Genomic DNA, 57,439 nt, shown 5'->3' on the forward strand with positions numbered 1-57,439 from the left:
GGCGCGTAATCGCGTCCGGTGTGCGTTCCAGCACCTTTGGGAACTTATCCGCATTGCCGCCCTGGTACAGCTTGCGCATATTCCCCTGCGGATGATTGGATACCAGCAGCTCGTCGTTAAAATAAATCGCGCCATTTGTAGGCGCATAAACGCCCGTCACCATATTGAACGCTGTTGTTTTCCCCGCGCCGTTTGGTCCAATAAGCGCCACAATCTCCCCCTCGTCAATCGACAGGGACAGGTCGTTGACCGCAACAACACCGCCGAACTGCATGGTGAGGTTCTCCAGACGGAGCACATTCTTACTCATGGCCCGCACCGCCCTTCGCGCCGGCCGGGGCACGCCTGGCAAACGGCTTCTTCAACAGACGTACAAGGCCGTCCCAGGAAAACTCCTTATCCCCCATCAGGCCGCGGCGATAAAACAACACGACGACCATCAGCAGCACTGAAAATACGACCATACGGAAACCCGTGCGGAACAGCGAAATCTCCCATCCGCCGATGACAAGCGGCTGATCGAAGAAACGCAGCCACCACTCCTTGCTTGCGGTCACAAGGAAAGCGCTTAAAACGCTTCCGGTCACGCTGCCGATACCGCCGATGACCACGATCAGCAGGATGTCGTATGTCAGCGTGATGCTGAAGGTTTTCGCCTCGATGGAACGCATGAACATAGCGAGCAAGCCACCGGAAATGGCAGTGAAAAACGAGCTGATGACAAACGAAAGCTGTTTATGCTTAAATAGGTTGACGCCCATCGCCTCCGCCGCGATTTCATCCTCACGGATTGCTTTAAAGGCGCGTCCATAGGTGGAGCTGATCAGCAGCACCATCAGAGCGATACAGACGGCAGCGATGATAAACGGTGTAAAAAGCACCGGCAGACCAAACAGCTTTGGAAAGGCCGGCACCTTATTAAGACCATAGGAACCGTTTGTGATGGTGTCCATCTGCGGGCTGGAAAAAATAGCGCGGATGATCTCGGAAAACCCAAGTGTGGCAATCGCCAGATAATCGCTTTTCAGACGCAGCACCGGGATTCCAATCAGCGCGGCAAAAGCCGCGGCGATCAATCCTCCGGCAATCAACGCCAAAAATGGATATGTTGCCTGGAGCCACGCGGGACCAGCCTCCATCGCCTCTTTCAGCGACCGGATTCCAGGCGCGACCCCATTCATATAGTAAACGCCGTCCAGGCTTGCGACCGGGATCATCAAAATCGCCGTGACATACGCGCCGATCGACATGAACCCGGCCTGCCCAAGTGAAAACAGGCCTGTAAAACCGTTTAACAGGTTCATTGCTACAGCGACGATGGCCAGGATGGCGCTTTTCTGCAAAATAGAGATCAGCATGCCCTGTTCATTTTTATGTCCGTCCAGTATAAAAAGCAGCACGACGGCCAGGGCGATCAGCACCAATGAACAAATGCGCTTTGTTGATTTTTTCATATGCATCACACCTTATCCGTACTTTTTTCACCGAACAAGCCAGTTGGCCTGAACAGCAGCATCACGATCAGCAAAAGAAATGTAAACGCATCGCTGAATGTGGAATAACCCATTGCCACGAGCAGCGTTTCGCAGATGCCGATTACAAACCCTCCAACCACGGCACCCGGGATGCTTCCGATACCGCCGAACACGGCCGCGACAAAGCATTTCAGTCCCGGCAGCGTACCGGAAAACGGCGTAACGGACATACGGTCGGTGAAATAAAGAATCGAACCGACCGCCGCCAGAGCGGATCCGATCACAAAGGTGATACTGATGATTGTATTGATCTTGATGCCCATCAGGCGCGATGTTTCAAAATCCTTGCTGACGGCACGCATGGCCATACCTACCTTTGTATGGTTGATCAGTGTCATCAATAAAAGCACCAGCACAATCGTCAAAACCGGCGTAATAAATGTGACAAGCGAAGCGGACAGATCGCCGATCTTGAAGATACGCTTGAGAAATGGAATTTCCGGATATCCTTTCGGAATCGCTGTAAACAGGTATGTAGCCAAATTTTGCAGCAGGTAGGAAACGCCGATCGCGGAAATCATGATCGACATACGCGGCGCGGTGCGCAACGGTTTGTACGCGGCGCGTTCAATCACCACACCCAGAACAACCGTACCGAGTATGATGAGCGGAATGGCGAGCGGCCAAGGCATACTTGCCATTGCAAAAATCATAAAATACCCTGCCATCATGAAAATATCGCCGTGGGCGAAGTTGATCAGACGCAGGATGCCGTAAACCATTGTATAGCCGATGGCGATCAGCGCATACGCGCCGCCTAGCGATATACCTGTCAGGCAGTGCTGCAGGATTGTTGTCAAGCTCATAAACAGGAAGCCCCCAAACGATAAGCAAGTATAGCGGCCCCGGTCAAATCCGGACTCCGCAGGAAAGCGCGCGCCGATATTCAGTCAGGCAGGCGGTTTTCCAGGCTGTGGGGCTTATTGAAAAAAGAGAAATTTCCCGGCCATGCGCAGACGGCAGGATATGCCGGTATTTTTCATTTTTCAAACAGCCCCTAATCGCCGAATGCTGTAAAAGATACAAGGCGGGAGGACAAGACGCCTCCCGCCTTGCAGTTATTTTGTTTTATTCGCCGAGCGTAACCGTTTTAAGGAATTTGAACTGGCCGTTCTCAACCACTTTGATAAAGGCCATATCCTTGTTGGCGTCGCCGGTTTCATCAAAGGAGATTGCGCCGGTCACACCCTCGTAGCTGAGGGATTGGAGCGCGTCGCGGATCGCCGCCGGTTCGGTGGAGCCGGCCGCTTCAATCGCCTTGATGGCCGCGAGATATGCATCGTAGCCGAGCGCTGAAACCGCTGGGATAATGTCATCCTGTCCGATGCTGGTCAGATACTCCTTAAAGCCGGTGATAAATTCAGCTGCAACCTGGTTGGAGGTATCTCCCTCGTCGAAGAAGGTGGACAGCGTGACTCCCTCGGCGTCCGCGCCGGCATTTTCAATAATGGAGCCGTTCTCCCAGGTATCTCCGGCCATGATCTTCGCAGTGATGCCAAGCTCTCGGGCCTGTTTGATGATCAGCGGAGCAGTCGCGATGGACGAAGGCGCGAAAATAACATCCGGATTGGCCGCCTTGATGTTCGTCAGGATCGCTTTAAAATCAGTCTGATTTGTCTGGAACTGCTCCTCAGCGACGATGGAACCTTCGCCGACAAGCTCGACAAACGCATTTTTAAAGAAGTTGCCCAGACCAGACGAATAGTCGTCGCCGAGCTGTGTGATGATGGCCGCCGTCTTAGCGCCGTCCTGGGCCGCATAGTTGGCCATCACCGTACCCTGGAACGGATCGATAAAGCAGACGCGGAAATAGTAGTCGTTTCCAAGTGTGACCTGCGGGTTTGTGCAGGAGCAACCGATAGCCGGGACCTGTGCATCCGCGAAGATCTCGCCGGCGGCAATTGAAACGCCCGAACCGTAGGAGCCGAGAACGACCGAACAGCCGGCGCTGATCAGGCTTTGCGCGGCCGTGACAGCTTCTGTTTTATCAGACTTGTTGTCGGCCTCAACCAGCTCGATCTTATATTCTTTACCGCCGACGTTGACAGTCGGGAATACCTGATTGGCATAACGAATTCCGTAAACCTCCTGCAGGCCGCCGCCGCCATTTTCGCCGGTCTGCGGCTCAAACACGCCAATCTTGATCACGTCTCCGGAAGCCGCGCTGCCAGCCGGTGCAGAAGCGTCTCCAGCCGGGGCCGCAGCGTCGCCTGCGGGCGCGGATCCGGCATCTGGAGCCGGAGAGCCCTCATCAACCTTTTTGCAGCCGGCCGCCATCGAAAGGGTCAGCGCCGATGCCAACGCAATCGCTAAAAATTTCTTCATAATCTTTCCTCCAATTATTTCCATGTCGGAATTCAGCGGCAGAAATACAAATGTACATCCACTGCATACACTTTATTATATCAAATATCTTAGAAAATGCAACTGTGCTGGAACATTTTGCTTGATTTTTTTGGAATTGTCCAGTTTGCTCAAAATCCAGACGTGTTTTTTGTAAATAACGTGTTGCCATAAATGCTCCATTCCATTCTATAACAAAACCCCGGATCACATGATCCGGGGTTTTGTCTGTATTTTCGGGCGCTCATTCCACGCTGATACGCTCCAAAAGATCGTTTCGTTCCCGCCACAGGCGGTCAGACAGGTCGACATAATACCGATGCGGATGCTCAAACCGCTTTACCTCGTCCCACAGGCTGTCCACCTGCGCAGCGCAATAAGATCGGATATCTCCGAGCGCGGGCAGGTCGTAAACGCACCTGCCCTTTTCGAATACCTGCACCAGGAGGCATTCGGCGCGGAAATTGCTGATTGTTTTACGCTTCCAGGTGGCGACGGGATCAAAGATTGTTATCGGCTGCGTATCGTCAACCGTCTCCCCATACACAGTCACATAGTCGGCGATCGCCTGGCCTGTCTCGCGATTATAAAAGCGGTAAACATTTTTAAAGCACGGCGTCGTAATTTTTTCAATCGTTTCACTGATCTTGATCTTCGGCACGAGCACGCCATCTTTTTCAACAGCAGCCAGCTTATAGACTCCGCCGAACACAGGATCAGATTTACTGGTAATCATATTTTCGCCGACCCCGAACGAATCCACCTGCGCGCCTTGCAGCAGCAGGTCGCGGATAATATACTCATCAAGCGAATTGGACGCCATGATCTTACAGTCCTGCATCCCCGCCCCGTCAAGCATCAGCCGCGCTTTTTTGGAAAGATACGCGATATCGCCGCTGTCGATGCGCACGCCCTTCAACCGCTTTCCCTGCGGAATCAACACCTCATTGGCAACACGAATCGCATTGGGCACGCCGGATTTGAGAACATTATAGGTATCAATCAAAAACACGCTGTCGTCCGGGTAGACCATCGCGTAATTTTTAAACGCTTCATATTCGCTGTCGAACATCTGTACCCAGCTATGGGCCATTGTACCGACAGCCGGAATCCCATATTCACGGTCGGCAATGGCACAGGCAGTCGCCGCGCAGCCGCCGATATAAGTCGCGCGCGCGCCGAGCATCGCCGCATCATAGCTCTGCGCGCGGCGCGATCCAAACTCCGAAATCGGCCGCCCCTCTGCCGCCCGCACAATGCGGTTTGCCTTTGTCGCCATCAGCGATTGATGATTGATTGTAAGAAGAATCATCGTTTCAATCAATTGCGCCTGAATAATTGGGCCGCGTACAATGACGACCGGCTCATACGGAAAGATCGGGGTTCCCTCCCGGACCGACCAGACATCGCATGTAAAGCGGAAATGGCGCAGGTATTCCAAAAACGGCTCGCTGAAAATGCCCTTGCTCCGCAGATATTCAATATCCTCCTGCGTAAATTCAAGATTCTTTAGATATTCGACCATCTGCTCCAGTCCTGCGAACAGCGCGAAGCCGCCCCCATCCGGAATCTTGCGAAAAAACATATCAAACACGGCAACCCGATCCTCCAGCCCATACTGGAAGTAGCCGTTCGACATTGTAATCTCATAAAAATCGGTCAGCATGGTTAAATTACGCTTCATATCATTAGGCATTTTGCGCACCTCATTTCGTGATCTCCCCTAGGGCTTGTTTAAAAATGGAGGAATTACTGGATTGTTCGAAGACAGCAGGAGAATGCAAGGCAAAAAACGCAGGAATCCTTTCAGATTCTAAGGCTTTTTAACACAGCGTTCGCCGCTGTTTGCAGAAAAAGACGGCAATTTTGATTTTTCAAACAGCCCCTAGTATTATTCATATAGTTTACATCATTTTTTCCTGCTTGGCAAATGCTTCCTGCCAATTATGGGAAAAGAAAATTTGATTTCCAAGGGAAAGCTTGGTATAATTAAAAAGCGTTATTTCTTATTCTGAAAATTCTTGGAGACGGGACGTGCCCGAATTCGTTTTATTGATAGCTGCCGAAACATCCCCAAATATATAGATGCCAAGCAGCTGACCGATACATAAGACAGGAGCTTTTATCTATGCGTATTGCATTGTTTACTGAAACATATCTTCCACATGTCAACGGCATTGTGACACACGTTAAATCCCTAAAGGATGGATTGGAGCGCCTCGGGCATGAGGTACTGATCGTGACGGCCGACGCTGACGCGCGGCGTCATTTTATTGCAGACGGCATTCTGCATTGCCCCGCGCGCACCTCCAAGCGGTTCTATGGCTATGACATTGCAATGCCTTTGTCAACAACGCGCGTGAAATATGTCGCGCGCTTTCGGCCGGATATCATCCATGTGCACAACGAATTCGGCATCGGGCTTTCCGGCATGATGATCGCCAAAATCCTTCGGGTCGCGCTCGTCTATACGCTGCATACCATGTATGACGAATACATTTATTATGTGGCCCCACAGCCGCTTGTACCTTTGACAACAAAGTTTTCGCACAAATATACAAAATTGTTCGCCAAGTCGGCGCAGGCTGTAACCGGCCCGTCAAAAAAATGTGAGGAGTATTTTCGTAAGGCCGGCGTTTACAAACCTGTCAGTGTCATCCCCAACCCGGTCGATCTGGATCTGTTCAATCCGCAGCGCATCAGCGAAGAACAAAAACGCGCCTTCCGGGAAAAATACGGCTATACAGACAACGAATTCCTGGGCGTGTTTGTCGGCCGGCTCGGACGTGAAAAGAGCGTCGATATCCTGCTGCGCTACTGGCAGCAGACGATCCGTCCGGAGGAGCATATCCGCCTGCTGATTGTCGGTGACGGTCCTGTCCGCCCCGAACTGGAGGAACTGGCGCGGTCGCTCGGCATCGACCAAATGGTGACGTTCGCAGGCAAGGTCCTGCATGAAGATATGCCGCCGTATGTTGCCGCATGCGATTTTTACATCACAGCCTCCACCTCCGATACAAATTCCATTTCGATGCTTGAGGGAATGGCGACCGGCCTGCCGGTTTTGCAGATCGTCGATCCGCTCAACGAGGGACAAGTCCGCGACGGCGTCAACGGCTATATCTTTTCCGATCCGCAGGATATGGCGGCTAAAATCCAAATGCTGCGCGATCTGCCAGCCGACCAGCTGGACGCCTTGCGCGCATCGACGCGCGCCTCCGTCGAGCAAAGCGGAGCTGTAGATCTTGCCCAGTATGTCCTGAAGGTATATCACAACGCTTTCATTCAAAAGCAGCGCAAGCGTCTGCGTGCACGCCGGTTCCGGCTGTATTTTCGCATACGCAAGGGAGGGTCGTCAAAATGAAGCAGAATTATGATATTGCAATCATCGGCGGGGGTATCAGCGGCCTGATGGCCGCCTGGCGCATATCAGAGCTCGTCCCTTCCCTGTCCGTAGCGTTGTTGGAGAAAGGACATGCGCTTGATAACCGTATCTGTCCGATCATCGCCAAAAAGGTCGGCACATGCATCAAGTGTAAATCGTGCGCCATTATGGAGGGATTGGCGGGAGCCGGCGCATTTTCCGATGGAAAATATGTCATCAGCACAGAATACGGCGGATGGCTGACAGAATTTTTGCCGGATGAAACGGTCATCGACTATATCGAACAGGCCGACGCGATTCTTGTCAGCTTTGGCGCCACGCATGAGCGGTTTCAGCCGAGCAACGAGCTAAAAAAGCGGTGTCTGGAGTTTGATCTTCATATGAGCCAGGCGCAGTTAAAGCATCTCGGCACGGATTCAAACTTTGAAACCATGAAGCATATGGTTGAGGCGCTTTCCAAACGCGTCGAGATTTATCCCAATACGTGTGTTACGGCTGTGGACAAACAGACGCATGACGTTACAATCAGAAACGCCGGCGGGGAATCGACATTTCAGGCCGGAAAAATCATCTTCGCGGTCGGACGCGCCGGCAGCCAGTTTTTCAGCGATTGGTGCGAGGCAAACGATATTCCTCTGCACAATAACCAGGTTGATATCGGCGTGCGCGTTGAACTTCCTTCAATGGTGTGGGAGGATTTTGCAAAGAAAATCTATGAGCCGAAAATCCGTTACCGCTCCAAGGGATACGGCGATATTATCCGCATGTTCTGCTTCAATGACCGCGGACAGGTCGTTACGGAGAACACAGGCGGCGTACTGACCGTCAACGGCCACAGCTACCGCGAAGAATCCCGCAAAACAAAGAACTCCAACTTTGCGCTGCTTTCAACCACTAATTTCACACAGCCGTTCAAGGAGCCGATTGAATATGCGCGTCATGTCGCGAGCCTTGCCAATCTGATCAGCGGCGGCAGCGTACTTGTACAGCGTCTCGGCGACCTGGAGCTTGGCCGCCGCACAGATGAAAAGCGTCTGCGCCAGGGCGTCGTGCGTCCGACTCTGGGCGCCGTCCCTGGAGATTTGAGCCTGTGTATGCCCAAGCGCCAGCTTGATAATATCATTGAAACGCTGCATGCGCTCGATCAAATAGCCCCTGGTACGGCCAATTACGACACCCTGCTTTATGGGATCGAATGTAAGTATTATTCCGCGCGTCCCAAATGTACGGAGTTTGAAGTCGATGGGTGCTCTGGTATCTATGCCATAGGCGACGGCGCAGGATTCACCCGCTCCCTTTCGCAGGCGGCGGCGAACGGTCTTTATGTGGCGGACCTGATCACAAAAAAGTAAAGCAGTTTTGTTTCATGCAGAGAGCCCGGACATATTGGTCCGGGCTCTCTGCATGAAACATTGACTGGGAGCGTATGGGCCAGGAAGAAATACGGCTCACCCGGCACAGTCTTTCCCCTGCTTTTTCGACGCTCCCGCCTGATCGCGATAGAGCTTATATTCGATCGAATCAGCGAGAGCATGAAGCGAAGCATTGATGATATCCGTTGAAACGCCAACCGTTGTCCAAACGCTTTCCCCGTCGGACGATTCAATCAATACACGCACAAGCGCCGCCGTCGCGCGTCCGGTATCCATCACACGCACCTTATAGTCGATCAGATGTACGCCGGACAGCGCCGGATAGAACACCTTCAGCGCTTTGCGCAGCGCGCGGTCAAGCGCATGGACCGGTCCGTCTCCTTCGTCCGCTGTGATTTCATAACGGTCGCCGACGCGTACCTTGACCATCGCGGAGGCCATATGCCGATCCGCGCTGTCCTGTTCTCCGATAATCCGGAACAGCTCGACTGTAAAGAACGGCTTAAAGCGTCCAAGCTCCTTGAGCACCACCATCTCAAAACTTGCAGTTGCCGCCTCAAACTGATAGCCGGCATACTCAAGCTCCTTGAGCTTGCCGACCAGCAAATCCAGCTCCGGCGACTGTTTGGAAAGTCCGGGAATGACTTCACCGATCTTTCCGATCATCGCGGAGCGCCCGGACACCTCCGACAGGAGAATATGTCGCTGATTGCCGACCAACGACGGCTCGACATGTTCAAAAGCGGCGGTGTTCTTTTTCACGCCGTCTACATGCATACCGCCTTTGTGGGCAAACGCGCTTTTCCCGACATACGGCATGGTGTGCGGCAGACTTACATTCGCAATTTCTGAAATCATACGGGCGGCGCCGGTCATATGTGAAATACAATCTTCCGGTACGCAGTCATATCCCAATTTCAACTGTAAATCAGCTATGACGGTCGACAGGTTCGTGTTGCCGCAGCGTTCCCCAAGCCCCGTATACGCCCCCTGCACATGACAGGCGCCGGCGCGCACCGCTGCGATTGTATTCGCTACAGCGCAGCCGGTATCATTATGGCAGTGGATGCCGATCATGCCCGGAAACAATCCATTTGCTTCAGCAGTGATGCGCTCTATTTCATCCGGGAAACAGCCGCCGTTTGTATCGCAGAGTACAAGCCGGCGCGCGCCGGCTTCGGCGGCGGCGCGCAGCGTACGCATCGCATATTCCGGATCATCCTTATAGCCGTCAAAGAAATGCTCGGCATCAAAAAAAGTCTCCATCCCCGCGTCTGTCAGCCAGCGCACCGTATCAAAAATCATTTCAAGGTTTTCTTCCAACGTTGCATAGAGCACCTCACGTACCTGCCAGGCGGACCCCTTTCCAAACACCGCCGCGCACGGTGCGCCGGATGCCAGAAGCGCGGCGCAGTTCTGATCCTCCCTGACATTGACGCCGCGCCGCCGTGTTGAACCAAAGGCGACCAGGCGCGCGTGCTTGAGGTAAAGCTCTGTATTGGCACGACAGAAAAATTCAGCGTCCTTTGGATTGCTGAACGGATTTCCAGCCTCGATCAAGCCGACGCCGGCACGGTCGAGCGCCCCTGCAATCCGCAGCTTATCCTCTACGGAAAATGAAACCCCTTCCCCCTGAGCGCCGTCACGCAATGTCGAATCAAATATCTCTAGTTTCTCCATCGCTCTTTTCCCCCAATTTCACACGCAGATCATGGAAATAGCGTTCCTGCATACCATGTAGATCCATCATCACGAATGAAAGCAGCCAGATAAGAGGATTGCGAATCTGCAACCGTTCCGTAAATACAACACAGGCGCCCCCAGAAGGCGTCTCAGAAAATTCACCCGTCCATTCGCCGGTAAACATTGCGTGCTCCATATGAAACGCATACAGCCGGAAAGGTTCCTTCTTAACAATTTTAAATACCGTTTCGGAACCCTTTTTTGGATACTCTATAAAGGTAATACCATCCGGTTTTTCTTTGATTGCACACAGATCGCTGCGCCAGCTCCAGTCTGTATTATCTGTAACGACGTTCCAAACCTGTTCAACCGGCGCATGAAACACAGATGTCATCTGTGCAATCCGCTCCCTTTTCATCTTCTGTCTCCCCTTCAAAAAAATAATCTAGCCATCCGTTCATTCCCTTATCTAATTATTATAGCATAATCCCCGCCGCGTAACAAGCCGCTGTGCCTGTATGTATGGCCGCTCAAACGCGATCCGCTAAAATTGGAAAATTTTTTGGTGAATTGCAAGTAAAATTGCGAAAAATTTAATGCATTCGTAAAAATTTGTACACTTAACTAAAAAAGAAGCAATCTCTTTATTGAGAATGCTTCTTTTTTAAACTGGATACATACTCAATATGTCTCTTCTTTACAGAATGTTCGGGATTGGAACAAAGCTTTAAAGTTGCAAACAACAAGGCCATTTCATCCAAATCAAAAACATCCGGTAAGGACTGTCCTAATCTATCCAAAACAGAAGAAAGCATTTTTCGATGTATAACGATTTCATTGGATGTTACTTTTAATACACTCCCATTCCCAAATACTACAAAAGAGTAAACATTCTTAGTCCTTAACATTGGAAAATTATGGATTAAAGCGTTAACATGTGTGCGATTCTGCAAAACCGGATTGTAAATTTGATACTTTTTTCGCCCATAGTATACATCCCAATAAAGTTTGTGCTCACTGCCATAAATTTTCCCGCTGTAATTCTTGCTTTCAAAGATAAATAAGCCCTTGGAAGTAATTAAAATCAAATCTATTTCTGTTAAAGCACCCGAATATGTATTTAAATACACATTGGGAATGATGTATTTTTGACTTTTTCGGGAATCAAGCATTGAAAACAATAGAGCTTCACCATATCGCCCCGTATTAAGAAGTACTGAGAAAAAAGAATAACCCGTTGCCTGTAAATAACCAGAAAACCGAACATACAAAACAATAAAGAACCCCACAAGAGAAATTAACAGTATGACGCACAAACATAAACTAAGAAAATAGAAATGCATACTATCACACATCCTCAAGCAGTCATAGGGTTTTCAGGTGAGCAAGAAAAAGATCGTCAGAACATTTGTAATCAAGAATCTTGCGGGGATAGCGGTTCATCCAATCCTGAATACGCTGGATGTCCTGCTCGCTGTAGTCCTCTATCGGCGTTCCCTTGGGTATAAAACGCCGAATCATCGCGTTGGCATTCTCATTGGAGCCGCGCTCCCATGCGGAGTAAGGATGACAATAGTAAATCTTTGTCCGCGGGGATTTTGAGCGGTAAGACTGCTGCATTCCCGCGCAGTCCATAAATTCGGAGCCATTGTCAACCGTGATGCTCTTAAAAAGCAGAGGGAACCGCCGCCCGTACCTGCGTTCAAGGCGGTTAAGCGCATGGACAACCTCGGCTGTCGTCTTATGCCGCAGCTTCATAATGATTTCTTGCCGGGTAAAGCGTTCCGTCAGCACAAGCAAAACCTGTCCTTTCCCCTTGGCCTTGCCTATGGCTGTATCCATTTCCCAATGGCCAATCTCAATACGCCGCTGGATATCAGCCGGCCGAGCCCCTATGCCTTGGCATAGGGGCTTTTTTGTCCTGGCATGAACCTTGCAGTATGGCCGCCTGGAATCCTTGCGGCGCGGCAAGTGTTCGTTGGAAAGCCGCAAGAATACACGCCGGTCAATGTAGTTGTACAAAGTCTTAACACAGACCGTCGTCTGAAAAGCCAACCCCCGCGCCCGGATTTCTCCCAAGACAGCAGCCGGGGAATACCGCTCAGAAATGATCTTCCGTTCTATGTACGCCGCAAAGGCATGGTCATCCCCGATTTTAAGCTGCGCGCCCTTGGCCGTGGCCTTGTAATCATAGTCCCGCTGTGCAATGTCCGCGCTGTAAGCAGATACCGTCTCCCATTCGGAGGTTAACCGTTTGTAGTTCCCCCGTTTCAGTTCCCGATAGACCGTACTGACAGAACAGCCGATATGCGCCGCAATCTCTTTAACGCATGTCCCCGTTTTCCGTAACGCCTCAATCTTAATCCTGTCCGCATATCCTAAATGACGAAACGTCCCCTTGCCCTTCAAAACAAACACCCCGTCGCCGTTACACGCCGCTTGTGTTCCTGCCTCATCCTTTCATCGAATGGGGCAGGCGCTTGTACCACAGGCTTGGCAAACCGTCAATAGCTTTCGCGGATTACAAAACAGTTACAAATGAAGGTATCGGGAAAGCCTGTCAGAGCGTGCGAAAACGCATTTGTAACCATTTTGTAACCCACGGTCTATTGACTGTCCGCCGCGCCCGCGGCCTCCTTGTAAACAAGGAGGGGCAAGCCCCTCCATCCCCGGCGACGGGGCAACTCCAAGCTTGGGGAACGGGGTAAGCGCGGATAAAGAAACCGCCCTCTAAAAAAGAAAGGCGGTGAGAATGTGCAAAGTAAACGGCTTTACGACCTGCTGTGTTTTATCATGGCAAACCCACAAAACCGCTACTTCTGTAGATACCATGCTGGCACATGGTATCTGCAAATAGCGGAATAAAGCACAACCCTTAACCCAAAGCAAAAAGGCGGTTTCTTTATCCACCCAAATAATAGCAAACCAATCGAATTTTGTCAACAGGAAAGGAAAAGAACATATGGACATTTTCACATTAAAGTGCATCCACAAACTCCTAAAGGATAAAACGGAAGAAATCCAAAAAAAGAAAAAGGAGGCGCAAAAACTCCTGTATGAATTACAGGAAAGCGATACCGCCGACGAAAGTCTCATTAAAAAGCAAGAAGCGTTCGCTGACGCTTATACAAAATATTATTTCAAACTTGAAAATGCTCTGCACGATTTCGAGAATCAGGATTGGTAAATCCGTGGAAGGAGAAACAGCATGAGTGAACTTGTATATAGCGATATTTACCCCGCCAAACGCTGCGAATACCGGTATAATTACCTGACGCAAAAGCTGGAACGCATCGAAAAGCATGTCCGCATGAAGCAGATCAACGGCGTGCCGTGCTCCGTCGTGGAATCGGAAGTGACCGCCGAATTCGACGTGCGCCGCCAGATGTGGGAGAAGATGCCCGGCTACTGGGTGCAGCTTTACGACAGCCTGCCGAATGAAAGAATGTACCCGTTCAGGCCATAACCTGTAAAATGAGACGACAGCCGCCCCGATCGGGGCGGCTGTCTTGCGTTAACTCTCCCCTCGGTCTTTGCGCGGGGAGAACTGTATTTTTTCCATGCGCCGAATCTTTTCAAAAGTGTCATAGCAGGCACGTAAAGCGTCGGACTGCACAAAGCTTACTTTGTGCAGGGGTTTGACCTTGCGCTTGACTGCGACCGGGTTTTCAATAACCATGGCATATTGCAGCGCGTCGTATTCGCGGTTTCTGGTCAGCCGTCCCGCCCAGGTGGAGCAGCTTACCACCGTCGCGGCCTGTTCGCGCAAAGGCTTTGCAACCCGTGTAAAAAACTGCGCCGTCGCCACGATCTTCACCCGCTGCTTGCGCTGTTGGGATACCTCGGAAAGAAGCGATTCCGGCACGTCGTTCCAGCTTTTGGCCGAATACTCCGAATGGATTTCATCAATTGCAAAGATAATCCCGTCCGTGCCGTTGCGAAGCGTCAGCATGTCCCGCCAGTCCGTCATGATATGGTCGGAGCGGTAATAAGCAAAGTTGGTAACAATGATGCATTTGGGGTACTTCTCTTTCATCAGCTCGAGATACCGCACCATGGAAATGGTTTTGCCCGCGCCCTGGCGGCCTACATAAAACGTGAAGCCGTATTCGTTGAATTCGCCCCGGTGCAGGTCGCGTTCAAGGAAATCCACGAGCAGCCAGCGGAACAGATCAAGCCATTTGTTTTTAATGTACGGCGCGCGCAGATCGTCCACACGCAGCCGCAGAGGGTTAAAATGATACCGGATAAAGAAATAGGCCAGCGCACCGAATAGAAGCGCGCAGCCGCCGCAGACGATGATTTTAACAACCAAACCGAGAAAAGCGCCGATGGGCGCGAACATGTTCCCAATCACAGAACCCATATCGATCATTAAGACACCCCCGGTATCTTGCGGATTAACCACATCAGAATAGACCAGACGAATTTTAAGTTATAGACAATCAGAACAATAATAGCGCAGCGGCTGAGAAGGGAAACGGATACAAACATGTTGACGAATTTAATCACATAGAGCAGCGGCGACATGGACATATTCAGGCCGCTGAAGCTGGGGAATTTCGGGAACAGGTTGATTAAAAAGTGTGCCAGCGCAAAGAAGATGTTGCAGAAAAACTCAATGATCACGCGCTATCCCTCCTCGGTGAAGAAATGCCGCAATTTATGATAGCAGGCAATCGCAGTAAACAGGCAGGCGCTTGCGTTTAAAACATTGCGAAGAAAATCTATATATGGGCGAGCTGATGCAAAGAAGTCAACCCTTGTTCCGCGATAGCCGGGAAATAGAAAATTGTTCGGTATTGTAAGCCTAAGGCTTATGTCGGGTGGGCTGGCAAGCACCCTGAAAAAGTCGTTGATCATCTGGTAAAGCTGCCCCAGCCCCGCAAAGCGGCTGTTGATGTGGTCGTTTAAGCTGGAAAGCTGGTCGTTGAAATAGTTGCCGTCCGGTACAAACAGATCACGGATAAAAATCCCGATGTCCGCAAGCGTGTCAAAAAATCCCCGGCTCTGGCCGTCCGCAGCAAGGACAGGGACTGACAGCGTGAACGCGACTAAAACGGCCAAAAGGATAATAAGGCTTCTTCGCTTCATATCAACACCGCTCTATTCCTTATGAATAAACATTTTAGAAATTAATCCAACAGAAAGCACGATTCCAAGTATTTTGATACCGATATTTGTAACCGATGCATATGACATCCGGACGCTTCCAGAGAGATAGTCCAATGATTCGCTGTTCAAAACTGTCCGGGGCATATCATAACTGGGCGGCGGCCAGGACAAAGCATGAACCGGAAGTGAGTGTAGGCTTAAAATAAGGATGACGAGAATCAAAAACCATCTTTTTTTCAAAGCTTCGGCCCCCTCCCAACAAAGCTGATTATTTGTATAGCCGCATAAATCGATAGGGAAATCATAAAAACAATCAAAAAGACGCTAAAAATAGTTCCTGCGTTATATCGCAATGTGTAAAAAAGCTCGTACAAAGCGTCTTTAGAAAAAACGACATATTCCAAAGCCGATCAACTCCATGGAAATGTACTGTGCCATTGTGTATCAGGTGAAATATCAAACCAGTTGAAAGGACTTCCCCATGTTGCATTTAATGTAACATCGTACCATTCAAACGGACTGCTCCAATCTGTTCCGGGCGAAATATCCCAAGGGTCGTCGGAACCTGTACCACCGGATGACTTTGTGTAAATAACTGTAATCGTCAAGTCACTGTCAGGCATCATACCGGAAACCGTTGGCTTATCTGCGGTGTAACCGTTCAAAACAGGCGATACAACCTGATAAGCCGCCCCGGCCTGATATGTTTTGACAGCTGGTTCAGCAGCCTGAGAGCCGTCCTCATACTGGTATTGGATGGTTAGGGTGTGCTCTGTCGTTGTGGGAGGCATAGCCGTATATGTAACGGTAATCGTCAAATCATTGTCAGACATCGTCCCGGAAACCGTTGGCTTATCTGCGGTGTAACCGCTCAAAACAGGGGAAACGACCTCATATGAATCGCCTGCCGCAAGAAATCGTATAGCTGGTTCAGCAGCTTGCGAGCCGTTCTCATACTGGTATTGAATGGTCAGGGTATGTTCTGCCGGCGCAGGGGTACCAAAAGAAAATCCTTTAATATCGGAAAAAACAGGATCTGATTCGTAAGAGTAAGACGGCCGCAAATACCACACAGGGGGTTCCGGTTCAGAATCTTTATAGTATTCCGCATACGCAACACGATTGGAAGTTTCCGATACATGCTTCAAATAAGATAAGTCCCCCGTATCAGCGTCATACAAAAATCGGACAGAATAACTGCTGGATGATTTATATCCGAGACTTACATAATCATTGCCCTGTCCGGTAGCCGGTGAAAGCTGTGCGCTCTTTTTATCATAAGAAGAAAACGAATACTCGACGTTTTCTGTATCCGCGCGGAGCATACAACTGAAAAGAATCGTCCTGTTTTCATCTTGAAAATCCGCTTGAATCTGTTCCCATACGGAAAGTGCTTCCGCATTCATGCCGCTTAAATCGGGAGAAAAAGAATAAATACCATCCGAACCGCTGACATGTGTAAGCGCCTGCCGCGCCTTTTCCCAATGCTCGGGAAGAAAATCAGCCGCGAAGGAAGGAAGCGAAAAGCCCGCCGCGCATACGGCTGCGCAAACGCTCGCTAAGAATCGTTTCCATTTTTTCATAAATCATCACTCCTGTATTTTTCGCCCAGTCGGGCACCCACCAAGGATTATGGTAGATATTGTTGTCCGGGATATCGAATTCCCACGGGATAGAGGAGCCGAACGGGTCGTACCCGTCCAATGGGTCGTAATCGTCCCACGAACTGCCGGGGGGTGTGTAGTCGTAATCGAACGGGTCAAATAAATGCCATCCCTTATACTCCCAGTCGTCGTCCTTCGGCGGTATGTCCAATCCGCCGCCAGAGGTTCCGCCGCCGCCCCCGCCGGGACCGCCGCCGGAACCTCCCGGCTTTACGTTTTCATCCGGCCAACCGTCGCCGTCTGTGTCTATGTTGTCGTCCGGTTTCCCGTCCCCGTTCGTATCAATGTTGACGTCCGGCTTGCCGTCCCCGTCCGTATCTATGTTGACGTCGGGTTTCCCGTCGCCGTTCGTATCGACGTTGACGTCCGGCTTGCCGTCGCCGTTCGTATCAATGTTGACGTCCGGTTTGCCGTCCCCGTTGGTATCAATGTTGACGTCCGGTTTACCGTCGCCGTTTGTATCAACGTTGACGTCCGGCTTGCCGTCTCCATCTGTATCGATATTGATATCTGGCTTGCCGTCGCCGTTCGTATCAATGTTGACGTCCGGTTTGCCGTCCCCGTTGGTATCAATGTTGACGTCCGGTTTGCCGTCCCCGTTGGTATCAATGTTGACGTCCGGTTTGCCGTCCCCGTCTGTATCGATGTTGACATCTGGTATCCCGTCGCCATCCGTATCTATATTGATATCCGGGTCAGGGTCAGGATCGGGGTCTGTAATCTCCGGGGGCATCGTCCCTGTACGGATTGGAAGCCACCAGTCATAATACCGGTTGATGTCTTTCCCGTTGACAGGTATTTCAAATTTTTCGGGCAGTACGTTGAATTTCCCCGAACTGGCGGCAGAAGCGACAAGCGTATTCTTAAACGGATAATTCGGAATCGAACCGGCCAGCGGCGACGCATCGATCACATAGGAAAAATGAAGCATCTGCGTCGCGTCGTAAATCTGGTTGTTGCAAATCAGCTTGTCCTTTTTAAAGTCGTACTGCAAAAGGATGTACTTTGCCCCCTGCACATGCGGCATAAACTGCATCGGGTCAGCGTCGCGCGGATTGCGATAAGAAAATTCGCCTAAAAGCGTGCTTGCAGGTTTTTTGGTTGGGAACCGTACAATATACACCCACCAGCGGCGGTCGTCGCCGATGTATTTGCCCTCGTAGTAGCCGTTTGTAAGCTCCTGACGTAAAAGCACCAGATATGGCGCGTCGCTTAAATTGTCTATAAAGTCTGCTTGGATATCTTTGTTGGTAGTCTCAAACTGCAAAGCCGTATTGCCGTTTGGGGATACAAACGACGGTACATCCGGAATAAAGACCTTGTCCGCGCTGTCGTCCGACCAGCCGGCAAACGCAGGTATGGAGCAGGTGAGAAGCAGGAAAGCGGCTGTAAAGATGGAAAGAAAACGTTTCATATTGTCACCTCCTTATTTCCGACCAAAACGACCAACAATTCTAAATATCAACAGAATCACTAAAATTATAATAAAAATCCATAGGCTGATATTAAAAGCAACACCCACATGATTACGAATTAAAGCGGCTCCCGCTTGATAATAAGTTGGATCCCAAGGAACATAAAACTTGCGTCCATCCGTTGGAAAGGACGCGGCTAAAGTAAGTATTGGAAACAGCATAAATCATCCCTCCTTTTTTCGGTTTTTGTAGCTGCGATACAACATCTTAAACAACTCTGCGCCATACCATAAGCCTAACGAAAAAACAACCCCCAGCAGGAAAAACAGGGCGGCCAATATTCCAAATTGCTTTGCAATCTGTTCCAAGACAGCCTGCGAAGCGGTCAAGCAGATACACATTGTTAAATCCCTCCTGATAAGAATGGGCGGCGGCCTTGTCAGGCCGCCGCCGCAAGGCGCTGATTACATATGTACGAAACGTGAAATCAGGCCGGGGATAATGCGGATGCCGAGGAAGATTGCAAACAGGCCAAGGCCAATCGGCAAAATCACGCCGATGTTGGCGACAACGCCCTCAACAAGCGGCGTCAGCATTTCCTCCGTAATGGCAATTGTCGGTAGCGTAGTGTCCATGATAAACCTCCTTTAAAATTTTGTTATGTTACCGCTGTGGCGGGAACAATCAGAATCTGGTGAACCGGGAGAGCAGGCGCGGCACAATCTTAATCCCGATAAAGACCGCCGCAAGGCCAAGCACAATCGGGAGCAGCACCCCGATATTAGCGGCAACGCTGTCCATGATCGGCGTCATGTCCTCCGGCGTCAGTACGGACGGCGGGACGCCCGAATCAAGGATTACCATTGTCGGCATGGGCTTTCCTCCTTTCCTTTGATTTACAAACCGCTTTCTATGAAGGTGCGGTAAAACCAGACCGCACCCCATATCAGCAGAATCAGGCTGACAGCAACGGGGAATACGCCGTACAGGACAATATCCGAATTGCGGCGCAAAGCCGCGAGATCGTCAAGCTGCTGGCTCGTAAGCTGTAAGGAATCCGCGCCGCCTGAATCCAGAACAGGCTCAGGGTAAATCCATCCCGCGCCGGACTGCACGTCCATCATTTCCGGTTCGGTATCCTCAGCGGATATGGCGACAGGAAGAACCAGAAACAGCGCGATGAAAACAAGCAGCGTGCCGCAAAGCAGGAACACCCACTGCGGGGTAAAGCGGTTATGACGGTTCATGCGGCAATTCCCCTTCGTCCCAATCTAAATTGAACGTCTTGTATTTGACCCGCATACCCGTACCGGGGATTGCGTATTCCTGCCCCTCGAACGATGCGTAATCAATATTCATGAATTCGGCGGGGACTTCCCGTTTGAGCGTCTTGCCGCCGGAAAGATAGAACTTGCCAAAAATCTTCTCATTGCCTTTGGTTATGTACTTCGTCACATACTTGATGATTGCGGGCCGTCCGTCCAGCTCTATGACGGTACTGAAGCCGTACTTCCAGCCCGAAAGGTTGTAGATCGTCTGCCCGTTCTCCGTCTGTCTGCCACTGTCGGAAAGATTCAGCCTGTCCGCGTTTGCAAGCATATGAAAGTGAATTGCGCATTCGGTTTCGCCCGGGCGGGGCTTATGGTATTCCGGGAACAGAAGGTAATCCATTTTGTGGCGCTGTACCATGTTGCTTAACCAGACGCGTAGCTTCGGGTAAATCTTCACCGTGTCGTACCGGTCGATCTTCTCCTGATCAAGCGTCAGCGTTATGAAGTACCGGAACTGATTGGCAAGGCCGATTTCAAACGCCTTATCGATCGCCCGCTTGACGCTGTCGGTGCGCGTCCTCTTTTCTCCCGGCTCTTTATACAGGGTAATTGGGACGTATCGATCTTCAAACGGGGAGTAAATTGTCTTTCCTTCTACAAATTTGTAAGCCATTTCGCCAGTCTCCGGGTCGTATTCTTTTAAGGATACGGGTTCTTTTGGTTCGGTTCCGTAAGGTTCGGCTTTCAGTGGATTAAATACCGGTCTTGAAAAGCATGTGATCTTGATTTGGTTGTCAGGAAAATAACGGACTTTGCAGTTGTATTTAACTTCATAGTCCATTGCCGGGGACAAAATACAATCATCTGATGTGATGACACTTTGTGGCACTTATCAAGTAGCGCCCCCTCCGGGGGGCGGCGCCCCGGTTATGGATGCCGCCCCCAAAAGGCGGGCTAATCCAAAAGCTTTGCGGTAAACCGACCGTCACGGTTTACCACAAGGTCAAGTTGGGCCAATTCACCGGCTTTGCGTTCCTTCGTGGAATAGATGCAGCCGACCGCGCCCGTGCTGTCGGCGCAGTAAACCTTCCACATAATCCGGTCAGGTTCTCCGTCTTTGCCCTTGAAAGTCGTCTGTTGTACGCTTAAAATGGTTGTCTCATACATGGTTGTGTTCCTCCTGTTATCTGGTTTGTGTTTGCGTTTGGGCTTTCCCGGCAAATGAAACACCCGCTCTCACAAAATAAGCCTCGGGATAAATCCTCTGTTTCCCGGAATCGTCTGTGCAGTACAGATACGGCGTGCGGCCATAGTAAGCGATGCTGCCTTCATAAAGGCGGCCTGCTGTCAACCGGTTGCGCTTGTTGCGTGAACATATGTATAAACCCACAAATGACACACCTCCTGCTTGATTGATAATGGCGGGGCTGCCCGGCGCGGGCGTCATCTTCTGTCCAGGCTTCATCTAAAATCTTGCGCCGGGCCATACTCCAAAAGCTCTCTGCCGCAATTAGGGCAGTATTTCAGGTAATAAACCGCTACTGTAGACCACCGTTTACCGAATAAAAATTCAAATAAAAGTCTTACAGGCTTACCGTCCCCTGATGCAAGCTGAATGCGGAACGGCTTCTCACATTTTCCAACTGAAAAATATGAAAGGTCGTTATCTTCCGTCAGTTCGTCATCTACTCGTGCGTTATTACACATGCGGCACGGACACTTTTCCGCCATTGTTGTACCCCCTCGTCTTAGTGTTTTTCCGGCGCGGATACCATTTTTAACAAAAGTTTTGTGCTTAATCGCGCGCCAGAGGTAAATAAAAAATTGCGAAAGGCCGCGCTTTTTGTCGCGCTTTCCTTTCGCATTTAATATTACATTTTTCAATTGGAAAATTTTTTTGAAAAACCCCTTGTTTTTTCAGGGCATAGGTGATATAATAACAAAGTGGCATTCACACAGTATGAGGAGAAGTCGCCTAGCCCGGTTTATGGCGCACGACTGGAAATCGTGTAGGCGTTAATAGCGTCTCGAGGGTTCGAATCCCTCCTTCTCCGCCAGTTTTGCCGAAAAAATCCGATTGCATCAGCAATCGGATTTTTTCGTTTAAAAAAAAGAATTGGCGCTGTTAATACAGCGCCAATTCTTTTTTATCAATCAGCCAAGCAAAACTCGTATCCGCTGCATAGCTTCCTCTGTCTGTTCACGGCTGCCAAAGCCCGTCAAGCGGAAATACCCCTCGCCATTCGAGCCAAAGCCCGCGCCCGGTGTACCGACAACAGCGGCTTTTTCCAACAGCAGATCAAAAAAATCCCAGGATTTCATACCATCAGGACATTCCATCCAGATGTACGGCGAATGCAAGCCTCCGAAATAACGAAATCCAAGCGAATCAAACGTCTTTGCAATGATAGCTGCGTTTCCTTTGTAGTAGGCGATCGCCTCACACGCCTGCCGGATACCTTCCTCGGAAAAAACAGCCGCCGCCGCGCGTTGGACAATATACGAAACGCCGTTAAACTTTGTAGTTTGGCGGCGGTTCCACATGCGGTTGAGAGACAAAATCGTTCCATCCGCCGCCGTCTGCTCCAATGCATGCGGTACCACTGTATACGCGCAGCGCGTTCCAGTGAAGCCCGCCGTTTTGGACAAAGAACAAAACTCAATGGCACATCTTTCGGCTCCCGGTACAGCGTAAATACTGTGTGGTAATCCCGCATCCCCGATAAACGCTTCATAAGCCGCATCAAATAGGATGATTGCGTTGTTTTCCAGCGCGTATGAGACCCATTCCGCCAACTGCTCCCTGGAATAAACAGCCCCGGTCGGATTGTTCGGCGAACAAAGATAAATCAGATCGGCATGTACAGAGCGATCCGGCATCGGAAGAAAACCGTTGTCAGCATTCGCATCCATATAAATAATCCGTCGGCCGTCCATAATGTTTGTATCAACATAAACCGGATATACAGGATCCGGCACCAGTACGGTATTGTCAACCGCGAAAAGGTCTGTAATATTGCCGACATCGCTTTTGGCGCCGTCGCTGACAAATATCTCATCGCTTTGCAGCTTGACGCCGTTTTTGGCATAGTAGTCCCGGATTGCCTCGCGCAGAAACACATAGCCCTGTTCCGGTCCATAGCCACGGAAGGTTTCGGCCTTCCCCAGCTCATCGGCCGCAGTATGCATCGCATCTGTCACAGCGGGCGCCAGCGGCAGCGTTACATCGCCAATACCCATGCGGATAATTTTTTTTTCAGGATGCGCTTTTACAAACGTGTCAACACGCTTCGCAATTTCCGAAAACAAATAACTATCCTTTAAATCCCGATAATGTTCATTGAGATTTGCCAATCAGCATCGCTCCTTTTCTGTATATCATCATATCATCAAACGTCAAGCTCTATATCCCCGTCAAAAACATGAACGGCTGGGCCGTCCATCAGAACAGAATAGTCGCTATATACCGTTATTTTCAAATCGCCGCCCAGCAGACGCACTGTTACTTCCTCATCAAAGTCACAATGCTCATTGACAATCGCCGCCACAACCGATGCGCACGCACCCGTACCACAGGCGAAGGTTTCGCCGCTGCCGCGTTCCCAAACACGCATTTTCAGCGTCTTGTGATCGATCAACTGGATAAATTCGGTATTGACTCCCTCAGGAAACTTTTCATGATGTTCGAACAGCGGCCCAATTTCTGCAAGCGGCAGATTATCGACATCGTCGCAGAACACGACTGCGTGCGGATTTCCCATGGAAACACATGTCACAAGATAGACCTCGCCGCGTACCAGCATCGGCTGGCTGATAAAGTCGTCATAATCTGCTTCCACCGGGACATCCTTTGCTTTCAATGACGCCTTTCCCATATCGACCCGCACGGATGAAACTTTTCTGTCCGATCCAAGCGTTAAATCAAGGCTGCGCATACCACTTTTCGTCTCAATCTGAATGGATGTGCGCTCCGTAAGTCCCTGGTCATACACATATTTTCCAACACAGCGAATCCCATTGCCGCACATATTTCCCTCGGAACCGTCGGCATTGAACATGCGCATTTCAAAATCGGCCCGGTCAGATGAACAGATCAAAATCAATCCATCTGAACCGATCCCAAAGTGCCGGTCGCTCACAATACGTGCAATTTCTTCCGGATGTTTCAGTTTTTGGTTTAAACAATTGACATATACGTAATCGTTGCCCAGTCCATGCATCTTGGAAAAATGCAGCTTCAAAATTTTCGCGCCCCCAATATATCCGTCACATTTTTATTTCTGCTTTCAACGTGAAATCATTATTATGTATTATTTTACCGCAAACATTTATTCTTGTAAAGTGCGGATATGCTGAAAGAACCCGCTCTCATGAGCGGGTTCTTCAGATTGCTACCAATTATCTGCCCCCATTTTGATGCGGACATACCTGCTTTCACGCAGTGTCAGAACAACAAAGACAACGTCGAGCAGCATATCCATCACTGTACCGATGACAAGAAAGTCAATGATACCAACTTCGACGCGGCTGAATATACGCATAAAAATAAGATTAAAAACAACCGTTGCCGCAGCGACTCCATAAAAAAATGCCAGTTCTTTTTTGTAAACACGCCAAACGATACTTTTGAAAATTAAAACCAGGCCATAGATTACTACGATCCCGGCCGAAATATAAACTGCGCGTGGCAGACGATGGGGATCTGTCGACAGAATATGCGCTAATGCGCCGCACCGGCACGCAATCAAGACGACCATCATCCAAAACATCAGCTTTTTGAGCAATGACATCCCTCCCTTTTGGATGTCTCAGGACATCCCGCATAAATAAATATTTTATATGATTCTACAAAAACTGTCAACCCCGCGGTAATTCCTCCATCGGTTCCAAAAGCGCCCCGACATTTTCATAGCTGCCCGTCAGCAATGCAACGACGCCCTTATAAATTACAACCGGATCATTGAGAAAGCGCCGCTTCACCAGATCGCAGCTCTGCTCATCCGGCAACAAAATGGTCATTGACAACAAATCACTGCCCACATCGGCGATTGTCAGCGTCATCAGGTATCCGTCCTGTACGCGCTTTACCGTCACGGTATTCTGTGCACGGCGGCGCTTCATTACGAAATAATGCCGCGCCGCGCTCACCGCTTTATCACGTACCGACGCGGGGATATTTTTCTCAAACGTGCGCGCCGTGCCGATCCCGAGCTCTGTTGTATGATAACAACGTTCATTGTCCTCCGACGTTTCAATTGCGATATGACCGCTTTTTACAAGCCCCGAGGCCGCGCTCGCTGTTTCAAAGTAATTGGCAAGCCCTTCGCCAACAAATGTTTCAATCATGGCGGAAATCGGCATTGGACAGCCAAGCTCACTCAGAACATAACAGATCAACATTTTGATTTCATAATCTGTTGTCAGGCCGCCCGGCTCCACCCCCGCGCGAAATCCCTCATACAAGCGCGTCACCTCCATCCAAAGACGTTTCTTCTATCATACTATATTTCCTGCAAAAAAGCAAAGCGCAAGCCTGTCGAATGCGTTGACATCTTTCCGACAAAATGTGGTATAATAACCGCAAAGCGGTTATTATACGCCTTATGGCCAGGGCGATTCGCGGGCGCGACCCGCTGCCGCCCCAATGGCCAATTATACCATGCCGCTTCGCGGACATGGTATAATAACCGCAAAGCGGTTATTATACGCCTTATGGCCAGGGCGATTCGCGGGCGCGACCCGCTGCTGCCCCAATGGCCAATTATACCATGCCGCTTCGCGGACATGGTATAATAACCGCAAAGCGGTTATTATACGCCTTATGGCCAGGGCGATTCGCGGGCGCAGCCCGCTTCCGCCCCAATGGCCAATTATACCATGCCGCTTCGCGGGCATGGTATAATAACCGCAAAGCGGTTATTATACGCCTTATGGCCAGGGGATATGCGGGCGCGACCCGCTGCCGCCCCAATGGCCAATTATACCATGCCGCTTCGCGGACATGGTATAATAACCGCAAAGCGGTTATTATACCTTCCCATGGCCAGGGCGGCCATTCTACATTTTGAAGATATGCTATGTATGACCTCGTTCTATAAAAAAGTGAGGAAAGGGGCAAAGCTATGAAACAGCTTTCACCCGATGAACGAAAACAATATGTCCTCCTCTGTGGTGTAGTCGTTCTGTTTATTGCGCTGACTGGTGTCATCACAGCCTTGTGTATGCCCTTCTTTTCGAAACTGTCCGATCCAGCCTTTCAAGCACAGTTTCAGGAATGGATCAATTCACTCGGTTTCGGCGGATGGTTGGTCGTGCTTGGCATCCAAATTTTTCAAATCGTTGTCGCATTCATTCCCGGCGAACCAGTCGAGCTGATTGCAGGCGTTTTATATGGCGCATGGGGCGGATTGGCCACCTGCCTGCTTGGGGTTGTACTTGCTTCATCAGCCATCTTTTTCACAACGCGCCGCTTCGGGCAACGTCTTGTGGTACGTATATTCGGACAGAAAAAAGTCGATGAATTTAAATTTTTAAATAACGCTCAAAAGGTGGAAACCGTCACCTTCATCCTGTTTCTGATTCCAGGTACGCCAAAGGACATGCTGACCTATCTGGCCGGTATCAGCAAAATTAAGCCGTCGCGTTTTTTATTGCTTTCCACCTTTGCACGTATTCCATCCATTATCACCTCAACATTGATGGGCGCTACAATGAGCCGGGGCAATTGGATTACTGCGGCGCTTGTCTTTCTGTTTACATTGGCAATCGGCCTGGTTGGTTTGTTATATAAACAAAAGATTATGGATCATCTGCACCGATCTTGAAAAGAATAACATCTATAAAAATACCGTGACGACAGTTATATCTGTCGTCACGGTATTTTTATAGATTACCGGATCATTTGGACACAGACCGCTTCCTTTGTGCAGTGAGCCATAAAATAATCGGCCAGTTCCCGCCCATAAGCAACAAATAGAGCATCGCCTTCGCGGCCGCAAAGCCTTGCAAACACCTCACCGGCCGCGGTTTCATCCCCAGGAGTAGAGCGCGCCGAAAGAATATAAAGCGATAATGCAGCGGAATCACTGATCTGCTTGTAAATCTCAGGTGATGTACGCTCAATCGTTTCATAAAATGCTGACATTGCAGATTGAGCGACAATTGAATTTGGAGCCATCTCTTCAATGACGTGCCCGACAATAAAGGCAAACAGAACATTGCGCTGTACAAGCGTATCCTGATCATCAAACGCTCCAACGCCAAATTGCGCCATTCCAGTATGTCCGGCGGTCAGCTCACTGGCAAACCGCTTTCCCAAAGCACGCGCTTTCTCCATGTTGCCGTTCGCCTTTTCACGGATGAACGCATAAGCCGCTCCTTCCGACATATCGAATACTTTTGACGGTTTATCCGGCACAATTTTGATGTCGCTGTCGTCGCAGTTCACTGTAAAACGCCGCCTTTCTGGTGTAAATTGATACGGGCATATCGCCCGCAACCTCTTATTTTCCTATCTGGGGGCTATACCGCGCGATTCCGGTGCGCACAGCTTCATCTGCGACCTTCTGCGCGACGCAATCCGCTACACGCTTATCAAGCGTATCAGGAAGGATAAACTCAGCCGAAAGGCGCTCGTCCGGCACCATGGAAGCGATTGCCTGCGCGGCGGCAACTTTCATTTCCTCGGTAATGCCGCGCGCGCGCACCGCTAATGCCCCTTTAAAGATTCCCGGAAATACAAGTACATTGTTGATCTGGTTCGGAAAATCTGACCGGCCTGTACCTACAACAGCCGCTCCGCCAGCTTTCGCCTCATCCGGCATGATTTCAGGCGTGGGATTTGCCATCGCAAATACAATTGGATCGTTTGCCATTGAAGCCACCATTTCGCGCGTGACCAGACCAGGCTTTGATACACCGATGAATACATCCGCGCCGCGCATCGCATCCGCGAGTGTCCCGCGCAGACCGCGTGGATTTGTCACCTTTGCCATTTGTGCCTGCGGCGGCGTCAGCCAATCGGCGCCCTCATGGATAATCCCGCCGATATCGCACAATATGACCTCGCCAAACGCCATCCGCAGCAACAGTTTTGCCACAGAAATGCCCGCTGCTCCAGCGCCGTTGACAACAATACGCAGATTTTCGGGGGTGCGGTTTGTCACACGGGCGGCGTTGATCAGTGCGGCGCACGCCACAATTGCCGTTCCGTGCTGGTCGTCATGAAATACAGGGATATCGCATTCCTCTTTCAAACGCCGCTCAATTTCAAAGCAGCGCGGTGCGGAAATATCTTCCAAATTAACCCCGCCGAAACTTTTCGAAATCAGCTTTACCGTGTTGACGATCACATCTGGATCCTTGCTGTCGATACAAATTGGGAATGCGTCAACGCCTGCAAACTCCTTAAACAGCGCGCATTTTCCCTCCATAACCGGCATGGCCGCCGACGGCCCGATATCTCCCAGCCCAAGCACGGCCGTACCGTCTGTAATAACCGCTACAAGGCTTCCGCGCCTTGTAAGAACATAAGATAAATCCTCATCCTGTTCGATTTCCAGGCAGGGCTGCGCCACACCCGGTGTGTATGCAAGCGAAAGCGCCTCGCGCGTTTCAATCGGCACACGCGAAAGGACCTCAATTTTACCGTTCCACTCATAATGTTTATTCAATGCCTGTTCCTTGATATCCATGACTCCTCCTGTCAAGCCTGTCTTTTATTTTAACAATAAAAAGGCTGTCTCAATCCTGTCTGTTTTTGGAAAGCTGAAAAATACGTTTTAACGCCGTCTGTTCAGTTACGCACGTCCCAAGCGGATTTGGCTTTGGTGAAAACGCGCCATGGAAGTCGGTTCCGCCTGTCATAATCAAATCATAGCGGGAAGCAGCCTGCTCGATCGCCGGAATGTCCACAGCCTTTACCCGTGGGTGGTACCGTTCAACGCCGTCGATCACACCCTCCCGCGCCAGCTCCGCCATCAGTTCAACTGAATCATAGACGGATGGATGTGCCAACACACAGATGCCGCCTGCGCTTTTGATTAAAGCGGCGGCCTCCCGTACCTCGGGATAAGAAAACGGCGTATAACAACTTCCATGCGAGCTAAGAAGCTCATCAAACAGGTCTCCATAAGCTGTATTCGCATATCCAAGATCTGTAAGAGCACTCATAATATGGACATGGTGCAGCGTCGAAGATCCCTGTGCATAACGCAGAATATGCTCCTCTGTCACCGGGAACAGCCGCATGACCTTATGCATGCTCTCATGCATCGCCTTATTACGGTTCTCACGCGTATGCTTCATAAGTCCTTCCAGGCGATCCGGATTTTTCGGCAGATAGCACAGCAGATGGACTTTGCGTTTGCGGACAAAATCCCAGGCTGACAATTCCGCTCCTGCGATCACACCAATCCCGCACCGACGGCCAAGCTGTTCAGCCCGGCTGACGCCGGCCATCGTGTCGTGATCTGTTATCGCTACAAAATCAAGTCCGCCGCGTTTTGCATACAGCACCACATCATCGATTCCTGTGGAACCGTCGGAAACACGCGTATGACAGTGCAGATCGCCGATCATATTCCCGCTTCCCTCCTATATAACGATTTATGTTCATTATACACCGCAGCACAGAGGCTGTGCAACTTAAAATTCAGGAAATCCCAATCCAGTATCTGTTCTTCTTCCTTTCATCTCTGCACCGGCACTTTAAAAAAACAGGGCATTGTGCTATAATAACCGCAGAGCGGTTATTATACGTTTTATGGCCAGGGCGATACGCGGGCGTGGCCTGCTTCCGCCCCGATGGCCAATTATACCATGCCGCTTTGCGGACATGCTATAATAACCGCAGAGCGGTTATTATACCGGGTTATGCCCAACGGCTCGCCGCTTATGCGGCAATCGCCTTTTGATGGGCAATTATACCATGCCGCTTTGCGGACATGCTATAATATGCGCAGGGTAAATGGCAAACACTGCCGACCCTATGGCTGATATCATTTGATCGGGAGGTTCTATGTCTTATACGATTGGCTCCGGTATTTGGTCGTCGGTTTTTGCCGTGCCAGCCACTGTTGTGGACGAGCATATCAAAATGTGCTCGCCGTTGTCTTTAAAAATATTGCTTCTGATGCTGCGCCATCCTGAACATCCGGCTGATATTCAGTGGCTCTCCAGCCGGCTATGCATTTCTGCGCCTGATATCGCAGATGCGCTTAACTATTGGGTCGGCGCCGGAATTGTACAATTGAGCGATTCGCCGGCCGTGGAACAGGCTGCCGCTCTGCCGGTGCAGACAGAAGTTCCTTCATCAGCGCCGAACGCCGCCGGACCCGCCCTATCCGTACAGACGCAGGCCGGCGAAAACGGACAGCGGATCGTGACGATTGCCGCACGTCCCAAGATTGCTCGTGACGATGTATCTGAAATGGCCAAAAACGATGATTCTATCGCACAGCTTTTGACCCTCTCCCAAGAGATTTTAGGTGCGCCGCTTACGCCTGTCGAGAGTGAAATTCTCACCGCGCTGCACAGCTATTACGGATTGGCGACCGACTCTGTTCTAATGCTGCTGCAATACTGTGTTTCCACAGGCCACAAAAGTATGCATTATGTTGAAAAAACAGCCGCCGCGTGGCTTGAAAAAGGCATCTCCAACTATGACCAGATTGAGCAGGAAATACTCCGCCTCACCCGCAACAATGAACAGGAAAAAAAGGTCATACAGGCGTTTGGTATCTATAACCGCGGCCTGACATCCAAGGAGCGTACATACATTGAGCAATGGTTCTCACTTGGGATTGACGAAAAATTGATCGCGCTTGCCTGCGAACGGACGCTTGAAAATACTGGAAAAGTTTCCTTTGCCTACGCCGACAAAATTCTCGCCGCCTGGAAGTCGAAAGGAATTTCAACCGTCCGTGAAGCCGCCGATGACAGCGCCGCTGCCAAGCGCACCGCGCCGCAAAACCGTTCAGCGCAAACCGGAAGGGATTCCTCGATCGATATGGATAAAATCCGCGCGATGCTTCATCGTCAGTTGGACGACTGACCTGTTAAAGGAGATGGGCTGTACTGTGGGATATTCAAAAGAAATCTGGCGCAAGGCGCTGCAAACGCTTGATGCGTCGCGCGCGCGCGCGCAGAATGAAGCGGATGCGCGGCGTGCGGATCTATACGACGCCATGCCACGGTTGCGCAATATTGACCGCGAGCTTGCCATGACGGGCCTTGACGCCGCGAAGGCGGCGATCAGCGGCGGCGAACAGGCGCCCGTTCTGATTAAGCGTCTGCGCGCTGAAAACGAAACTTTACAGGCGGAACGGGCACAGCTTTTGGCGCAGGCAGGTTTACCTGATGACTTTCTCAAAATTCATTATGCCTGCCCCATATGCCGCGATACAGGCTATGTCGGCCAAAAGCAATGCGTCTGCCTGACTCGTCTGCTCCGCAAAATGGCATATCAATCCTTGAGCGATGCGTGCGGAATCGACGGCTGCCGCTTTGAAACGTTCCGTCTCGATTATTATCCCGCCGCCCCATGCGGCCCATACAAGATTGCAGCGCGTCGGGCAATGGAAAAAATCTTTTCCTTCTGTAAAGCCTATGCGGACGGCTTCACCACGCAAAGCGAAAGCCTGCTGTTTTGTGGCGGAACGGGACTTGGAAAAACACATCTGTCTCTTTCCATCGCGTTTGAGGTGATTGAAAAGGGGTTTGGCGTCGTTTATACAACGTCACAAAGCCTGCTTGACAAGCTCCAGACACAGCAATTTTCACGCGTTTCCGCCGATGCTTTGGATTATCAGGCGCTTGCGCTCGAGTGTGATTTACTTGTCATCGACGACCTGGGCGCGGAATTTTCGACCGCTTTCACCGTCGCTGCGCTGTATAATTTAATCAATGCGCGCATCATAGAACGCCGCCCGACGATCATCAGTACAAACTTTGATGAAACCGTTCTGCGCGAGCGTTACGGCGACCGGATCCTTTCACGCCTGTTGTGTACCTATCGGCCGCTTCAGTTCTGCGGCGAGGATATCCGGATGCTCAAGCGTTACGCACAGCAATAAGAGAAAAAATAACCGCGCATCCTGTTAAGGATACGCGGTTATTTCTTCTTTCGTATCTATTTCAACTGATTTTTTAAATAATTCATATAGCTGACAAAATGCGCGAATACAATGCCTGGCTCCTGCAGGTCAGGGCACCAGCGCTTGAGCCACTCAAGAGAGATAAATCCGGTATATCCATTTTCATCAAGCAGCTTGAGCGCATCAAAAACCGGCACGTCGCCATACCCCATCATACGGTACTGAATCTTTCCGTTCTGCATTACAGAGTCTTTGACATGCATATAGCGCACCCATGGACCGATATTTTGATAAGTCTGCGCAGGCGTTTCGCCAAAAAACCGGTATGGATGATGCAAATCCCACAGAACGCCGCCGGCCGCAGGATCGACATCCTGCATAAATGTCCGCATAACCGCGGAATCCGCAAGTTTGCCGCTTGTCTCAATCAGTACAGAAACACCAGAACCCTTTGCATAGGCGCAAAGCTGCATATAGAGCGTTTTTACCTGTCCGATATCCTCCTGCTCTGTTGGAGCAGCGTCAGGCGTAACAATAACGCGCACATACGGACATGACAGCGTCTTGGCAAGGTCTATATATGCTTTCGCCTCCTCCACATAACGCTCATAATCCTCTGTGAAACCGAGACATGCGCCTGATGTCAGCATTGGGATACTCATACCGGCTTTCTCCAGCCGTGCCCGTGTAGCATCGATGCGGTCACGGCCAAATACGCGGATAGCCGGTGCAAACATCTCGTTTTCAACGCCGCGCACCTCGATGCCGTCAAGACCCAGATCCTTTGCAGTTGCAAAAATTTCATCCCACGACCAGCCGGGACAGCCCAAGGTCGAAAATGCAGTTTTCATATCAAAACTCCGTTCCGCCGCTTCGGCGCTTATTCACAGGCGTATAGTCAGTCGATGATCTCGACCCATGCCCCATCCTCATTGTAAAAACCGTTCTCGCTCTTTGGTCTGAGCTTGCGGGAACTCGTATCGTCACTCGGTTTGCGTGATGATGAAGCGCGTGATGATGAAAGCTCCTTATCATCACGTTCATCCCGGCTGCTGCGCGACTCGGTAATCTTTTTGATATAGACGAATACCGTATCGTTTTCCTTGTCAATCTTGGATCCGGGCGCCGGATCCGTGCTGACAACTGTGTTTGGCTCGTAATCCTCACTGTATGCTTTTTCGATTACCTGATATTTGATCTCCATTTCACTCAACTGCTTGAGCAAATCCTCAACGCGCATTCCAACTGCATCCTCTGGAATTTCCATCTTTTCCGGTCCCTTGGAGACATACAGCGTAATCATCCCACGATTTGGCATTTTTGTGCCTTCCACCGGCTGCTGATCACAAACCACGCCGGCTTCGTAAACATCATCATATTTCTCCTGATATGTAAATTCATATCTGCTGTTAAGCTGCTCATTCGATTTAACAGAATCGACATTCGCTCCAACGAAACGCGGTACCGTGTCATCGGCCGTATCGCCCTGTGAAAAGTCAACGCCCTCCTGAGCGGCAGGAGAAGAAACTTCACTTGCTGCCCTGCTGGCGGCGGGCGACAGCAAGTCTTCAAGATAGGTTGTCGCAAACCAATACAGAGCACCGCCCAACAAAGCCGTAGCAATCAGGGCAGATAAAAACAGCATCAGCACCGGATGTGATTTTTTCACTTTTCTTTTGCCGCCTTTCCCACTCTTTTTTCCAGCATGGGCCGGACGCTCCCAGCCATCATCCGACGGCAGAAGCAAGTCGCCGCCATCCTCCTCGGGCGGCTGCATAGCAGGCGTATACAACGGAATCTCACGCTGCGTGTGTTGCGCCGCCTGCATAGATTCCTGCGCCGCGGCTGATTGCTCGGCAGGCTCATACGGCTGCCTTTTGGGCGCAGCCGTATAAATCGCAGTATTCGACGCTTCATTTGACAAAAAGCTTGCAATCATCGCCTCCACAGTGGGGGTGCGTTCATCAACCTCCACCGCAAGCGCATGATTGGCCGCTGCGATCACTGTTTCCGTCAAATCCCCACCGGCTATGCCCGCGTCAAGCAAATCGTCGCCATAAACACGATCGAGCGCGGCCGGAGGGTCCCCGCCGGTCACGGCGCGATATGTAAGCGCGCCAAGCGCATAAACATCGGTCCAAGTGCCCTGCCAGCTATTGAGTGAATACTGCTCCGGCGCGGAATAACCGTCAAAGAGCTGCGCTTTCAGTTCACTTTTATTTGTCCGGGCCGCCGCGATTGTAAAGCAAGTGAGCCACAGCGCGCCTGTCTGATCAAGATGAATGGTGCGCGGAGAAAGGCCGCGGTGGATCAGTCCGGCCTTATGGACATTCTCAACGGTGTGAAACAGCGGCATGAGCAGTTTTTTAGTATGGCGCCACGAAAGCTTGCCGCCGCTTCTCTCCAAAAAAGACTCCAGCGAAATTGTCTTGATGTAGCGATAAACAGCATAGACTGTGTTATAATCCCTGACAATATCAAGAACAGGCAAAACCTTTTCATGCTGTCCAAGCGTGCGCAGCGTCGAACTCAGATCCTCAAAATCAGCCATCAGCGCCTTGTACTGCGCTTCGGCGCTCGCAAGCGGCTGCACCGCAAGCGTCACGCGATCCCGGCGGATGATGTTGGACGGCGCATATTCACGGAGCCAAACGCGCATATCCTCCTTGCGGTCATAGCCGACATACCAAGCGCCTTCCGGATCGCTGGCGACCAGCGCGCCGACAAGGTAACGCTCCACGATCACTGTACGGGGCGGCAAAAAATCGATATTGACCGGCGAATCCGGGTCAAAACCGCATACGCTGCATTTTCCACCTTCAAATTTTGGTGTCATGCAGCCCATGCAAAGGTTCTGTTCATTAACGGGCATCTGATTCTATCACTCCAATCGGGAAACATGGGGCCTTGCCCCGCCAGACATTACGCGGTTTCAATCGCTGCGTCGTCATGAAGGCCGAACTTTTCAATCCCCATTTCACGCAGCTTATATTTTTGTATTTTACCGCTGGCGGTCATCGGGAACTGTTCCATGAACAGCACGTATTTCGGCACCTTATGACGCGCCATATTGGCGCGCACAGCGTCTTTAATCTCATTTTCATCAAGCCCGTCCTCCCACGCGCGCGGAATGATGCAGGCCATAATTTCCTCCCCGTACTGCTCGCTCGGCACACCGACAACCTGTACATCGCGGACAAGCGGATGTGTATAAAGGAATTCCTCAATCTCTTTTGGATAAATATTTTCTCCGCCACGGATAATCATGTCTTTAATGCGGCCGGTAATCTTGTAATACCCATTGTTGTCAACCATCGCCAAGTCGCCCGAGTGAAGCCAGCCGTCCGCGTCGATCGCCTGGCGTGTGGCCTCCTCCATTTTATAGTAGCCGCGCATAACGTTATAGCCGCGCGCGCAGAATTCGCCGGGGGTATAAGGCGGCAAAGTCTCACCCGTTTCAGGATCGACAATCTTTGTTTCAACATACGGCATGGCACGCCCAACCGTCGCAACGCGCAGATCAAGGCTGTCATCTGTCGTCGTCATCGTACAAGCGGGCGAAGCTTCCGTCTGCCCGTATGTAATCGTGATTTCCCGCATCCCCATCTTATTCACGACAAGCTGCATCACCTTAATCGGACATGGCGAACCCGCCATGATCCCTGTACGAAGCCGCGGGAATTTGTAATCATGAAAAGTTGGATGCTCCAACATAGCGATAAACATCGTCGGCACGCCATGCACCGCTGTGCATTCCTCATTCTGAAGCGCCTTCATGACCTCGGTAGGGCGATATGTTTCAATCGGCACCATCGAGGAAGCATGCGTTAAACAGGCCATCACGGCCAGCACAAGACCAAAACAATGAAAAAACGGCACCGGAATACACAGGCGGTCCTCATGTGTAAATTTCATACAATCGCCGATACATTTTCCATTGTTTACAATATTGTAATGCGTCAGCATAACGCCCTTCGGGAATCCGGTTGTGCCGGATGTGTACTGCATATTGGTAACATCCTGCGGGTCCACGCTGTCAAAAACAGCGCGAAACTGGTCATCGGTGATGCCTTCCCCGCGTTTTTCCAGGTCGCTCCAGCCAAACATACCAGCCGGCGTCTCTTTTTTCCCCGCGTAGACGATGTCCTTGAGAAACGGCAGCATCGGATTCTCATAGGCTCCGGGCGTACAATCCTTCAGGGTGGGACAAAGCTCATTGACAATATCGACATAATTGACATCCTTGAGTCCGTCGATCAACACAAGCGCCTTTGAATCCGACTGGCGCAGCAGATATTCCAATTCAAACACCTTGTAATTTGTGTTGACCGTGACAAGCACCGCGCCGATCTTCGCCGTGGCGAACAGCGTCAACAGCCATTCCGGGACATTTGTGGCCCAAATAGCAACGTGGTCGCCCCTTCCGATGCCAATTGCCAAAAGGCCTTTAGCGATCCGGTTTACCTCGTCATCGAATTCCCGCCAAGTCCTGTCGTATGGACGATCGATATACTTAATGGCCTGGTCGTTTGGGTAAAGATCAGCAACCTGTTCCAGTAGCGCGCCAACTGTGATGGATAATAATCCGTTCAACTGATATCCCCCTCATTATGATCCTGCGCCCATAGATTCAGTGCGCGAAAACATGCGATTTCTTTCGTCGTCATCCAAAAAATCCCATAAACCATAAAAGTCCAACGACGCAAATCGACAAAATATAGTTCTATTATAAACAGCATGGTTGATTTGTCAACAATCCACTATGCTTAAGCGCCTATATAAAACCCTTTCAGCGCCTTAGATTCTTGAGCGCGCCTGCAATCATCAGCGCCGCGCCGGCTCCGCCCACGCTTCCATGGTACAGCGTCCGCTCGGGTATGGGCGCTCGCTCGGGAGGTCCTTCACTGAAATTGCGATATACCGTTATTCCCGCGTCTGAGCGATCAGAAGAATCCGAACGCGGCATGTGATCCGTCTGGAGCGATTCGTATCCGCCAACCAACGGCATCTGCTCATTTGGCTGCACCAGGGACGCAGGTTCTGTATACCATAGGTCCGCAGCCTTCGGCGGGCTTGTCGGCAGCGTCGGCTTATTGGAGATGCGTCTTTTGGAGGAACCTCTTCCTGACGATCCGCCTGTTGAGTCTGACGGCATATCTTCCGGTCCGGAGCCGCTGCTCTCTGGTTCAGACGAACTGCTCTGAGGTACCGACGAACCGCTCTGGGGTACCGACGAACTGGCAGCCGGCATTGAAGAACTGCTTTCTGTCCCCGACGAACTCTCAGATGACCCGGATGAACTGACCAAAGAGCTGGATTGGCTGCTTTGCATCTCCGAAGCGCTGCTGCTATCCGGCTCGGACGAGCTGCTGTCCGGCTCAGATGAACTGCTATCCGGCTCGGACGAGCTGCTGTCCGGCTCAGACGAACTGCTATCCAATTCGAAGGAACCGCCCGGCTCCAATGCGCCGCCCTCAAATATGACTTTGGACAGAAAGTGCAGATTCGACCGGTCCGTAATGTCGGCGGCGCCTCTGCCTGGAATTTTTGCGCATTCCACAAACGCTAAACGTACATAAGCAGCCGATGACGGCAGCCCGGCGGAATATGTTTCACGGACAAAAACGCCGGTGCCCTCTTCCAGATATTGCGACTCGATTTTATCAAGCCTGACATCGTTGATTGGCTGAAAGGACACGCCGTTCGACGATACAAGCACATTCAAGCCATAATAGCAATCTTTACGCAGCGCACTGCTGTCCTCACGCAGCATCAGGCCGCGGCGTTCGTTGCACAGCGAATAGTTCCTGCCATTTTCTTGTACAAAAACGACATCCTGAAACTGGTCGTAATAACAGCGGCGTGCCTGTCCAAGCTCCTCATCTGAACGAACGCTCATGCGATAGTAATCATTGGAAGGAACAGCAAACGTGGACTGCGACGAAAAAAGCTGAATTTGTACACGCTGCGCGCCATCAATCCGGTAGGTGGCCAAAGCTTCCCGGCTATCCACCGTAATGACCGATCGATCGCCGCATCCTGACCAACCAGAAAACGCAATGAAATCAGAAATATTTCTTGAAAATCCATTGTATTCACGGATATGATCGTTTAGAATATCCGCACAATCATCCCGATAGGAAGCCGCAAAGACTGGAAGACAAAAACAAATTGCTATGGAAAGCGCCGCCAATATGGCAAAAATACGATACACAGCCCCCATCTCCCTGGATAAAAATTAAAACAGGATGAATATACTGCGCGGACGACGCAATACTATAGAACGGCAGGGTTCCGCAGCCTTTCAAAAACACGCCTCGGCGTGGGCGGCATACCCTGTAAGGAAGGGAGATACTCCCGTCCTTACATAATCAGCCTGTTAAAAACTGTTTCTGCACTTCAGACGATAGCATAATTTACTAAAAAAATCAACTTTTAACAAAGTCAAATTCAATCCTTATTCCACAATAATATGTAAAAATCCGGCGCATCCAGGTCCTGCCTCCATGCGCCGGATTTTTTACGTTTATAAGCGCCCGGTTTCAACGGTGCACGGGTCACAGGGCTGATTGCGCCCCAAGTCCCCCGGCGCGCGGCATGATATGCCCGTTTTGCTTTTTTGCTCATTTTTTCGAGCGGAATCATCCGTTCCATCAAAATCCCTCCAGCGGGCAGCTGCACACAGCAACCCACTGATTATTTTAACACGCTCACTCTCAAATGTCACCCGGAAAATCACACCGGAGCACAGCGTTTTTTAGAACCTGTATTCACAGCTGGAATATACTGGGCAGGCGAGGAGTTTTGTACCCGATCAAGGCGAACTTTTGCAGGCGGGCTGTCGCCTGGCAAGAAAATTTAACACGGAGCGGGGACAAAAGACCCGCCTGGACAGCACTTGGCGACTGTGAATACAGGTCCTTAAAGCTGCATGATATAGTTTCCTGCCTCCGATGCTGCAACCGCGCCGTCGCCTGCGGCTGTCACAATCTGCCGCAGCGACTTCGAACGCGTATCGCCGGCCGCATAAACGCCAGGAATATTTGTGCGAGTGTCCTCACCCGCTTCAATATATCCAGCTGGGTCAAGCGTAATCTGTCCGCTGAACATACTGTTGTCCGGAACAAGACCAACTGCAACAAAAACGCCCTGTGCGCTGATTGTCTCCTCCCTGTTCGTTTTGACGCTGCGAATACGTAGCCCGCTGACCATTCCTGTGGATGTGTTGGATTCAACCTCAACCGGGACGGCGTCGAAATGAATGGTAATATTGTCCCGTTTTTGCAGCGCATCGGTCAGTACCCGCCCAGCACGAAACGCATCACGCCGGTGAACGATATGAACCTGCTCGCAGAGATTGGCCAAATAAAGCGCATCCTCAACAGCCGTATTGCCGCCGCCAACCACAACCGTTGTTTTGCCCTTATAAAAACCGCCGTCGCATGTCGCGCAGTAGGACACGCCTTTTCCGGCAAGTTCCTCCTCTCCCGGTATGCCAAGCTTGCGCCGCTTGGCTCCATTGGCTATGATAATGGCTTTGGCCGCATAGGTTCGGCCGCCTTTTGTTGTAACGTTTTTTTCTTGGCCTTCAAGGGCCACGGATCCGACGCCCTCAAACAATACCTGCGCGCCTTGCTCAACAGCCTGATTGTACAGATTCATACTCAGGTCGACGCCGCTGATCTTGGTAACAGCCGGGTAGTTTTCTACTTCCGGCGTATTGGCGATCTGGCCACCGCAAACATACTCCTCCAAAACCAGCGCGTGCAATCCTGCGCGCTGTACATATATAGCTGCTGTCAAACCTGCCGGACCTGCGCCGATGATAATCACATCATATTGTTCCATATTGCGCCTCCAATGTATACAAAAACAGTGTTTTTATTATTTTACCTTATTTTATAAAAATATGCAACCCCAACCTGTTTTCTACACAACTTTGACGGAATTGGGCTGAAATCCGTCATTACAGTTTGTCTCAAGTAGATTTTACCGAACAGGGATGGTATAATATGCGCAGTGCAAACGGCTTTGTCATTTGTAGCCGCCGTCTGGCGGCGCCCGCTGCAAAGCAGCGGACGGTTATTATACACCTTACCTTATGGCCAGGGCGATTATACCATGTCGTTTCTAAGTAACATATATCTTTTAAATGATCACTTGTGACATCATCAATCGGCATAGCCCTGCATCTTTTGGCAACGGCTTGCCTCTGGAGGAAATCCAAATGGAAAAAATTCATCTCGACGGTATCTCCTGTGTCGGCGTCGCAGGGCTTGGCCTGATCGGCGGCTCGATGGCACGGGCGCTTAAAACGTATACGGAATGCACTGTCTGCGGCTGTGATACCGACCCTGCGGCAACCAACGCCGCGTTGGAGCAGGGCGCAGCCGACCGCTGCGCAGAGGATGCTTCTGTCTTTTCAGATTCCGACGTTGTATTTGTTGCACTCTATCCACAGCAGGCGATCGATTTTGTCCAAAAAAACGTTACATATTTCAAACCGGGTTGTATCATTGCTGATCTGTGCGGCGTCAAACGTCGTACTGTCCACGCGCTTTCCGGCTTCTGCGCTGCGCATGGGCTTGTGTTTATCGGCGGCCATCCGATGGCCGGCAAGGAAACCTGGGGATTTTCCGGCTCAGACGCGGATCTTTTCCGCGGTGCGAGCATGATCCTGACGCCGGACGCGCATACGCCTGCTGACGCGCGTCTGTGCTTGGAATGCCTGTTTCACGCCGTCGGTTTTGCGCGCGTCACCATTACAACGCCTGAGGCGCACGACAGTATGATTGCCTTTACGTCGCAGTTGGCGCACGTTGTCTCAAGCGCCTATATCAAAAGCCCGCGGGCACAGATGCACAGCGGCTTTTCGGCGGGTAGCTATAAGGATTTGACACGCGTCGCCAAGCTCAACCCGCGTATGTGGACGGAACTGTTTTTGGACAACGCAGACGACCTATGCTGTGAAATTGACACCATCATCAGCCATTTGCAGGAATTTAAAACCGCTGTCGCCGCACATGACGGCGAGACGCTTTATCGCCTGCTTGACGAGGGGCGGGCTATTAAGGAGGCGCTTGATCGATGAAAACAATTTCCGTCAACACCGGGCATCCTTATCAAATTCATATCGGCCGCGGCCTGCTTGACTGCATACCAAAGCTGCTGTCCCCCGTCTGCGGCGCGCGCAGGCCAAAGTTGGCCGTCATCACCGACGACCGTGTTGATTCACTCACCTTTCCCGACGGCCGTCAACCAATGCAGACATTTCTGACGGCGTTTGAGGAGGCGGGCTACTCCGTCTGCAAATTTGTCTTTCCAAACGGTGAGGCGTCCAAAACGCTTGATACGGTACGGCAGGCTTACGCGTTTTTTTCCGAGCATGAAATTACACGCACCGATATGGTCATCGCGTTTGGCGGCGGCGTAGTCGGGGATCTGGCTGGTTTCGCGGCCGCAAGCTGGCTGCGCGGCATCGACTTTATTCAGATTCCAACAACCCTGCTCGCAATGGTCGATTCATCCGTCGGAGGCAAAACCGGAGTTGATATTCCGCAGGGAAAAAATCTTGTGGGGGCATTCTGGCAGCCGTCGCTGGTCGTCTGCGACATGGATATGCTTTCCCTGCTGCCGGATGATACCTTTGCGGACGGCATGGCCGAGGTCATTAAATATGGCGCTGTTTTTGATCAAGAACTGTTTGAACAGCTCAAGCGCGGCAAGGAGGCGCTGACCGGTCCCAGCGCGCTTGAAGGGATCATTGCGCGCTGCGTCGATCTCAAGCGCCGGGTCGTTGAGGATGACGAGCGCGACAAAGGCAGCCGGCAGCTGCTTAATTTTGGGCATACGTTCGGACACGCCATCGAAAAGCAATCCAATTTCACAATCACACATGGGAACGGCGTCGCCATCGGCATGGTAATGATGGCGCGCGCCTGCGAGCGCGCCGGGCTTGCGCCCGCCCAAACGGCTGCGCGCATGGAAGCCTGCTGCCGCGCGCATGGTCTGCCGGTCGAAACAGATATCCCGCTTGAGACGCTCTGTAAGCACGCAATGGGCGACAAAAAGCGTGCGGGAAACGACATCACGCTCATCATACTGCGCTCTATCGGACAGGCCGCGCTGTACCCGGTAGCGGCGGAACACCTTCTTGCCTTTATGGAGGGAAACAGCAAATGAGCGATGTACGTATCATTCCCCGCGCGCCGTGCGGCGAGCTTGCAGCGCCGCCGTCCAAGTCGGCGGCGCATCGCGCGCTGATCTGCGCGGCGCTCTCAGCAATGCCCTGCCAGGTATCCCCGGTCGCCGCCTCGTCCGATATGCGGGCAACGCTCCGTGTGCTCCAGGCGATGGGCGTAAACTGGACGCAGGAGGCAGATACGGTTATCTTTGAAGGCGCATCCTGGCAGGCCCGTGAACCGTTTGACTGTCTCGAAAGTGGTTCGACGCTGCGCTTCCTGCTCCCTGTCGCGGCGGCGCTCGGGCTGCCGGCCGCATTCACCGGCGGCGGACGGCTGCCTGAACGGCCGCTCGGCGCGCTTATGGAGCAGATGCAGTCGCATGGCGTCGGGTTCTCCGCCAGCCGGCTGCCGTTTACCATCAGCGGCCGGCTGCAATCCGGCCGCTATACGCTGCCAGGCAATGTCAGTTCCCAGTTTATCAGCGGACTTTTATTCGCACTTCCGCTTGTGGAAGGAGACAGCGAAATCGTACTGACATCTCCGCTGCAATCGGCTGGTTATGTCGATATGACGCTCGAGGCGCTTGTACAGTCCGGCATCCGGGTCGCGTGCACCGAATCCGGCTGGCAGATTCCTGGCGGGCAGGCGTACCGCAGCGGCGAACGGACGGTCGAAGCCGACTGGTCCAACGCCGCATTCTGGCTCTGTGCTGGCGCGATCGGCGGTGCGGTGCGGCTGACCGGCCTGCGTGACGGCTCTGCGCAGGGCGACCGCGCTGTTGTTGATCTGATCGGGCAGTTCGGCGCGCCAATCATCCGTGATGAGCACGCTGTTTGCTGTACGCACGCGCCTCTGCACAGTATCCGCATCGATGCCGGCCCGATTCCTGACCTTGTACCGATCCTGGCTGTCACAGCGGCGTTCGCGCAGGGCGATACGGAGATTTACAATGCCGGACGGCTGCGCATCAAGGAAAGCGACCGTCTCTCGACGGTTGTTGCGCTTCTGCGGGATCTCGGCGGTTCTGTTGACGAATATATGGACCGGCTGACAATTCACGGTGGCGGTCTGCGCGGCGGCACAGTGGACGGAGCAAACGACCACCGGATTGTTATGAGCGCGGCGATAGCGGGGATGTTCTGTCGGGAGTCTGTTCTTATCCGGGGCGCTCAAGCTGTACACAAATCATACCCTGATTTCTTTAAGGATTTTAAAAAACTTGGAGGGCTTTGTGATGTCATCTAGTTGGGGCAACTGTTTTAAAATATCGATCTTTGGCGAAAGTCACGGTCCGCGCATCGGCGTGGTGATCGACGGGCTGCCCGCCGGGTTGGCGATCGACCGCGATGCGCTCTCAGCATTTATGCTGCGGCGTGCGCCCGGACGCAGCAAGGCGTCTACCCCGCGCCGTGAAAGCGACGAACCTGAATTTCTTTCCGGTTACTACAAGGGTGTGACAACCGGCTCACCCTTGGCTGCCGCCATCCGTAACAGCGACACCCATTCGTCCGATTACGCTGAATTTTCCAGTGTCGCACGTCCCGGCCATGCAGACTACACAGGTTTTCTTCGCTATAAGGGCTATAATGACATCCGTGGCGGCGGCCATTTTTCTGGTCGCCTGACCGCGCCGCTTGTATTTGCTGGCGGTATTGCAAAACAATTGTTGGAGCGCGAGGGCATTTTTATCGGCGCACATCTGGCGCGTGCTGCTGGTATCTCCGATGTGCCATATGATCCCGTTTATCTCAGTGAAGAATCGCTGCGCCGGGCTGGTCTGCGTGATTTCCCGACAAACGATGAAGCCGCCGGCATTATGATGCAGGACGCAATTGAAGAAGCGCGCAAGGCACTCGATTCCGCCGGCGGTATTGTGGAATGTGGTATGACAGGATTTCCAGCGGGTATCGGTTCCCCCATGTTTGATGGACTTGAAAACCGCATGGCGTCCTTGTTGTTCGGTATCCCGGCAGTCAAAGGCGTTGAATTCGGCGACGGCTTCGCGGCGGCCGACCTGCGCGGTTCGCAGCACAACGACGCGTTTGCTGTTCGCGGCGGCGCCATCATGACGCAAACAAACCATGCCGGTGGAATCCTTGGAGGCATCTCCTCCGGTATGCCTATCATCGTACGCGTGGCTTTCAAGCCAACCGCTTCGATCGCTCAAACGCAGCAGTCTGTCGATTTTATCAAGCATACACAGGGCATCCTCAATATCCGGGGACGGCACGACCCCTGCGTCGCTGTACGTGCGGTTCCGGTGGTAGAGGCTGCCGTCGCCATCGCGGCAGCCGACGCGCTGTTGGAAGCCCGCGGCTATGAGGGCCTTCAGAGGCCCCAGGGACCAAAGGAGGCGTGAGAATTGCAGAAAACCGTATCCTTTCGATCCGCACAGGAGCAGGATATCCCGCTGATCCTGTCTTTTATACGGCAGCTCGCCGAGTACGAGCGTATGCTTGACGAGGTTGTCGCGACAGAGGAGCTGCTTTTGGAATGGCTCTTTGAGCAAAAAAAAGCGGAGGTTCTCTTTGTGGTTGACGGTGGACAGGAGGTGGGCTTCGCCCTGTTCTTCCACAATTTCTCAACGTTTCTCGGGCGCGCTGGCGTCTATCTGGAGGATTTGTTTGTCCTGCCGGAATATCGCGGTCATGGATATGGAAAGGCCCTTCTTAAACAATTGGCTCGCATCGCCATTGAACGCGGCTGCGGCCGCCTGGAATGGTCGTGTCTTAATTGGAATCGTCCAAGCATCGATTTTTACTGTTCGCTCGGTGCACACCCCATGGACGAGTGGACTGTTTATCGCATTGCCGGTGATACGCTCACAGAGCTTGCCCGCGATGCCTGACCAAAATCATCGGATATAAAGAGAGCGGCAGCCTGCGCTGCCGCTCTCTTTATATTACAATCCTTCAATCGCTTTATCAAAGCGAGGTGCAAGCCCAATCCGATCCGGGCCCAAGTGGACCTGAAACTGATAAATATCATGTCCCGGGAAATGATTGGCCTCAATGATGACCGGTCCTTTTTCCGTCACCGCGACATCCCATCCGATATACCCAAGCTCAGGCACGGTAATCGCCGCGCGCTTGACCAACGCCACTGATTCCTGATAAAAGGGAATTTTCACACCGACAAGCGGAACATCCGTCATCGGATGGCGGTCGTAAGCCTTTCCATCCTTATCTGCGCCCGGCGTGCTGATCATACCTGTCTCCATGTCTACAATCACAGCCATGCCGCCGCTGTTAAGATTATCGACGCGTTTTCCGTTTCCAATCCGCATACTGGAAAAGACAAGATGAACCGTATCATGATTTTTTATGGTAACAAGGCGCAACGTATTAACGGACAATGGATAAACACAACTGATATCCGGATGCTGGACGATAAATTCCTCCGCCAAATATTGCCTGCCCTCGCACAGCATATCATATAGCCCGACAATACGCGTCTGTGTCTCAATGAATTCGATACCGCGGCCGCATGTGCCATCAAGCGGCTTTACAACAATCTGAGGATGCTTTTCATAAAACGCCTCAAATCCAGCTTCATCCGTTTCACGCAGATCGATCCACTCACGGCCATGGATCCCCTCGAACCGCTTGAGAAATTCCACCTTGTCCTCAAGAATGTGCCAGTTTTCGCTTGGATTAAGCAGCCGCACATAAGCATTGTTTTTTCCGCGCGTAATATAGGTCGCCCGCTGCGCGGCTGTCAGACGGTCAAATTCGAAAACCAGATAATCCATGTACCCCGCCTGATAACGGAATCCACATGCAACAATATCTGCCAGCGACGCCAGCGTTCCTTTCCCGGAGCGCACATGCACCTTACGCGCCGTTTCCAGCAGTGCACCGTAATCCATTCCGGCGATCCGTTTGAATATATAATTTAAGTTCGGCATTGGCCGTCACCGCTCTTTCCGCTGAATGCAATTAATAACTTCATCGGCTGTTTGGGTAAGATTCAGCAGCGCCGGACCCAATAGCCATAAGATGATATGATACCACTTTTATGAGGATACCACACCTGCAAAGCTACATGGTATCATCGCCTGTCAAAAGACAGCCGCCGCACGGGCGGCGGACCGTTGGACAAAACCAATATAATATAACCGTAAATCGACTATTATACCATGTCCGCGAAGAGGCATGGTATAATTGGCCATCGGGGCGGCAGCGGGCCGCGCCCGCGTATCGCCCTGGCCATAAGGCGTATAATAACCGCTCTGCGGTTATTATACCATGTCCGCGAAGAGGCATGGTATAATTGGCCATTGGGGCGGCAGCGGGCCGCGCCCGCGTATCGCCCTGGCCATAAAACGTATAATAACCGCTCTGCGGTTATTATACCATGTCCACGAAGCGGCATGGTATAATTGGCCATTGGGGCGGCAGCGGGCCGCGCCCGCGTATCGCCCTGGCCATAAAACGTATAATAACCGCTCTGCGGTTATTATACCATGTCCGCGAAGCGGCATGGTATAATTGGCCATTGGGGCGGCAGCGGGCCGCGCCCGCGTATCGCCCTGGCCATAAAACGTATAATAACCGCTCTGCGGTTATTATACCATGTCCGCGAAGCGGCATGGTATAATTGGCCATTGGGGCGGCAGCGGGCCGCGCCCGCGTATCGCCCTGGCCATAAAACGTATAATAACCGCTCTGCGGTTATTATACCATGTCCGCGAAGCGGCATGGTATAATTGGCCATTGGGGCGGCAGCGGGCCGCGCCCGCGTATCGCCCTGGCCATAAAACGTATAATAACCGCTCTGCGGTTATTATACCATGTCCGCGAAGCGGCATGGTATAATTGGCCATTGGGGCGGCAGCGGGCCGCGCCCGCGTATCGCCCTGGCCATAAAACGTATAATAACCGCTCTGCGGTTATTATACAACGCAATCCGTCAAAATTCAACCTCAAGGGTAATTTATGGATCATTTTACAAATCTCTAAAATGAATGCAGTAAAAACAATTTTCCTATACACTACATAATCACCAATACAAAATTCCAAAAATATCTTTGGAAAAATCAAATGAATTGAGGGAATATGATTATGAAGTATACTGCCAACATTTTAATTGCGCTTGTCGCCGCAGCTGCGTTTACTGCCTGTGGAAATGCTGCCATACAGGCACCTGACACCTCTTCCGCACCGGTATCCTCCGCCGTTTCTTCCGCCGCTTCTTTGGCGGTCAGTTCTGAAAGTGTGCAGCCGCTTTCAGCGGAAAATCCGCTCGCCGGCGCCGCTTCTATGCCGGAAAGCAAGATTGCCGTAACAGACGCCGCAATTTATCGGGGTGTGGTGGAGGATTTCGCTGTCAACGACAAAGGTCAGACCGTTTTAATGATGCGACGTGCGGAAGGGAGCGGCTATGCGCCGCGTATGAATTTTGCTTTAACGGAAAGCACCTCATACAACTTTGACGAAATCTCCATCGCGAATGGGGCATTTTTGGAAATTTACTATGGCTCCAATGTAACGCAAAACACCTCCGAAACGCCCGTCGAAGCAGAGGCTGTGGCGATCAATGACCTTGGTGTCGAGGACCTTGTCAATTATAATGGCACGCTTGTTGAAGTATCCCCGGATCCTGACAAAGACGGGGCCGGCCAGCTTCTGCTCGATCCGATCAATCCAAATGGTATGCAATATGTGTTCAATTATGACAGCAGTACACAATTTCATCTCGATTTTGACACTCTTAAACCAGGTGATCAGTTAAATGTCCTGCACAGCGCCGCTTCTACACGCAGCCTGCCGCCGCAGAGCGCCGCGTTTGAGGTCGCTCCCTACACAGCGCCCGAAGCGAACGAGCTTCCCCTGCCGGCTGCGCCCGGCCCGGACGCGGCCGCTACAGAAATCGCCACCGCGTAATGCTGGCGCCCTTTTAAATCGAACGTTCCTGTATCGTCGTCGCCCGCAGCAATTGCTGCGGGCGGCCTTTCCGCGTTGGAGGCGTCCTCCCATGCGGATTGACTTTCAGGCTGTCGAATGGTATAATTTTTTGTAATCTTTTGTACACCCCCCAACCGGACGCATCAGAGCGCCCACAATACGATCGGAGGTTATTTATACATGAAAAAAACGGTATCGCTGCTGCTTGCTGCTGTTTTGGCCGCCGGCATGTTGTCTGCCTGTAAAAAAAATGATCCGGAGCCTGCGCAATCCTCGCAGCCGGAGCCTGAGCAGAGCTATCAGGAAGGCGATTATCCTGTATCGTACACCGTTCCCGCGCTCGACCGCACGATGGATTACATCACGTTGAGTATTAAGGACGGACAGATCGAAATTTCTGACTATGGCTGCCGTGAGGACAATTCCGCTCCGGCCGACAGCGCAAATGAAGGTTCTGCCAGCAGCGGCGCCGCTCTGCCGTCGGAGCCTGAAGCGGCGGCGTCTGAATCCGCGTCATCCGAAGCTGCGGCAGGCGGTCATGAGGGCGCCACCGAATATGAGATGAAAGCGCTGCTCCAGATGGATGAAATTGTGGACGAGTTCAATACCGTTGGCCACGATGTGGAAAAGATGGAGCTTATTGACGGAACGGATGAACATTTTTATCGGTTCCAGCGCATGGTGCGGGAGGCTTTGGAAGCCGCTAAAACCGGTGATACACAGGAAATTAAGCTCGGTAAATACGCCGACGGCGACTATAAGGTGGTCATGCCCGAATTTAACGCGGCAGGATGGAAGGAATATGTTCGCCTGACGGTTCAGGACAGCCAGATCACAGATATTGAATTCAATGCGACAAAGCAGGATGATTCCTCTGTCCTGATCACTGAGGACGCCGAACAAAATCCTGCGGGTCAATCCGACACGCCCGCTGATTACTATCCTGCGATCGCTCAAAGCTTCACCGAGGCCGGCGAGGATTTGAATAATCTGACTGCCCCGACAAACGGAACAGCCGCGTTCAAAGCCTTTTCCAAGCTGATGAAGCCGCTGTTGGCAAGCATGATTTCAGGCGGCGAGAAGGATATCGTCGCGCCTATGTATGTTGATGGTACATATAAGGCACAGATGAAAGAATTTGACGAGCATGGATGGAAAGATTATGTTGTCCTCAATATCAAAAATGATCAGATTACAATTGAGGAATACGACGCCACCTCACAAACCGATGAAACAAAGCTGAAGTCTCAGGACAGCGAGTTGGCGGCCTCCATGAAGGAAAAGTCCGGTACCGACCCTGCCGCAGCTGCAAAGAAGCTGATTGAAAACTTTGAAAAAGCCGGCAGCGATCCATACACAATGGACAGCGTCGCTGGCGCGACTGTTTCGTCCAACACCTTCCGGTTGATGGTCGCGCAGATTCTCGCTACCAGCGCAGTCGAAGGCGACACGGAAAATACGCTCGAGGTCGAGCCCTTCCCCGCCGAGCTCTAAAATTATATAAAAAGAACCGCGGCATAATAATGCCGCGGTTCTTTTTTTGTTCCACATGATAACACAAGCATAGACCCCGCGCATATCCCCATGCGCGGGGTCTCTATACCTCTCTGATTACAGATCGAACGCATCATGAATGGCGTTGACCGCGCGTTCGCCGTCACCAAGTGCGACAAGGACAGAAATCTTGATCTCACTTGTCGAAATCATCTGAATGTTGATGTTCGCTTCGGAGAGCGCCTCAAACATCTTCGACGCGACGCCGGGATTCGACTGCATACCCGCGCCGACGATCGATACCTTGGAGATGTTGTCATCACAGATGATACCCTTTCCGCCGCAGCGCTCATTGATCTCCTCCATCAATTCCAGCGCAAGCTGCTTATGTGAACGGCTGACTGTAAAACTGATATCTTTTGTACCGTCGCGTCCGATCGATTGCAGAATAATATCGACATTGACCTTCTTTGCGGCAAGCTGTGAAAAAATCTTAAACGCAATACCCGGCTGGTCCGGCACCCCAATGATTGAAATACGGGCAACGTCGTTATCGCGTGCCACACCTCTGATCAGCATTTTTTCCACTTTGACAACCTCCTTGATCTTGGTGCCCGGATTCTTCGTGTAACTGGAGAGAACTTCCAGATTGACATTGTATTTTTTTGCCATTTCAACGGAACGATTATGCAGTACACCCGCGCCAAGCGTAGCCAGCTCGAGCATCTCATCATAGGTAATTTCATCCATTTTATGCGCGTTTTTCACCAGGCGTGGATCCGCGGTATAAACACCGTCCACATCTGTATAAATTTGGCATAAATCGGCATGCAAAGCAGCGGCCAGTGCGACCGCGCTTGTATCGGAGCCTCCGCGTCCAAGCGTTGTAATATCGTCGTAGCGGTTGATCCCCTGAAATCCCGCCACAATAACAATATTGCGTTTGGCAAGCTCATTATCAAGCCGTTCCTTATTGATGCGGCGGATACGCGACGCGCCATGGGTCGAATCCGTCAACATTCCCGCTTGCCATCCGGTCAGCGATATGACTGGCAGCCCCATGCGTTCAAGAGCCATCGCCAGCAGCGACATTGATATCTGCTCGCCGGTTGACAACAGAACATCCATTTCGCGCTTGGAGGCCATAGGATTAATTTCCTGTGCCTTTGTTATTAAATCATCCGTCGTGTCACCCTGCGCTGAAACGACCGCAACCACATTATTTCCCGCGCGATACGTGTCCGCAATAATCCGCGCCACATTAAAAATCCGTTCAGCGTCCTTGACGGATGTGCCGCCAAACTTCTGCACCACCAAATTCATGTTGATTCCTCCGTATGTATATCGTATGACCAGGACACACGCACCGTTCAATCGTGCGTAATCTTTGTGCCGGCATTATCTATAGACAGTGTATGCACCCTCCAGCCGCCAAGCCCCATTCCAGGCAGACGGCGCGCAATACAATCGCCAAAGTCCCGACACGATGCATCGACAATCGCCATGATCGTCGGACCTGCACCGCTGATAAATACCGCATACGCCCCAAGGTCATAGCACGCTTCCATCACCTGCGGACCGCCGTGGATCAGCTCCATGCGGTATGGCTGATGCAGGCGGTCGTCAGCGGCGACGCGCAGATTTTTATAGTTTCCGCTGTAAAGCGAAACGGACATCAGCGCGGCGCGCGACAAATTGAAAACGCCGTCGCGGCGCGCGATCATCTCCGGCAGGACGGCGCGCGCATGCGCCGTTTTAAGCTCAAAATCTGGAACAATCGCAACAAAATGCAGGTCGTCTTTAATCTCCTGCTTGACATACCAGACACGCCCATTTTCAAACACAGCCGTCACCAGGCCGCCGGTCAGAGCGGGAGTGGAATTATCCGGATGGCCTTCGATCCCGGCGGCGAGATTGATCAGCTCGTCATCCGAAACGGGATTGCCCATCAGACGGTTCGCCCCTTTAAGTCCGGCGATCACACATGCCGAACTGCTGCCCAGTCCGCGTGCAAATGGAATATTGTTGACTTGGCCGATCCGAAGTCCACGAAACGGGACGCCGCAAAGCTCGTACAGATGCTTTGCAGTTGAATAGATCAGGTTATCTTCCCCTGTTGGAACAGGCGCGCCGTCCAAGGACTCAATCTGCACGCCGTCCCATTCCTCCATAGTCACTTCATTATACAGCCCGACGGCAAGCCCGATTGAATCGAAACCCGGACCGATATTGGCGCTTGTCGCAGGAATTCGCAGCCTGATCATTGATCCGCCAACACCCGGATCTTACCGAGGATGTCGACTCCCGCCGCCGCCAGCTTATTGCAGACATCATCAATTTCGCGCTCTGTAAGCGCCGGTGTGATAAACGCCGCCTCGTTTGTCGGTTTGTCAGGGCGTGAAAGCGCCTTGACCTTGCCAAAGATCTTGACCGCCTCCTCAAGGGCATTCGTTTCAAACGCGCGGCAGCGCAGATACATCGCCGTTACATTATTTCCCTGCGGCGCCACATTACCGTCCTGGGACGGGTTCCAGCTCATAGACGCGCTGCTGCCGTCCGCCTTTGCGCATGCGATCATATCGCTGACGACCGCCGAAGCCGTCGGCAGTTTCCCGGCTCCCTTGCCATAGAATACGACGTCCCCCGTTGCATCCCCGCGTACCAGGATTCCGTTAAACACATCATCGATCGTTCCAAGCTGTGTTTCGCGGTTGACAAACGCCGGCGCGACATATGCCGTCATCTTCTTACCGTCCTCACCGCGCCGTGCCACGCCAATCAATTTGATCACACAACCGCAATTCGCCGCATAGGCGACATCCTCCGATGTGATTTTTGTAATCCCCTCAGCGGATACATCGCGCGGATAAACATGCTCTCCGAAAGCAAGCGAAGCTAAGATACAAATTTTACGGCAGGCGTCCTGCCCTTCTACATCAGCGGCCGGATCGCGCTCCGCGTAGCCAAGGCGCTGTGCGAGCGCAAGCGCGGATTCAAAGGACATCCCCTCGCGGAACATCTTCGTCAGAATAAAGTTTGTCGTACCATTGAGGATGCCAGCAATTTCCTCGATCCGGTTGGCTGCCAGGCAGGAATGAAGCGGGCGGATAATCGGGATGCCGCCGCCGACGCTTGCCTCAAACAGATAATTGACATTGTGTGCGCGTGCAATCGCCAATAGCTCTGCACCATGCTGCGCAACAAGCTCCTTGTTGGAAGTGACGACACTTTTTCCGCGCTCCAGACAGGCTCTTGTAAAGGTGAGCGCAGGCTCCACGCCTCCAATCACTTCAGCGACCACGCCGACCGAATCATCGTTTAAGATCGTTTCAAAGTCCTTTACGAACAAATCCTTATACGGGCTGTCCGGAAATTCACGCACATCAAGGATATACTTTAACCCGAGCGGTACACCAACTTTCTTTTCAAGAGATTCCCTGTTGCGGAAAAATACCTCCACAACGCCGGAACCGACTGTACCATACCCTAAAACCGCAAATTGAACCATTGCGAATCCTCCGTCTATAATTTTTTGGAATAAATATTTAAATCTATGATATTCAGATCGCTTTTGCCTCAACAACGCCATCAAGCGCGCCCAGCATATCCAAAATTTCAGCGCGTGAACGGCTTGAAGCGCCCGTGCGAACGGAAACTGAAACAAGCGCTACGCCGTCAACCGGAATATTTTGGTTGACGGTAATGATATTCGCTCCTGCCCGATACAGCTCGCTGAGCAAAAGCGAAAGCACGCCTGGGCGATCCTCAAGCGTCAGATAAAGCGTTGTAATATTTTCGCTCATGCGTTCGTCATAAAGATAGATTGCATCCTTGTATTTGTAAAATGCACTGCGCGATATGCCCGCCATCTGCGCGGCCTGCGACGAACTTTTTGCCTTGCCCTGCGCCAACAACATCTTCGCATCCACTACCTTTAAAAATACGTCTGGAAGCACCTTTGCGTCGACAAGCAGGAAGTTTACATCTTCCATCAACGTCCACCTTTCAAATACTTTTGTATTTCATGCAAATACAATATACCACACCTGTCTCGGAAAGTAAACCGTCACTTTGCAATAGAATTATTCCGAAACGATATATAGATTGTCGATATTGCCCATTCTGTAAAGCCTGACACTGGAAACCATTTTGCCAAACACAGCGGTCGTTTGCCAATGTTTTTCACAGCGCCGGCGCCGGTGTTTTTTGCACGCTTTTCCGCATACTATTTTCATGGAAAGCGGGGTGAATCGTGTGAATGAAACAAAATTTCAGACTGTACTGACAATCGCATACTGGGCCTCAATTGGCGGGCTGCTCTATTTTCTGATGCGGTATTTTCTCGCTTGGACGCTTCCTTTGTTTTTGGGGCTGGCGATTGCCGCTCTCACTCGACCCGCAGCCCTCACGCTCACAAAAAAGACACGCCTTGGCGAAAAAAGCGCGTCCATCATCAGTCTCCTGCTCTTTTATCTGCTTGCAGCCGCGCTGCTTGGACTGTTTTTGACAATCCTGCTCGCGCAGCTTTACGAACTTCTCGACCGGCTGCCCATGCTATACACCCAGAATATCGCCCCATCGCTTGACCGTCTGGCCGGATGGTTTTATGGGCTGGCGGGTCGGTTTGATCCAGGCGCTGAGGAGGGTCTGGAACGCTTTTCACAGGCTGTATCCGACGCTGTACGGCAGGCTGCCGTCGATGGCTCGGCGCATCTGGTCACAATCGCAGCAGGCGTCGCCGCAAAGCTGCCGATGCTTCTGATCACCGCCGTATTTTCAATTGTGGTTTCTATTCTGACAGCCGCAAACTACCGCGCTGTCGGCGCGGCGATCTGTTCGCTGATTCCTAAACGCTGGCAGCCACGCGTGCATGAAACCCAATGTTTTCTTCGCGAAACCATCTGGAAGCTTGTGCGGGCCTATATTATTCTGCTTGCGATTACATTTGTAGAGCTGTCGCTCGGTCTTGGGCTGCTTGGCTTTGACTATGTGCTGCCAGTCGCCGCTGTAATCGCCATGCTCGATATTCTGCCTCTTGTCGGCACAGGAACCATTCTCATCCCTTGGGGAGCCGCACTGATTGCAGGCGGTGATATGCCCGGCGGGATCGGCCTGCTTTTGTTGTTTGGCGTCATTGAAGTACTGCGCAATATTCTGGAACCACGTATTGTCGGCGGTCAGATTGGGCTGCATCCGATTGTCACAATTACATCCATGTATGCCGGACTTAAAATCGCCGGCTTTGCCGGCATGTTGGCCGCGCCTGTCGTTGTTATGCTTGTCCGCCACCTCTCCACTTCTGAACCGCCATCCGATTATGTGCCAGAACATGCTTAAAAAATCCTCTGCAAAAAATACCAGCTTATTCCCTGCATCTGCTTGTTGATCTGCATACGCCTGACCACAGGAGGAATGACTGCGCAAAAAATAGTTGCGTTGCAACTATTTTTATTACATGGAGGGATAAAAAAGGCCGCATCACGGCCTTTTTTATTGATCTTCTTCAAGCTCCCAAAAGGCGGTCTACCGCTTCCGGCAGCTCTGAAGCGTTTGAAACAACAAGATCAGCCCCTGCGACTTCAAAAGGGGCAAGACCGTAACCGCAGCCGATCACTGGAATATTGACCGCGCGCGCCGCTTCTATGTCAAAATGGCGGTCACCAACCATCACCGCAGCTTTGGGACTGTAGGTTTCAAGGATCGATTTCAAAAGCTGCTGCTTATCCCACCCTGGCTGGCTTTGTGGGATATCATGGAACAGATCGAGCAAACTGATTGCGTCAAGCAGCGGACGTGAATAATTCGCCATTGCATTTGAACAAAGTACAATCCGGCAGCCGCCCGCCCGCAGTGCTTCTATACTCTGTGCGATTCCAGGATAGGCGCGAGCATCGGTTGACATATGCGCCGCAAGCTCTTGCCGTACATAATCGTTAAATATACCATAATCCTCCATATCACCCGCCGAAATGATATGGGCGTTATCCAGGGTTGTCCCTCCAATCAAAGTCAAAAGTACCTCATCTGGCAAAAGCGGACGCCCCATTTTTGTCAGAGCTGTCCGATAAGCGGGCAGCAGGAACAAGTCTGAGCGGCTCAACGTCCCATCCAAATCGAAGGCTACCAATTTTTCCATAGCGCAAATCCTCCAAATCCCACATTATTTTTATAGATTGCGGAGCAATCTATAAAAATCAGCCGTCCGCGCCGTTCCTGGCGCGGGGTCCTTTGATTAAAACGCGCCTGCCCGCGGAACGGGCAGATGCGCAAAAAATGGTTGCAAAGCAACTATTTTTAAGTATATCATACAAATAACAGGAATCATATTGTGCAATCTTTAAAAATTTTCCTTTGTTTTTTACGGGAATAATGGTATACTTATGGTACATGTAAGCCGCCAGACCACAGCGTCTGTAACGGGCGAATTCAACGGTCGAAAGGATGCCTCGAAATGGAAGAAAACGGGTTTAAAACAGCCGCGTTTGGCGGATTTGATAAAAAATCCGTCCTTAGCTACATAGATACGTTAAATGAAAAAATGAACGCAGTCGAAACCGACTATGAGAACAGGCTTGCGGAATATAGCCGCGCACAGGAGTCACAGGTCATACATATCAAAAAGCTGGAGGCACAGCTTGCCGAACAGGATGGTAAACTGACCGCAGTAGCCGAACAGCTTGAAAAAGAACGCGAACTAGCCCGGCAGGCTCAGACTATGATCACTGACCTTGACGCACAAAATCAGGATTTGAAAAAGCAGCTTTCCGACAGTGAGCGGGAATTACAAATCCAAATCGAGCGCAGCCGCCAGCTCCAATTCAAGGTGGAAAGCCTTGATTACAAAAGCAAAAAATATGACGAAGTTTCCGGCCAGATCGGGGATGCGATGATTGAGGCCCGGCACAATGCCGATCAAATCATAGCCGACGCGCGTACGAGAGCGGCTCAGATTGTAGCGGAAGCGCGCCATCAGATGCAGGGTTTTCATTCCGAGCTTTCCAGTTTCAATAGCGACGCCTCGCGCCTGCGCAAATCGATCGAGGAAATTTTGTTCGTATTGAATGATCGCATCGATGTTATGCAGGAGATTGTGCGTCAAGTGGAGAAGCGTTTCGACACGGATGCCATCCGTCTCGACTATACGACAGATGAAAGCGAGCCGTTTACCCAGCCTGACGATGAAGCCGGATATCTTGGAGGTCAGACGGATGAAAACGTGGCAAATTAATGCAAAAGAATTAAGGCAGCATGCGCCTATGCTGCGAGCGGGCGACCATGTGCTGCTTTCCGGAGAAATCTACACAGCTCGCGACGCGGCGCATAAACGTATGATAGCGTCTCTGGACGCGGGGAGAGAGCTCCCGTTCCCTTTAGAAGGCGCTTGTATTTATTTTGCCGGTCCAACCCCTGCGCCGGCCGGCATGCCAATCGGTTCCTGCGGGCCGACCACCTCAGGCCGTATGGACCCCTATACTCCTGCTCTTATGGATTGCGGTTTGGTTGCGACTATCGGCAAGGGAGCGCGCAGTCAAGCCGTATGTGAATCGATTGTGCGCAATCGAGGCGTTTACTTTTGTTCGATCGGCGGTGCGGGGGCGCTTGCCGCACAATGTGTCAAACGCTGCGAGGTCATTGCTTATGATGATCTCGGCTGTGAATCGATTAAAAAGCTGACCGTTTCGGACTTTCCCCTGATTGTCGCAGTCGATTGCATGGGTGCAGATCTATTCGTATTGGGCCGCGCGCAATACACACAGCTTCAAGCAATATAAGATGAAAGCCGTCCCCTTTTTTGAGGGGACGGCTTTTATCGCATATTAATAGGGGTATTTCAAAGATTTGACAGGTTCCATATTGTATCTGTTTGTTGAAACAATGTAATATGTTTAACCTAATTGGCCGTCAACATATAAGCCAGCACGGCGCGCCATTTCATCCGCGAGGGCTGCATCGCGTAACAATTCTTTACGGTCGAA

The 57,439-nt window shown here is 51.5% G+C and carries 59 protein-coding genes and 1 tRNA gene (2 of these 60 running past the window's edge); 18 read left to right on the plus strand and 42 right to left on the minus strand.

Annotated features, from left to right (window positions below; genetic code table 11):
• The 6 genes from FMM72_RS05820 to FMM72_RS05845 form a co-directional block, all read right to left on the minus strand.
• Positions 1-310: the start of an ABC transporter ATP-binding protein gene (locus tag FMM72_RS05820; protein ID WP_162220838.1), read on the minus strand. 533 nt of this gene lie to the left of the window's left edge; the window shows 310 of its 843 coding nt (coding positions 1-310); it begins with the start codon at positions 308-310; the stop codon falls past the left edge of the window.
• Positions 303-1,454 (minus strand): branched-chain amino acid ABC transporter permease, encoded by a 1,152-nt coding sequence (locus FMM72_RS05825; RefSeq protein WP_347561241.1) that lies wholly within the window; start codon positions 1,452-1,454, stop codon positions 303-305. Before FMM72_RS05825 ends, FMM72_RS05820 begins: the two co-directional genes overlap by 8 nt.
• A gap of 5 nt (positions 1,455-1,459) precedes the next feature.
• Positions 1,460-2,341: a branched-chain amino acid ABC transporter permease gene (locus FMM72_RS05830; RefSeq protein WP_160208525.1), complete on the minus strand. Its 882-nt coding sequence runs from the start codon at positions 2,339-2,341 to the stop codon at positions 1,460-1,462.
• Positions 2,342-2,603: 262 nt separating this feature from the next.
• Positions 2,604-3,860, minus strand: a complete 1,257-nt coding sequence (locus tag FMM72_RS05835; RefSeq protein WP_243151537.1) for an ABC transporter substrate-binding protein — start codon at positions 3,858-3,860, stop codon at positions 2,604-2,606.
• On the minus strand, positions 3,787-4,050 hold the full coding sequence (locus FMM72_RS05840; protein WP_162220693.1) for a hypothetical protein: 264 nt from the start codon (positions 4,048-4,050) through the stop codon (positions 3,787-3,789). The genes FMM72_RS05835 and FMM72_RS05840 overlap by 74 nt, the downstream gene beginning before the upstream one ends.
• A 72-nt stretch (positions 4,051-4,122) precedes the next feature.
• Complete coding sequence (locus FMM72_RS05845) at positions 4,123-5,574, minus strand: nicotinate phosphoribosyltransferase (protein WP_180322889.1); 1,452 nt, start codon at positions 5,572-5,574, stop codon at positions 4,123-4,125.
• Between the two features lie 432 nt (positions 5,575-6,006).
• On the opposite strand from FMM72_RS05845, the gene FMM72_RS05850 reads away from it, so the two are divergent.
• Both FMM72_RS05850 and FMM72_RS05855 read left to right on the plus strand, forming a co-directional pair.
• Positions 6,007-7,242, plus strand: a complete 1,236-nt coding sequence (locus FMM72_RS05850) for a glycosyltransferase (protein ID WP_162220839.1) — start codon at positions 6,007-6,009, stop codon at positions 7,240-7,242.
• Positions 7,239-8,615, plus strand: coding sequence for an NAD(P)/FAD-dependent oxidoreductase (locus tag FMM72_RS05855; RefSeq protein ID WP_160208519.1), 1,377 nt, complete (start codon positions 7,239-7,241; stop codon positions 8,613-8,615). Before FMM72_RS05850 ends, FMM72_RS05855 begins: the two co-directional genes overlap by 4 nt.
• Before the next feature lie 96 nt (positions 8,616-8,711).
• Here the strand turns inward: FMM72_RS05855 and cimA are convergent, their stop codons facing one another.
• From cimA to FMM72_RS05875, 4 genes are all read right to left on the minus strand, one after another.
• The gene (gene cimA, locus FMM72_RS05860; protein WP_160208517.1) at positions 8,712-10,316 is read right to left on the minus strand and encodes a citramalate synthase; all 1,605 of its coding nucleotides are present in this window, start codon (positions 10,314-10,316) and stop codon (positions 8,712-8,714) included.
• Positions 10,294-10,737 (minus strand): SRPBCC family protein, encoded by a 444-nt coding sequence (locus tag FMM72_RS05865; RefSeq protein ID WP_162220840.1) that lies wholly within the window; start codon positions 10,735-10,737, stop codon positions 10,294-10,296. Before FMM72_RS05865 ends, cimA begins: the two co-directional genes overlap by 23 nt.
• Before the next feature lie 226 nt (positions 10,738-10,963).
• Positions 10,964-11,662: a nuclease-related domain-containing protein gene (locus FMM72_RS05870; protein WP_162220841.1), complete on the minus strand. Its 699-nt coding sequence runs from the start codon at positions 11,660-11,662 to the stop codon at positions 10,964-10,966.
• 22 nt (positions 11,663-11,684) lie between these two features.
• Entirely contained in the window at positions 11,685-12,737 is a 1,053-nt protein-coding gene (locus FMM72_RS05875) for an IS30 family transposase (RefSeq protein ID WP_347561242.1), read from the minus strand.
• A 544-nt stretch (positions 12,738-13,281) separates the two neighbouring features.
• On the opposite strand from FMM72_RS05875, the gene FMM72_RS05880 reads away from it, so the two are divergent.
• Positions 13,282-13,506 carry a hypothetical protein gene (locus FMM72_RS05880; protein ID WP_162220842.1) on the plus strand — a complete coding sequence of 75 codons (225 nt, stop codon included), beginning with the start codon at positions 13,282-13,284 and terminating at the stop codon, positions 13,504-13,506.
• Positions 13,507-13,527: 21 nt separating this feature from the next.
• A complete protein-coding gene (locus FMM72_RS05885; RefSeq protein WP_162220843.1) occupies positions 13,528-13,785 on the plus strand; it encodes a hypothetical protein in 258 nt (85 codons plus the stop codon).
• 48 nt (positions 13,786-13,833) lie between these two features.
• Here the strand turns inward: FMM72_RS05885 and FMM72_RS05890 are convergent, their stop codons facing one another.
• The 12 genes from FMM72_RS05890 to FMM72_RS05945 form a co-directional block, all read right to left on the minus strand.
• The gene (locus FMM72_RS05890) at positions 13,834-14,694 is read right to left on the minus strand and encodes a zonular occludens toxin domain-containing protein (RefSeq protein ID WP_162220844.1); all 861 of its coding nucleotides are present in this window, start codon (positions 14,692-14,694) and stop codon (positions 13,834-13,836) included.
• The gene (locus tag FMM72_RS05895) at positions 14,694-14,948 is read right to left on the minus strand and encodes a hypothetical protein (RefSeq protein WP_162220845.1); all 255 of its coding nucleotides are present in this window, start codon (positions 14,946-14,948) and stop codon (positions 14,694-14,696) included. Before FMM72_RS05895 ends, FMM72_RS05890 begins: the two co-directional genes overlap by 1 nt.
• Before the next feature lie 3 nt (positions 14,949-14,951).
• Complete coding sequence (locus FMM72_RS05900; RefSeq protein WP_162220846.1) at positions 14,952-15,413, minus strand: hypothetical protein; 462 nt, start codon at positions 15,411-15,413, stop codon at positions 14,952-14,954.
• Between the two features lie 431 nt (positions 15,414-15,844).
• Positions 15,845-17,017 carry a MucBP domain-containing protein gene (locus tag FMM72_RS05905; protein WP_162220847.1) on the minus strand — a complete coding sequence of 391 codons (1,173 nt, stop codon included), beginning with the start codon at positions 17,015-17,017 and terminating at the stop codon, positions 15,845-15,847.
• Complete coding sequence (locus FMM72_RS17375; RefSeq protein WP_279285975.1) at positions 16,935-18,512, minus strand: hypothetical protein; 1,578 nt, start codon at positions 18,510-18,512, stop codon at positions 16,935-16,937. Before FMM72_RS17375 ends, FMM72_RS05905 begins: the two co-directional genes overlap by 83 nt.
• A 12-nt stretch (positions 18,513-18,524) precedes the next feature.
• Entirely contained in the window at positions 18,525-18,734 is a 210-nt protein-coding gene (locus FMM72_RS05915; RefSeq protein ID WP_162220848.1) for a hypothetical protein, read from the minus strand.
• A 243-nt stretch (positions 18,735-18,977) separates the two neighbouring features.
• Positions 18,978-19,148, minus strand: coding sequence for a hypothetical protein (locus tag FMM72_RS05920; RefSeq protein ID WP_162220849.1), 171 nt, complete (start codon positions 19,146-19,148; stop codon positions 18,978-18,980).
• Positions 19,149-19,197: 49 nt separating this feature from the next.
• Entirely contained in the window at positions 19,198-19,386 is a 189-nt protein-coding gene (locus FMM72_RS05925; protein WP_162220850.1) for a hypothetical protein, read from the minus strand.
• 23 nt (positions 19,387-19,409) lie between these two features.
• Positions 19,410-19,760, minus strand: coding sequence for a hypothetical protein (locus tag FMM72_RS05930; protein ID WP_162220851.1), 351 nt, complete (start codon positions 19,758-19,760; stop codon positions 19,410-19,412).
• Positions 19,747-20,457 (minus strand): rolling circle replication-associated protein, encoded by a 711-nt coding sequence (locus FMM72_RS05935; protein WP_162220852.1) that lies wholly within the window; start codon positions 20,455-20,457, stop codon positions 19,747-19,749. The genes FMM72_RS05930 and FMM72_RS05935 overlap by 14 nt, the downstream gene beginning before the upstream one ends.
• Before the next feature lie 281 nt (positions 20,458-20,738).
• Entirely contained in the window at positions 20,739-20,951 is a 213-nt protein-coding gene (locus FMM72_RS05940) for a hypothetical protein (RefSeq protein WP_162220853.1), read from the minus strand.
• Positions 20,952-21,245: 294 nt separating this feature from the next.
• Positions 21,246-21,515 carry a hypothetical protein gene (locus FMM72_RS05945; protein ID WP_162220854.1) on the minus strand — a complete coding sequence of 90 codons (270 nt, stop codon included), beginning with the start codon at positions 21,513-21,515 and terminating at the stop codon, positions 21,246-21,248.
• Between the two features lie 233 nt (positions 21,516-21,748).
• Here FMM72_RS05945 and FMM72_RS05950 point away from each other — a divergent pair.
• Positions 21,749-21,841 (plus strand) — tRNA-Ser (locus FMM72_RS05950).
• Between the two features lie 97 nt (positions 21,842-21,938).
• Here the strand turns inward: FMM72_RS05950 and FMM72_RS05955 are convergent.
• The 4 genes from FMM72_RS05955 to FMM72_RS05970 form a co-directional block, all read right to left on the minus strand.
• Positions 21,939-23,138 (minus strand): LL-diaminopimelate aminotransferase, encoded by a 1,200-nt coding sequence (locus tag FMM72_RS05955; RefSeq protein ID WP_162220855.1) that lies wholly within the window; start codon positions 23,136-23,138, stop codon positions 21,939-21,941.
• A 35-nt stretch (positions 23,139-23,173) separates the two neighbouring features.
• Positions 23,174-24,019 (minus strand): diaminopimelate epimerase, encoded by an 846-nt coding sequence (gene dapF, locus FMM72_RS05960; protein ID WP_162221066.1) that lies wholly within the window; start codon positions 24,017-24,019, stop codon positions 23,174-23,176.
• A gap of 156 nt (positions 24,020-24,175) precedes the next feature.
• Complete coding sequence (locus FMM72_RS05965; RefSeq protein WP_160208511.1) at positions 24,176-24,568, minus strand: hypothetical protein; 393 nt, start codon at positions 24,566-24,568, stop codon at positions 24,176-24,178.
• A 73-nt stretch (positions 24,569-24,641) separates the two neighbouring features.
• On the minus strand, positions 24,642-25,247 hold the full coding sequence (locus tag FMM72_RS05970) for a DUF4364 family protein (protein ID WP_162220856.1): 606 nt from the start codon (positions 25,245-25,247) through the stop codon (positions 24,642-24,644).
• Between the two features lie 659 nt (positions 25,248-25,906).
• On the opposite strand from FMM72_RS05970, the gene FMM72_RS05975 reads away from it, so the two are divergent.
• On the plus strand, positions 25,907-26,608 hold the full coding sequence (locus FMM72_RS05975; protein ID WP_162220857.1) for a TVP38/TMEM64 family protein: 702 nt from the start codon (positions 25,907-25,909) through the stop codon (positions 26,606-26,608).
• A 65-nt stretch (positions 26,609-26,673) separates the two neighbouring features.
• Here the strand turns inward: FMM72_RS05975 and FMM72_RS05980 are convergent, their stop codons facing one another.
• Genes FMM72_RS05980 through FMM72_RS05990 form a run of 3 tightly spaced genes read right to left on the minus strand, consistent with a single transcriptional unit; the run spans position 26,674 to position 29,363 of the window.
• Positions 26,674-27,231, minus strand: a complete 558-nt coding sequence (locus tag FMM72_RS05980) for a hypothetical protein (RefSeq protein ID WP_162220858.1) — start codon at positions 27,229-27,231, stop codon at positions 26,674-26,676.
• 55 nt (positions 27,232-27,286) lie between these two features.
• Positions 27,287-28,477: an NAD(P)-dependent malic enzyme gene (locus FMM72_RS05985; RefSeq protein ID WP_162220859.1), complete on the minus strand. Its 1,191-nt coding sequence runs from the start codon at positions 28,475-28,477 to the stop codon at positions 27,287-27,289.
• A gap of 49 nt (positions 28,478-28,526) precedes the next feature.
• On the minus strand, positions 28,527-29,363 hold the full coding sequence (locus tag FMM72_RS05990) for a PHP domain-containing protein (protein WP_162220860.1): 837 nt from the start codon (positions 29,361-29,363) through the stop codon (positions 28,527-28,529).
• Between the two features lie 439 nt (positions 29,364-29,802).
• Between FMM72_RS05990 and FMM72_RS05995 the strand changes: the two genes are divergently transcribed.
• Together FMM72_RS05995 and FMM72_RS06000 are read left to right on the plus strand one after the other, a co-directional pair.
• A complete protein-coding gene (locus FMM72_RS05995; protein WP_162220861.1) occupies positions 29,803-30,837 on the plus strand; it encodes a DnaD domain protein in 1,035 nt (344 codons plus the stop codon).
• Positions 30,838-30,862: 25 nt separating this feature from the next.
• Positions 30,863-31,858 carry an ATP-binding protein gene (locus FMM72_RS06000; protein ID WP_162220862.1) on the plus strand — a complete coding sequence of 332 codons (996 nt, stop codon included), beginning with the start codon at positions 30,863-30,865 and terminating at the stop codon, positions 31,856-31,858.
• A gap of 56 nt (positions 31,859-31,914) precedes the next feature.
• Here the strand turns inward: FMM72_RS06000 and FMM72_RS06005 are convergent, their stop codons facing one another.
• The 6 genes from FMM72_RS06005 to trxB form a co-directional block, all read right to left on the minus strand.
• Complete coding sequence (locus tag FMM72_RS06005) at positions 31,915-32,730, minus strand: sugar phosphate isomerase/epimerase family protein (protein WP_160210917.1); 816 nt, start codon at positions 32,728-32,730, stop codon at positions 31,915-31,917.
• A gap of 47 nt (positions 32,731-32,777) precedes the next feature.
• Positions 32,778-34,751: a PASTA domain-containing protein gene (locus tag FMM72_RS06010; RefSeq protein WP_162220863.1), complete on the minus strand. Its 1,974-nt coding sequence runs from the start codon at positions 34,749-34,751 to the stop codon at positions 32,778-32,780.
• A 50-nt stretch (positions 34,752-34,801) separates the two neighbouring features.
• On the minus strand, positions 34,802-36,472 hold the full coding sequence (locus tag FMM72_RS06015; RefSeq protein ID WP_160210919.1) for an AMP-binding protein: 1,671 nt from the start codon (positions 36,470-36,472) through the stop codon (positions 34,802-34,804).
• 196 nt (positions 36,473-36,668) lie between these two features.
• The gene (locus tag FMM72_RS06020) at positions 36,669-38,093 is read right to left on the minus strand and encodes a hypothetical protein (RefSeq protein WP_162220864.1); all 1,425 of its coding nucleotides are present in this window, start codon (positions 38,091-38,093) and stop codon (positions 36,669-36,671) included.
• Between the two features lie 236 nt (positions 38,094-38,329).
• Positions 38,330-38,533, minus strand: coding sequence for a hypothetical protein (locus FMM72_RS06025; RefSeq protein ID WP_162220865.1), 204 nt, complete (start codon positions 38,531-38,533; stop codon positions 38,330-38,332).
• 267 nt (positions 38,534-38,800) lie between these two features.
• Positions 38,801-39,727: a thioredoxin-disulfide reductase gene (trxB, locus tag FMM72_RS06030; protein WP_160210921.1), complete on the minus strand. Its 927-nt coding sequence runs from the start codon at positions 39,725-39,727 to the stop codon at positions 38,801-38,803.
• Positions 39,728-40,106: 379 nt separating this feature from the next.
• Here trxB and FMM72_RS06035 point away from each other — a divergent pair, with 379 nt between their 5' ends.
• Genes FMM72_RS06035 through FMM72_RS06055 form a run of 5 tightly spaced genes read left to right on the plus strand, consistent with a single transcriptional unit; the run spans position 40,107 to position 44,911 of the window.
• Positions 40,107-40,970 (plus strand): prephenate dehydrogenase, encoded by an 864-nt coding sequence (locus FMM72_RS06035; protein WP_243157734.1) that lies wholly within the window; start codon positions 40,107-40,109, stop codon positions 40,968-40,970.
• Complete coding sequence (gene aroB / locus FMM72_RS06040; protein ID WP_162220867.1) at positions 40,967-42,061, plus strand: 3-dehydroquinate synthase; 1,095 nt, start codon at positions 40,967-40,969, stop codon at positions 42,059-42,061. The genes FMM72_RS06035 and aroB overlap by 4 nt, the downstream gene beginning before the upstream one ends.
• Positions 42,058-43,308: a 3-phosphoshikimate 1-carboxyvinyltransferase gene (gene aroA, locus FMM72_RS06045; RefSeq protein WP_162220868.1), complete on the plus strand. Its 1,251-nt coding sequence runs from the start codon at positions 42,058-42,060 to the stop codon at positions 43,306-43,308. Before aroB ends, aroA begins: the two co-directional genes overlap by 4 nt.
• Entirely contained in the window at positions 43,298-44,422 is a 1,125-nt protein-coding gene (gene aroC, locus FMM72_RS06050) for a chorismate synthase (protein WP_162220869.1), read from the plus strand. The genes aroA and aroC overlap by 11 nt, the downstream gene beginning before the upstream one ends.
• Positions 44,423-44,425: 3 nt before the next feature.
• Positions 44,426-44,911: a GNAT family N-acetyltransferase gene (locus FMM72_RS06055; RefSeq protein WP_162220870.1), complete on the plus strand. Its 486-nt coding sequence runs from the start codon at positions 44,426-44,428 to the stop codon at positions 44,909-44,911.
• Positions 44,912-44,965: 54 nt separating this feature from the next.
• Here the strand turns inward: FMM72_RS06055 and FMM72_RS06060 are convergent, their stop codons facing one another.
• Positions 44,966-45,931 carry a sugar-transfer associated ATP-grasp domain-containing protein gene (locus FMM72_RS06060; RefSeq protein ID WP_162220871.1) on the minus strand — a complete coding sequence of 322 codons (966 nt, stop codon included), beginning with the start codon at positions 45,929-45,931 and terminating at the stop codon, positions 44,966-44,968.
• Between the two features lie 1,195 nt (positions 45,932-47,126).
• Between FMM72_RS06060 and FMM72_RS06065 the strand changes: the two genes are divergently transcribed.
• Both FMM72_RS06065 and FMM72_RS06070 read left to right on the plus strand, forming a co-directional pair.
• Positions 47,127-47,948: a hypothetical protein gene (locus FMM72_RS06065; RefSeq protein WP_160208481.1), complete on the plus strand. Its 822-nt coding sequence runs from the start codon at positions 47,127-47,129 to the stop codon at positions 47,946-47,948.
• 201 nt (positions 47,949-48,149) lie between these two features.
• Positions 48,150-49,463, plus strand: a complete 1,314-nt coding sequence (locus FMM72_RS06070; RefSeq protein WP_162220872.1) for an FMN-binding protein — start codon at positions 48,150-48,152, stop codon at positions 49,461-49,463.
• A 117-nt stretch (positions 49,464-49,580) separates the two neighbouring features.
• On the opposite strand, the gene FMM72_RS06075 is transcribed toward FMM72_RS06070, so the two are convergent.
• The 4 genes from FMM72_RS06075 to FMM72_RS06090 are packed head-to-tail and all read right to left on the minus strand — an operon-like array spanning position 49,581 to position 53,455.
• Positions 49,581-50,786 carry an aspartate kinase gene (locus FMM72_RS06075; protein ID WP_160208477.1) on the minus strand — a complete coding sequence of 402 codons (1,206 nt, stop codon included), beginning with the start codon at positions 50,784-50,786 and terminating at the stop codon, positions 49,581-49,583.
• A 47-nt stretch (positions 50,787-50,833) separates the two neighbouring features.
• Entirely contained in the window at positions 50,834-51,727 is an 894-nt protein-coding gene (gene thrB, locus FMM72_RS06080) for a homoserine kinase (RefSeq protein ID WP_162220873.1), read from the minus strand.
• On the minus strand, positions 51,724-52,971 hold the full coding sequence (locus FMM72_RS06085) for a homoserine dehydrogenase (protein WP_160208472.1): 1,248 nt from the start codon (positions 52,969-52,971) through the stop codon (positions 51,724-51,726). The genes thrB and FMM72_RS06085 overlap by 4 nt, the downstream gene beginning before the upstream one ends.
• 52 nt (positions 52,972-53,023) lie before the next feature.
• A complete protein-coding gene (locus tag FMM72_RS06090) occupies positions 53,024-53,455 on the minus strand; it encodes an ACT domain-containing protein (RefSeq protein WP_160208470.1) in 432 nt (143 codons plus the stop codon).
• Between the two features lie 262 nt (positions 53,456-53,717).
• Here FMM72_RS06090 and ytvI point away from each other — a divergent pair, with 262 nt between their 5' ends.
• Positions 53,718-54,800: a sporulation integral membrane protein YtvI gene (gene ytvI, locus FMM72_RS06095; RefSeq protein WP_160208468.1), complete on the plus strand. Its 1,083-nt coding sequence runs from the start codon at positions 53,718-53,720 to the stop codon at positions 54,798-54,800.
• Positions 54,801-54,966: 166 nt separating this feature from the next.
• On the opposite strand, the gene FMM72_RS06100 is transcribed toward ytvI, so the two are convergent.
• Entirely contained in the window at positions 54,967-55,599 is a 633-nt protein-coding gene (locus FMM72_RS06100) for an HAD family hydrolase (protein ID WP_160208465.1), read from the minus strand.
• 315 nt (positions 55,600-55,914) lie between these two features.
• Between FMM72_RS06100 and FMM72_RS06105 the strand changes: the two genes are divergently transcribed.
• The gene (locus FMM72_RS06105) at positions 55,915-56,691 is read left to right on the plus strand and encodes a hypothetical protein (protein ID WP_162220874.1); all 777 of its coding nucleotides are present in this window, start codon (positions 55,915-55,917) and stop codon (positions 56,689-56,691) included.
• Entirely contained in the window at positions 56,672-57,235 is a 564-nt protein-coding gene (locus FMM72_RS06110) for a FumA C-terminus/TtdB family hydratase beta subunit (RefSeq protein ID WP_162220875.1), read from the plus strand. The genes FMM72_RS06105 and FMM72_RS06110 overlap by 20 nt, the downstream gene beginning before the upstream one ends.
• 114 nt (positions 57,236-57,349) lie before the next feature.
• On the opposite strand, the gene FMM72_RS06115 is transcribed toward FMM72_RS06110, so the two are convergent.
• Positions 57,350-57,439, minus strand: the end of a protein-coding gene (locus tag FMM72_RS06115; RefSeq protein WP_162220876.1) for an NAD(P)-binding domain-containing protein. 645 nt of this gene lie beyond the right edge of the window; the window shows 90 of its 735 coding nt (coding positions 646-735); its start codon lies beyond the right edge, outside the window; it ends in the stop codon at positions 57,350-57,352.

It is taken from the genome of Anaerotruncus colihominis (genome assembly GCF_010206195.1).
Taxonomy (GTDB): Bacteria; Bacillota; Clostridia; order Oscillospirales; family Ruminococcaceae; genus Anaerotruncus; species Anaerotruncus colihominis_A.

Bases quoted from the DNA above. Each gene is read 5' to 3' on its own strand.
- FMM72_RS05825 (WP_347561241.1), bottom strand. From the start codon at position 1,454: ATGAAAAAATCAACAAAGCGCATTTGTTCATTGGTGCTGATCGCCCTG.
- FMM72_RS05830 (WP_160208525.1), bottom strand. From the start codon at position 2,341: ATGAGCTTGACAACAATCCTGCAGCACTGCCTGACAGGTATATCGCTA.
- FMM72_RS05835 (WP_243151537.1), bottom strand. From the start codon at position 3,860: ATGAAGAAATTTTTAGCGATTGCGTTGGCATCGGCGCTGACCCTTTCG.
- FMM72_RS05840 (WP_162220693.1), bottom strand. From the start codon at position 4,050: ATGGCAACACGTTATTTACAAAAAACACGTCTGGATTTTGAGCAAACT.
- FMM72_RS05845 (WP_180322889.1), bottom strand. From the start codon at position 5,574: ATGCCTAATGATATGAAGCGTAATTTAACCATGCTGACCGATTTTTAT.
- FMM72_RS05850 (WP_162220839.1), top strand. From the start codon at position 6,007: ATGCGTATTGCATTGTTTACTGAAACATATCTTCCACATGTCAACGGC.
- FMM72_RS05855 (WP_160208519.1), top strand. From the start codon at position 7,239: ATGAAGCAGAATTATGATATTGCAATCATCGGCGGGGGTATCAGCGGC.
- cimA (WP_160208517.1), bottom strand. From the start codon at position 10,316: ATGGAGAAACTAGAGATATTTGATTCGACATTGCGTGACGGCGCTCAG.
- FMM72_RS05865 (WP_162220840.1), bottom strand. From the start codon at position 10,737: ATGAAAAGGGAGCGGATTGCACAGATGACATCTGTGTTTCATGCGCCG.
- FMM72_RS05870 (WP_162220841.1), bottom strand. From the start codon at position 11,662: ATGCATTTCTATTTTCTTAGTTTATGTTTGTGCGTCATACTGTTAATT.
- FMM72_RS05880 (WP_162220842.1), top strand. From the start codon at position 13,282: ATGGACATTTTCACATTAAAGTGCATCCACAAACTCCTAAAGGATAAA.
- FMM72_RS05885 (WP_162220843.1), top strand. From the start codon at position 13,528: ATGAGTGAACTTGTATATAGCGATATTTACCCCGCCAAACGCTGCGAA.
- FMM72_RS05890 (WP_162220844.1), bottom strand. From the start codon at position 14,694: ATGATCGATATGGGTTCTGTGATTGGGAACATGTTCGCGCCCATCGGC.
- FMM72_RS05900 (WP_162220846.1), bottom strand. From the start codon at position 15,413: ATGAAGCGAAGAAGCCTTATTATCCTTTTGGCCGTTTTAGTCGCGTTC.
- FMM72_RS05905 (WP_162220847.1), bottom strand. From the start codon at position 17,017: ATGAAAAAATGGAAACGATTCTTAGCGAGCGTTTGCGCAGCCGTATGC.
- FMM72_RS17375 (WP_279285975.1), bottom strand. From the start codon at position 18,512: ATGAAACGTTTTCTTTCCATCTTTACAGCCGCTTTCCTGCTTCTCACC.
- FMM72_RS05915 (WP_162220848.1), bottom strand. From the start codon at position 18,734: ATGCTGTTTCCAATACTTACTTTAGCCGCGTCCTTTCCAACGGATGGA.
- FMM72_RS05920 (WP_162220849.1), bottom strand. From the start codon at position 19,148: ATGGACACTACGCTACCGACAATTGCCATTACGGAGGAAATGCTGACG.
- FMM72_RS05925 (WP_162220850.1), bottom strand. From the start codon at position 19,386: ATGCCGACAATGGTAATCCTTGATTCGGGCGTCCCGCCGTCCGTACTG.
- FMM72_RS05930 (WP_162220851.1), bottom strand. From the start codon at position 19,760: ATGAACCGTCATAACCGCTTTACCCCGCAGTGGGTGTTCCTGCTTTGC.
- FMM72_RS05935 (WP_162220852.1), bottom strand. From the start codon at position 20,457: ATGGCTTACAAATTTGTAGAAGGAAAGACAATTTACTCCCCGTTTGAA.
- FMM72_RS05940 (WP_162220853.1), bottom strand. From the start codon at position 20,951: ATGTATGAGACAACCATTTTAAGCGTACAACAGACGACTTTCAAGGGC.
- FMM72_RS05945 (WP_162220854.1), bottom strand. From the start codon at position 21,515: ATGGCGGAAAAGTGTCCGTGCCGCATGTGTAATAACGCACGAGTAGAT.
- FMM72_RS05975 (WP_162220857.1), top strand. From the start codon at position 25,907: ATGAAACAGCTTTCACCCGATGAACGAAAACAATATGTCCTCCTCTGT.
- FMM72_RS05985 (WP_162220859.1), bottom strand. From the start codon at position 28,477: ATGGATATCAAGGAACAGGCATTGAATAAACATTATGAGTGGAACGGT.
- FMM72_RS05990 (WP_162220860.1), bottom strand. From the start codon at position 29,363: ATGATCGGCGATCTGCACTGTCATACGCGTGTTTCCGACGGTTCCACA.
- FMM72_RS05995 (WP_162220861.1), top strand. From the start codon at position 29,803: ATGTCTTATACGATTGGCTCCGGTATTTGGTCGTCGGTTTTTGCCGTG.
- FMM72_RS06005 (WP_160210917.1), bottom strand. From the start codon at position 32,730: ATGAAAACTGCATTTTCGACCTTGGGCTGTCCCGGCTGGTCGTGGGAT.
- FMM72_RS06010 (WP_162220863.1), bottom strand. From the start codon at position 34,751: ATGCCCGTTAATGAACAGAACCTTTGCATGGGCTGCATGACACCAAAA.
- FMM72_RS06025 (WP_162220865.1), bottom strand. From the start codon at position 38,533: ATGGAACGGATGATTCCGCTCGAAAAAATGAGCAAAAAAGCAAAACGG.
- trxB (WP_160210921.1), bottom strand. From the start codon at position 39,727: ATGGAACAATATGATGTGATTATCATCGGCGCAGGTCCGGCAGGTTTG.
- FMM72_RS06035 (WP_243157734.1), top strand. From the start codon at position 40,107: ATGGAAAAAATTCATCTCGACGGTATCTCCTGTGTCGGCGTCGCAGGG.
- aroB (WP_162220867.1), top strand. From the start codon at position 40,967: ATGAAAACAATTTCCGTCAACACCGGGCATCCTTATCAAATTCATATC.
- aroA (WP_162220868.1), top strand. From the start codon at position 42,058: ATGAGCGATGTACGTATCATTCCCCGCGCGCCGTGCGGCGAGCTTGCA.
- aroC (WP_162220869.1), top strand. From the start codon at position 43,298: ATGTCATCTAGTTGGGGCAACTGTTTTAAAATATCGATCTTTGGCGAA.
- FMM72_RS06060 (WP_162220871.1), bottom strand. From the start codon at position 45,931: ATGGATTACGGTGCACTGCTGGAAACGGCGCGTAAGGTGCATGTGCGC.
- FMM72_RS06065 (WP_160208481.1), top strand. From the start codon at position 47,127: ATGAAGTATACTGCCAACATTTTAATTGCGCTTGTCGCCGCAGCTGCG.
- FMM72_RS06070 (WP_162220872.1), top strand. From the start codon at position 48,150: ATGAAAAAAACGGTATCGCTGCTGCTTGCTGCTGTTTTGGCCGCCGGC.
- FMM72_RS06075 (WP_160208477.1), bottom strand. From the start codon at position 50,786: ATGAATTTGGTGGTGCAGAAGTTTGGCGGCACATCCGTCAAGGACGCT.
- thrB (WP_162220873.1), bottom strand. From the start codon at position 51,727: ATGATCAGGCTGCGAATTCCTGCGACAAGCGCCAATATCGGTCCGGGT.
- FMM72_RS06085 (WP_160208472.1), bottom strand. From the start codon at position 52,971: ATGGTTCAATTTGCGGTTTTAGGGTATGGTACAGTCGGTTCCGGCGTT.
- FMM72_RS06090 (WP_160208470.1), bottom strand. From the start codon at position 53,455: ATGGAAGATGTAAACTTCCTGCTTGTCGACGCAAAGGTGCTTCCAGAC.
- FMM72_RS06100 (WP_160208465.1), bottom strand. From the start codon at position 55,599: ATGGAAAAATTGGTAGCCTTCGATTTGGATGGGACGTTGAGCCGCTCA.
- FMM72_RS06105 (WP_162220874.1), top strand. From the start codon at position 55,915: ATGGAAGAAAACGGGTTTAAAACAGCCGCGTTTGGCGGATTTGATAAA.
- FMM72_RS06110 (WP_162220875.1), top strand. From the start codon at position 56,672: ATGAAAACGTGGCAAATTAATGCAAAAGAATTAAGGCAGCATGCGCCT.